Annotated in this window: 48 protein-coding genes, 1 pseudogene and 1 riboswitch; of the genes and pseudogenes, 31 read left to right on the plus strand and 18 right to left on the minus strand. The window is 48.7% G+C overall.

Features of this window, described 5'->3' with window-relative positions:
• Window positions 1-86: 86 nt before the first annotated feature.
• The 5 genes from A8708_RS01315 to A8708_RS01335 all read left to right on the plus strand — a co-directional run bounded on the left by A8708_RS01315 (window position 87) and on the right by A8708_RS01335 (window position 5,268).
• The gene (locus A8708_RS01315) at window positions 87-287 is read left to right on the plus strand and encodes an aspartyl-phosphate phosphatase Spo0E family protein (RefSeq protein WP_068661742.1); all 201 of its coding nucleotides are present in this window, start codon (window positions 87-89) and stop codon (window positions 285-287) included.
• 17 nt (window positions 288-304) lie between these two features.
• Window positions 305-1,963 (plus strand): putative bifunctional diguanylate cyclase/phosphodiesterase, encoded by a 1,659-nt coding sequence (locus A8708_RS01320; RefSeq protein WP_068661743.1) that lies wholly within the window; start codon window positions 305-307, stop codon window positions 1,961-1,963.
• A gap of 80 nt (window positions 1,964-2,043) precedes the next feature.
• A riboswitch (TPP riboswitch) is annotated at window positions 2,044-2,153 on the plus strand.
• A 139-nt stretch (window positions 2,154-2,292) separates the two neighbouring features.
• Entirely contained in the window at window positions 2,293-2,895 is a 603-nt protein-coding gene (locus tag A8708_RS01325; protein WP_068661789.1) for an ECF transporter S component, read from the plus strand.
• A gap of 4 nt (window positions 2,896-2,899) precedes the next feature.
• Entirely contained in the window at window positions 2,900-4,480 is a 1,581-nt protein-coding gene (locus A8708_RS01330) for an ABC transporter ATP-binding protein (protein ID WP_068661744.1), read from the plus strand.
• Window positions 4,471-5,268 carry an energy-coupling factor transporter transmembrane component T family protein gene (locus tag A8708_RS01335; protein ID WP_068661745.1) on the plus strand — a complete coding sequence of 266 codons (798 nt, stop codon included), beginning with the start codon at window positions 4,471-4,473 and terminating at the stop codon, window positions 5,266-5,268. Before A8708_RS01330 ends, A8708_RS01335 begins: the two co-directional genes overlap by 10 nt.
• A 49-nt stretch (window positions 5,269-5,317) precedes the next feature.
• Here A8708_RS01335 and A8708_RS01340 read toward each other — a convergent pair whose 3' ends face one another.
• Complete coding sequence (locus A8708_RS01340; protein ID WP_068661746.1) at window positions 5,318-5,713, minus strand: hypothetical protein; 396 nt, start codon at window positions 5,711-5,713, stop codon at window positions 5,318-5,320.
• Window positions 5,714-5,834: 121 nt separating this feature from the next.
• A complete protein-coding gene (locus tag A8708_RS01345) occupies window positions 5,835-7,199 on the minus strand; it encodes an S-layer homology domain-containing protein (protein WP_068661747.1) in 1,365 nt (454 codons plus the stop codon).
• 230 nt (window positions 7,200-7,429) lie between these two features.
• Here A8708_RS01345 and A8708_RS01350 point away from each other — a divergent pair, with 230 nt between their 5' ends.
• From A8708_RS01350 to A8708_RS01370, 5 genes are all read left to right on the plus strand, one after another.
• Complete coding sequence (locus tag A8708_RS01350; protein ID WP_068661748.1) at window positions 7,430-8,149, plus strand: FadR/GntR family transcriptional regulator; 720 nt, start codon at window positions 7,430-7,432, stop codon at window positions 8,147-8,149.
• Between the two features lie 155 nt (window positions 8,150-8,304).
• Window positions 8,305-9,537: an MFS transporter gene (locus A8708_RS01355; protein WP_068661749.1), complete on the plus strand. Its 1,233-nt coding sequence runs from the start codon at window positions 8,305-8,307 to the stop codon at window positions 9,535-9,537.
• 223 nt (window positions 9,538-9,760) lie between these two features.
• Window positions 9,761-10,198: an ester cyclase gene (locus tag A8708_RS01360; protein WP_068661750.1), complete on the plus strand. Its 438-nt coding sequence runs from the start codon at window positions 9,761-9,763 to the stop codon at window positions 10,196-10,198.
• Window positions 10,199-10,307: 109 nt separating this feature from the next.
• Entirely contained in the window at window positions 10,308-10,778 is a 471-nt protein-coding gene (locus A8708_RS01365; RefSeq protein ID WP_068661751.1) for a MarR family winged helix-turn-helix transcriptional regulator, read from the plus strand.
• Window positions 10,779-10,813: 35 nt separating this feature from the next.
• Window positions 10,814-11,248 (plus strand): thioredoxin domain-containing protein, encoded by a 435-nt coding sequence (locus tag A8708_RS01370; RefSeq protein WP_068661752.1) that lies wholly within the window; start codon window positions 10,814-10,816, stop codon window positions 11,246-11,248.
• Between the two features lie 13 nt (window positions 11,249-11,261).
• Here the strand turns inward: A8708_RS01370 and A8708_RS01375 are convergent, their stop codons facing one another.
• Complete coding sequence (locus A8708_RS01375; RefSeq protein ID WP_068661753.1) at window positions 11,262-12,158, minus strand: NAD-dependent epimerase/dehydratase family protein; 897 nt, start codon at window positions 12,156-12,158, stop codon at window positions 11,262-11,264.
• A gap of 38 nt (window positions 12,159-12,196) precedes the next feature.
• Window positions 12,197-12,652, minus strand: coding sequence for a MarR family winged helix-turn-helix transcriptional regulator (locus A8708_RS01380; protein WP_068661754.1), 456 nt, complete (start codon window positions 12,650-12,652; stop codon window positions 12,197-12,199).
• Window positions 12,653-12,916: 264 nt separating this feature from the next.
• Between A8708_RS01380 and A8708_RS01385 the strand changes: the two genes are divergently transcribed.
• Window positions 12,917-13,504 carry a nitroreductase family protein gene (locus tag A8708_RS01385; protein ID WP_068661755.1) on the plus strand — a complete coding sequence of 196 codons (588 nt, stop codon included), beginning with the start codon at window positions 12,917-12,919 and terminating at the stop codon, window positions 13,502-13,504.
• A 239-nt stretch (window positions 13,505-13,743) separates the two neighbouring features.
• Here A8708_RS01385 and A8708_RS01390 read toward each other — a convergent pair whose 3' ends face one another.
• The 7 genes from A8708_RS01390 to A8708_RS01425 all read right to left on the minus strand — a co-directional run bounded on the left by A8708_RS01390 (window position 13,744) and on the right by A8708_RS01425 (window position 23,824).
• The gene (locus A8708_RS01390) at window positions 13,744-14,658 is read right to left on the minus strand and encodes a pseudouridine-5'-phosphate glycosidase (protein WP_068661756.1); all 915 of its coding nucleotides are present in this window, start codon (window positions 14,656-14,658) and stop codon (window positions 13,744-13,746) included.
• Between the two features lie 4 nt (window positions 14,659-14,662).
• On the minus strand, window positions 14,663-15,793 hold the full coding sequence (locus A8708_RS01395; protein ID WP_068661757.1) for a carbohydrate kinase: 1,131 nt from the start codon (window positions 15,791-15,793) through the stop codon (window positions 14,663-14,665).
• Between the two features lie 142 nt (window positions 15,794-15,935).
• A complete protein-coding gene (locus tag A8708_RS01400) occupies window positions 15,936-16,340 on the minus strand; it encodes a hypothetical protein (protein WP_068661758.1) in 405 nt (134 codons plus the stop codon).
• Between the two features lie 171 nt (window positions 16,341-16,511).
• A complete protein-coding gene (locus tag A8708_RS01405) occupies window positions 16,512-19,112 on the minus strand; it encodes an Ig-like domain-containing protein (protein WP_068661759.1) in 2,601 nt (866 codons plus the stop codon).
• 186 nt (window positions 19,113-19,298) lie between these two features.
• Window positions 19,299-20,588 carry a glycoside hydrolase family 18 protein gene (locus A8708_RS01410; RefSeq protein WP_068661760.1) on the minus strand — a complete coding sequence of 430 codons (1,290 nt, stop codon included), beginning with the start codon at window positions 20,586-20,588 and terminating at the stop codon, window positions 19,299-19,301.
• A gap of 667 nt (window positions 20,589-21,255) precedes the next feature.
• Complete coding sequence (locus A8708_RS01420; RefSeq protein WP_068661762.1) at window positions 21,256-23,196, minus strand: alpha/beta fold hydrolase; 1,941 nt, start codon at window positions 23,194-23,196, stop codon at window positions 21,256-21,258.
• Window positions 23,197-23,242: 46 nt separating this feature from the next.
• The gene (locus A8708_RS01425; protein ID WP_068661763.1) at window positions 23,243-23,824 is read right to left on the minus strand and encodes a TetR/AcrR family transcriptional regulator; all 582 of its coding nucleotides are present in this window, start codon (window positions 23,822-23,824) and stop codon (window positions 23,243-23,245) included.
• A 295-nt stretch (window positions 23,825-24,119) separates the two neighbouring features.
• Between A8708_RS01425 and A8708_RS36945 the strand changes: the two are divergent.
• From A8708_RS36945 to A8708_RS01440, 4 genes and pseudogenes are all read left to right on the plus strand, one after another.
• A pseudogene (locus tag A8708_RS36945) lies at window positions 24,120-24,257 on the plus strand (YiaA/YiaB family inner membrane protein); the annotation flags it as partial.
• Entirely contained in the window at window positions 24,234-24,542 is a 309-nt protein-coding gene (locus A8708_RS36950; protein ID WP_239696485.1) for a YiaA/YiaB family inner membrane protein, read from the plus strand. The pseudogene A8708_RS36945 and the gene A8708_RS36950, both read left to right, overlap by 24 nt.
• A gap of 160 nt (window positions 24,543-24,702) precedes the next feature.
• The gene (locus A8708_RS01435) at window positions 24,703-25,350 is read left to right on the plus strand and encodes a hypothetical protein (protein ID WP_068661764.1); all 648 of its coding nucleotides are present in this window, start codon (window positions 24,703-24,705) and stop codon (window positions 25,348-25,350) included.
• 23 nt (window positions 25,351-25,373) lie between these two features.
• Window positions 25,374-26,084: an S-layer homology domain-containing protein gene (locus A8708_RS01440; RefSeq protein WP_204787448.1), complete on the plus strand. Its 711-nt coding sequence runs from the start codon at window positions 25,374-25,376 to the stop codon at window positions 26,082-26,084.
• A 729-nt stretch (window positions 26,085-26,813) separates the two neighbouring features.
• Here A8708_RS01440 and xylA read toward each other — a convergent pair.
• Window positions 26,814-28,133, minus strand: a complete 1,320-nt coding sequence (gene xylA / locus A8708_RS01445) for a xylose isomerase (RefSeq protein WP_068661766.1) — start codon at window positions 28,131-28,133, stop codon at window positions 26,814-26,816.
• Window positions 28,134-28,307: 174 nt separating this feature from the next.
• Here xylA and A8708_RS01450 point away from each other — a divergent pair, with 174 nt between their 5' ends.
• The 3 genes from A8708_RS01450 (at window position 28,308) to A8708_RS01460 (ending at window position 30,721) form a co-directional block, all read left to right on the plus strand.
• Window positions 28,308-29,483: an ROK family transcriptional regulator gene (locus A8708_RS01450; protein ID WP_068661767.1), complete on the plus strand. Its 1,176-nt coding sequence runs from the start codon at window positions 28,308-28,310 to the stop codon at window positions 29,481-29,483.
• Window positions 29,484-29,626: 143 nt separating this feature from the next.
• The gene (locus tag A8708_RS01455) at window positions 29,627-30,136 is read left to right on the plus strand and encodes an HPP family protein (RefSeq protein WP_068661768.1); all 510 of its coding nucleotides are present in this window, start codon (window positions 29,627-29,629) and stop codon (window positions 30,134-30,136) included.
• Between the two features lie 81 nt (window positions 30,137-30,217).
• Window positions 30,218-30,721 (plus strand): Crp/Fnr family transcriptional regulator, encoded by a 504-nt coding sequence (locus A8708_RS01460; RefSeq protein WP_068661769.1) that lies wholly within the window; start codon window positions 30,218-30,220, stop codon window positions 30,719-30,721.
• Between the two features lie 954 nt (window positions 30,722-31,675).
• On the opposite strand, the gene hmpA is transcribed toward A8708_RS01460, so the two are convergent.
• On the minus strand, window positions 31,676-32,893 hold the full coding sequence (gene hmpA / locus A8708_RS01465; RefSeq protein WP_068661770.1) for an NO-inducible flavohemoprotein: 1,218 nt from the start codon (window positions 32,891-32,893) through the stop codon (window positions 31,676-31,678).
• 318 nt (window positions 32,894-33,211) lie between these two features.
• Between hmpA and A8708_RS01470 the strand changes: the two genes are divergently transcribed.
• Window positions 33,212-35,173, plus strand: coding sequence for a beta/alpha barrel domain-containing protein (locus A8708_RS01470; RefSeq protein WP_239696486.1), 1,962 nt, complete (start codon window positions 33,212-33,214; stop codon window positions 35,171-35,173).
• Between the two features lie 402 nt (window positions 35,174-35,575).
• Here A8708_RS01470 and A8708_RS01475 read toward each other — a convergent pair whose 3' ends face one another.
• The gene (locus A8708_RS01475) at window positions 35,576-36,211 is read right to left on the minus strand and encodes an FMN-dependent NADH-azoreductase (protein ID WP_068661772.1); all 636 of its coding nucleotides are present in this window, start codon (window positions 36,209-36,211) and stop codon (window positions 35,576-35,578) included.
• A 210-nt stretch (window positions 36,212-36,421) separates the two neighbouring features.
• Between A8708_RS01475 and A8708_RS01480 the strand changes: the two genes are divergently transcribed.
• The 6 genes from A8708_RS01480 (at window position 36,422) to A8708_RS01505 (ending at window position 42,528) form a co-directional block, all read left to right on the plus strand.
• On the plus strand, window positions 36,422-37,459 hold the full coding sequence (locus A8708_RS01480; protein ID WP_068661773.1) for an agmatine deiminase family protein: 1,038 nt from the start codon (window positions 36,422-36,424) through the stop codon (window positions 37,457-37,459).
• Window positions 37,460-37,465: 6 nt separating this feature from the next.
• On the plus strand, window positions 37,466-38,341 hold the full coding sequence (aguB, locus tag A8708_RS01485; RefSeq protein ID WP_068661774.1) for an N-carbamoylputrescine amidase: 876 nt from the start codon (window positions 37,466-37,468) through the stop codon (window positions 38,339-38,341).
• Window positions 38,342-38,343: 2 nt separating this feature from the next.
• Window positions 38,344-38,970, plus strand: coding sequence for a LysE family translocator (locus A8708_RS01490; protein WP_068661775.1), 627 nt, complete (start codon window positions 38,344-38,346; stop codon window positions 38,968-38,970).
• A 207-nt stretch (window positions 38,971-39,177) separates the two neighbouring features.
• The gene (locus A8708_RS01495) at window positions 39,178-40,887 is read left to right on the plus strand and encodes a methyl-accepting chemotaxis protein (RefSeq protein ID WP_068661776.1); all 1,710 of its coding nucleotides are present in this window, start codon (window positions 39,178-39,180) and stop codon (window positions 40,885-40,887) included.
• Between the two features lie 93 nt (window positions 40,888-40,980).
• Complete coding sequence (locus tag A8708_RS01500; RefSeq protein WP_068661777.1) at window positions 40,981-41,856, plus strand: aminoglycoside 6-adenylyltransferase; 876 nt, start codon at window positions 40,981-40,983, stop codon at window positions 41,854-41,856.
• A 165-nt stretch (window positions 41,857-42,021) separates the two neighbouring features.
• On the plus strand, window positions 42,022-42,528 hold the full coding sequence (locus A8708_RS01505) for an ankyrin repeat domain-containing protein (protein ID WP_068661778.1): 507 nt from the start codon (window positions 42,022-42,024) through the stop codon (window positions 42,526-42,528).
• A 48-nt stretch (window positions 42,529-42,576) separates the two neighbouring features.
• Here the strand turns inward: A8708_RS01505 and A8708_RS01510 are convergent, their stop codons facing one another.
• A complete protein-coding gene (locus tag A8708_RS01510; protein WP_068661779.1) occupies window positions 42,577-43,095 on the minus strand; it encodes a DUF2812 domain-containing protein in 519 nt (172 codons plus the stop codon).
• A complete protein-coding gene (locus A8708_RS01515) occupies window positions 43,088-43,420 on the minus strand; it encodes a PadR family transcriptional regulator (protein ID WP_068661780.1) in 333 nt (110 codons plus the stop codon). Before A8708_RS01515 ends, A8708_RS01510 begins: the two co-directional genes overlap by 8 nt.
• A gap of 186 nt (window positions 43,421-43,606) precedes the next feature.
• On the opposite strand from A8708_RS01515, the gene A8708_RS01520 reads away from it, so the two are divergent.
• The 3 genes from A8708_RS01520 (at window position 43,607) to A8708_RS01530 (ending at window position 45,992) form a co-directional block, all read left to right on the plus strand.
• A complete protein-coding gene (locus tag A8708_RS01520; protein WP_068661781.1) occupies window positions 43,607-43,933 on the plus strand; it encodes an EthD family reductase in 327 nt (108 codons plus the stop codon).
• A 63-nt stretch (window positions 43,934-43,996) separates the two neighbouring features.
• Complete coding sequence (locus tag A8708_RS01525) at window positions 43,997-44,545, plus strand: dihydrofolate reductase family protein (protein ID WP_068661782.1); 549 nt, start codon at window positions 43,997-43,999, stop codon at window positions 44,543-44,545.
• Between the two features lie 202 nt (window positions 44,546-44,747).
• Window positions 44,748-45,992 carry a serine hydroxymethyltransferase gene (locus tag A8708_RS01530; RefSeq protein WP_068661783.1) on the plus strand — a complete coding sequence of 415 codons (1,245 nt, stop codon included), beginning with the start codon at window positions 44,748-44,750 and terminating at the stop codon, window positions 45,990-45,992.
• Here the strand turns inward: A8708_RS01530 and A8708_RS01535 are convergent.
• Window positions 45,972-46,853, minus strand: coding sequence for a LysR family transcriptional regulator (locus tag A8708_RS01535; protein WP_068661784.1), 882 nt, complete (start codon window positions 46,851-46,853; stop codon window positions 45,972-45,974). The genes A8708_RS01530 and A8708_RS01535 overlap by 21 nt on opposite strands.
• 108 nt (window positions 46,854-46,961) lie before the next feature.
• Here A8708_RS01535 and A8708_RS01540 point away from each other — a divergent pair, with 108 nt between their 5' ends.
• Window positions 46,962-47,693, plus strand: a complete 732-nt coding sequence (locus A8708_RS01540; RefSeq protein WP_068661785.1) for an MOSC domain-containing protein — start codon at window positions 46,962-46,964, stop codon at window positions 47,691-47,693.
• On the opposite strand, the gene A8708_RS01545 is transcribed toward A8708_RS01540, so the two are convergent.
• The gene (locus A8708_RS01545; RefSeq protein ID WP_068661786.1) at window positions 47,664-48,884 is read right to left on the minus strand and encodes an MFS transporter; all 1,221 of its coding nucleotides are present in this window, start codon (window positions 48,882-48,884) and stop codon (window positions 47,664-47,666) included. The genes A8708_RS01540 and A8708_RS01545 overlap by 30 nt on opposite strands.
• A gap of 227 nt (window positions 48,885-49,111) precedes the next feature.
• On the opposite strand from A8708_RS01545, the gene A8708_RS01550 reads away from it, so the two are divergent.
• The gene (locus A8708_RS01550; protein ID WP_068661787.1) at window positions 49,112-49,825 is read left to right on the plus strand and encodes a hypothetical protein; all 714 of its coding nucleotides are present in this window, start codon (window positions 49,112-49,114) and stop codon (window positions 49,823-49,825) included.
• A 130-nt stretch (window positions 49,826-49,955) separates the two neighbouring features.
• Window positions 49,956-50,372 carry a YkvA family protein gene (locus A8708_RS01555; protein WP_068661788.1) on the plus strand — a complete coding sequence of 139 codons (417 nt, stop codon included), beginning with the start codon at window positions 49,956-49,958 and terminating at the stop codon, window positions 50,370-50,372.
• Window positions 50,373-51,052 lie beyond the last annotated feature (680 nt).

Raw genomic sequence — 51,052 nt, forward strand, 5'->3', positions numbered from 1 at the left:
CGCACAACATGCATTGTACGAACTATCATAACCCGTCAATCGACAATTTACGACGCAAATCATTTGTTTACTGAGGTGGTGGTGGGATGGATATTGAATGTGTGGATGACGAATCGATGATACTTAAATTAATTGAACAGGCGAGATATTGCTTACTTAAGGAATATCGAAATCATTCATCCTTTTCGCATCCGAAGGTGTACCTGCGCAGTACAGAGCTCGATAAGCTGCTGGAAATCTATTATAGGATGAACAAAGATTCTCCTTATAACAGGATGCGTAAATAGTGGAAGGGTTGTGTTAGATGACAGATGCTCAACGCCACCCTTTCTACCTATGGATTATTCTTTTAGTTTGTATTGTGACGATATTTATGGGTGAACGGCTAATTCCAGGAGCTGCTTCGCAAATGATATGGCTGATCATGCTTCTGCCATCTTTCGCATTTGCATATGAATTTAGGTTTAAGGGTGGACTTGCTTTTTCATTCGTAGTCCTTATTTCGGAAGGTTTAATCAAGTGGTACGATTTTATTAAGGGGGATCTGCGCGCAATTCCTTTGTACCAATTCCTATCATTCTTCGTTGTGCTTCTGGCTTTTTCTATATCGATAAGTGCGCTAGTACATCGATTGCATATAAAGAGGGACAAATTGAAGGAACTGATTAATCACGACTCATTAACGGGATTTTATAATCGCGCTGCGATTCGGCAGGAACTAGAACGTTTTGCAGAATCAAGTCATTCGAGCGAAGTAATTATTTCTTGTTTATTCATCGATATTGATGATTTCAAATTCGTTAATGAGACATACGGGCATGATACGGGAGATCGATGCCTAAAGGAAATTGCTTTACAGATAAAGGCATTAGTGCCCCTAAAGGAGAAGCCTCACTTTGCCAGATTGGGCAGTGATGAATTTGTAATTGTATTGCCTGATACTGGCAAAGTACAGGCGGAGCTGCTGGCTTTGGATATTCAGTCCAAGCTGTCGAATTCGCATTATCTTCAAAAATTGAATATGACTTTCAGTATCGGCGTTGCGAGCTTCCCTGAGGATTGCCAATCAGTTACAGAAATTCTGCAGGAATCGGATATAGCCATGTATCAGGCCAAGAGAGATGGTAAAAATCGGGTATGCACCTACTCATCAGACAGCAAGCTAACCCTTCTGGATGATTTACAAATGGAACAAGATTTGCGCGTGGCTTGGAATAATAAGGAGTTTAGGTTAGCCTTTCAGCCGCAAGTGGCTGTAGCATCCGGAGAAATAGTTGGGCTGGAGACGCTCCTTCGCTGGCATCATCCCGCAAGAGGCATTGTTCCGCCGGACAAATTCATTCCTGTTCTTGAACGCACTGGACTCATCGTGCCGCTGGGTCAATGGGTTCTCCAAGAGGCTTGTCGCATGTGCAAGGGATGGCAGCAAGCATTCTCTTCCAATTTGCGCATTGCTGTGAATGTTTCTCCTGTACAGCTTCAGGATTCGCAATTCGTCTGTTCGGTTCGCGAGGCACTTCATGCCGCAGAACTTAGCGCTGATTCTCTAGAATTGGAAATCACGGAGAATATTGCGATGATTTATAGTGATATCTGTATTCGGAAAATGCAAGAATTGAAAACAATTGGTATCCGTTTCGCAATGGATGATTTCGGGAGTGGGTACTCGTCATTGAATTATTTGACCCGTTATCCGATTGACGTGGTCAAGCTGGATAAAGGGTTCGTTCAAGCCTTGAATGAGTCTCCTAGTCATACAATATTGATGCAATCTTTGATCGAACTCGCCCATCGGTTACACATGGAGGTGGTAGCGGAGGGGGTTGAGCATCGTGAACAGCTCGATTTTTGTGAATTGCATGCCTGTGACACGGTGCAAGGGTATTATACAGGACGACCGATTCCGGGAGAGGCGGTCGATCTCTATCTGCGCAATTTTAGTTATGAAAAGCTAGCGAATTAAAATAATGATATTGACATGTCGTTGCTTTTGGAAAAAAAGGATTGCCAAAGAGGGACTAATCCGCTACAGTTAAGCCAAATGAATAGCAACACGGGTGCTTGATGAAGTCAGGCTGAGATAGTGGCCCTATGCCACTGACCGTTAATCTGATCTGGATAATGCCAGCGTAGAGACCTAATGTGCTTTTTTTATGCACAAATGTTCAAGCCTGCCGGTATTCCGGCGGGCTTTTTTTGTTCTTAGGGGGCAAAAGAGACCATGTATCCAAGGTTGGCGTGTTTGCCTATCTCATTGACAAATATGGATTGGATAAAGGAGTCGAGAAGAAGATGGCACAAAGGGAAGTAAGTGCAAGTAGTAAAGGGTTGAAGCTGACCGATATTTTGATCACGATTGTCATTTCAGCTGTGTTTGGCGTGATTTATCGAATTTGGGGACCGATTTATGATCTCATGAAGCCGTTAGGTTTACATGCCGAGCAGTTGAGTTATGGCATGTGGTTCATGGCGGCAACGTTCGCGTTCCTCGTAATCCGCAAACCTGGTGTTGCCCTGTTGGCCGAATTGGCAGCCGCAACGATTGAGGCACTGTATGGCGGACATTGGGGAGTCGGGACGCTCGTCTTTGGCTTACTGCAAGGGCTCGGCGCAGAGCTGGTGTTCGCGGCTTTCCGCTATCGTCGCACCAATGTGGGAGTGACGATTCTTGCGGCTTTCGCTTCCGCCATCATGTCCATCTTCGTTGATACGTATTATGGCTATATTGATCAATTGGCGTTCTGGAATTATGTCTTGTTTATTGCTTTGCGTCTGCTCGGCAGCGCTTTGATCGCGGGGGTATTCGCGTACTATCTGACGAGTGCCTTGTCGCGTACGGGTGTACTGAATCTGATTCGTCCCGTTTCCAAAAAAGATTACGACGTACTGGGTTAACGAGATGAGCGAAGGAATGAGCGTTACGAATCTACGGTTAAAATATCCCGGCGATGACGCCCCCCTGATTTTTCAGGGGGTTTCCTTTTCCATCGAGCGGGGGGAGAAGGTACTGCTGCTGGGCCCTAGCGGCTGCGGTAAATCGACCTTGCTTCAGGTGCTGAGCGGAATTGTTCCTGACATGATTGAACTTCCGCTCAAAGCGGATGAAATTCACCGGCCTAGCCGGTGGGGGTATGTTTTTCAAGATCCGGATACACAGTTCTGTATGCCCTATATGGACGAAGAGATCGCGTTCGTATTGGAAAATCAGGAAGTGCCGCGGGCCGAGATGCCTGCACGTATTCGGTATTATCTGGACTTGGTCGGGTTACATATGCCCGATGCCCATACGTTAATTAGTACGCTGTCTCAAGGGATGAAGCAGCGTCTAGCGATTGCTAGTGTGCTGGCACTTGAGCCAGAAGTGCTATTTCTCGATGAGCCCACGGCGCTGTTGGATGACGAGGGTACGAAACAAGTCTGGGACACGATACGAGCGATTAGTGGGGACAAAACGCTCCTCATCGTCGAGCACAAAATCAGCGGTTTGCTGGATATGCTCGATCGGTTGATTATCTTGACACCTGAGGGGAAGATTCTAGCGGATGGACCTCCAGTTGTGATGTTTGAGATGCACAAAGAGCACATGAGGGAATATGGCATCTGGTATCCTGAGGTCTGGGAGGACTACGCCAAGGAGCATAGGATACGTGCAGTTGAGGGAGAGTTGGAAGCTGGGCTTCCTCATGAACAAGCTATGGGAGCTGTTGTGCGAGTAGATGACCAAGGGAAAGCGCCGGGAAATGCACAGACTACTGAACCCGTTATGGTCTTCCAAGATTTCGTTGGTGTTCGCGGCGGGCAGATCAGGACCTTTGTGGATAACTTTAGCGTCTATCCAGGAGACTGGATCACCGTTGTCGGTGCCAACGGTGCAGGCAAGAGCTCGCTCCTCCTCGCGATTATGCGGCTCATTCCAACCCGCGGAAGCTGTGGGATCGCGGGTGTGAAGGGCAACAAAGTCGAGCACCTTGCGGAGCAAGTCGGCTTTGTGTTCCAGAACCCGGAGTTCCAATTCGTCACGAACTCCGTGGAGGAAGAGCTGACCTACGGCTTGCCAGAGGGTCAGCCGAAGAAAGGCCAGTGGGCAGCCGCCGAGAGGCTGCTCCGTGAATACGACCTGCTCGCGCTGCGAGAGCGGCACCCGTTCCAGCTCTCGCTGGGCCAGAAGCGCAGGCTTAGCGTGGCATCCGCGATGGTTCGCGGGCCACGCATCCTGCTGCTGGATGAGCCCACTTTCGGGCTCGATGCGCGCGGCACGCTGCGCATGCTCGAGGAGCTGGAGCGGTTGCGCGCCAGCGGAACCGTGATCGTGATGGTGACACACGATCAGGAGATCGTTCAGCGCTGGGCCACCCGCGTCTGGCAGGTCGAAGCTGGGCGCGTGACGGAGGTCGCGCACGTGCCCTTGCCCGTCCCTGTGCCCATAGCGGGCACAGGGGCACACGCTGCTACTGGAGGTGAGCCGCAGCTATGCAAATAACGTTCACCTTTCGCGAAACGTGGCTGCATCGGGTTAATCCAGGTGTGAAGCTCCTTTTATCGATCGGACTATTCATCGTTGTCGTCTTCACACATAACCTAAACATGATGCTATTCCTCACATTAGGCGCCTTGCTGCCACTGGCCCTATTATCCGGTCATCCTGCGAAGAGACTGTTGCTGTATGCGTCGCCGTTTCTGCTGATTTTCGTGTCTTCGACAGCGGGGATGATGATGTTCGGCGACGGGAAGACCGAATGGTTTCATCTGGGGATTATTCGAATTACAGAGGAGAGCTTCTACCGCGGCATCCATCTTGGTTTGCGTGGCATACAGGTTGCCTCCGTTGGCTTACTGTTCAGCTTAACCACACGGCCTGTCGCGTTGTTCTACGCGATGATGCAGCAGTGGAAGGTCGCGCCGAAGTACGCGTACAGCTTCCTGGCAGCGCTGCGCATGCTGCCTGTCATCCTGGAGGAGCTGCAGACGCTTCGCTACGCGCTCAAGGTTAGAGGCAAGCGTAAGCAGCGGAATCCGCTCACATCGTGGTATACCACGATGCGGATGATCGCCATTCCGCTCCTAGCGCAAAGCATCCGCCGTGCCCACCGGACGGCAGTGGCGATGGAAGCGAAGCGTTTTTCGATGAGTCGCAAACGCACGTATTATTACGTATCCTCCTACTCCGTATTGGATATATACTACAGCCTCTACTGGGGCGTGCTCGTTGCAGCTTCCTATTGGCTTGCCGTGACATGGCCGCTTCTAAGTCGTATCGACGTCCGTTGAAAAAAAGAGCAACCCAATGCCTGCTGCGAGGTGTGGGTTGCTCTTAGATTTATTCGCCCCATTTGAGCATGAGCGTAACGCGGCAGCACTGATTCCCATTCTTGGGGGGACCTAGCACGAACTGTACCGCACTGGGACTGTAGCTAGTTTCAATAGCGGATTCATACCCGAAGGAGTGCACGATGCGGTCTACTTCTTTCTGATTGCCATTCTGAGCATTCGTCATTAGCTGCTTGGCGACCACAGGGTCTGTGAGCTTCTTGACAAGAAAGGAAGCATCCTTCAGGAGGTGCTCAGAGGCAACGACCGAGGTAGACAGCATTTTGGAATTCACAGGTGGAAAGTTGCGGTCCCACGCCCAGTAAGGTGCGTAATGGTAAGGATGAATGGGATACTGATGATAATGAACTGGGGGATAGGCGTACAAGATTGGGTCGTTGAACATCGAGACCGACCCCTTTCTGTAAAATGATGAGCACTAGCAATATATGTGAGAGATGGGCTAGTGTGCTTCCCCATACAAAAAAGCTCCCCAATCGGGGAGCTTTCCTTCGTTCTACTTACCTTTATTTCGTTAGTGTTACATAGCTTGTCACTTTGACGCCTGAAGCTGAAACAGCCGTAAGTTCAAAGGAAGTGACATTACCCGTTACATGCACGGTGCCATCGCGATCGACGGATACCGATCCAACAGCGGATCCGGCTTCGCCTTGCACATCATTCGTGATGAATAAAGTACCTAGCGCAAAGTTATAAAGAGCGATGTCGAGGTTCTCATACGTGTTGCCATAGTTATCTGTAGCTTTAAGGTTCATGGCCGTGTAGGCGTCGAAATTCGCTTTGTACACACTGTCACCAACACCGAGTGTCATAGGTTGAGTAATGGAAGTTTCCCCCGCCGTCAACGTCTTCACACTGACAGAAGTATTTTCAACAGTTACGGTGACATGCAGTTGTTTAGCTTCCCCATTACCAATCTGCACAATAAGACTTACGTCTGTCGTTCCTGGTTTGTTCCCCAGCACATAGGCACGATGATCAGAAGTAAGGCCTACTTTGGCAATGCTGGAATCTGCGGCGATAGCAGACTGGACAATTCCCGGAGTAGCAACTTCCTCACCACCAGATGAGGTTACTTTTATTTTGATTTCTTTTGCAAATTTACTTAGTGTAGGATCTTCGGCAATGGTTTTGGTGATAGTACCGGTAGCGGAGCTAGTCAAACCACTATCGATGACGCTAGCCAAGCGGTAATCCCCAATGACGGAAACATTGCCTGGGTTAGACGGTGTTACGACCGGCGGTTTCTGAGCATTGAAAGCCTCTTGAGCTCCGTACGAGCTTAGCACGAGATCTTCGCGTGTCGCGGCTTGGTCGCCTGATTTGCTAGTTGGATGAATACCAAGAGCTGTAGCCTGCTTAACGGCATCGGTGTACCAAGGAGAGTTCGTCATCGAAACGGTCTTTCCTAGTCCTTTAAGAAGCACGGTATCCAACTGAGCCGCTGTAACGGATTCCCCAGGTAGGAAGGTTGTAGCTGTCACGCCATCGATTAGACCCGCTTTTTTGGCGGCTTCAATATAAGGGATCGCCCATCCGTTAGCTGCGTCATCCGCATGAACATCTGTGAAGCTGGATACATTAATCGTGAGATCAACCGGAATATTGTAGATTTTCGTTGCTACTTTAGCGAATTGCGCACGCGTCATATTTTGAGAGATTCCGAATGTTGAATCGGAAACCCCTTCAAAGATACCATCAGCGATCATACGATCGATTTTCGTTTTCAAAGCTGAGTTACTTCCAGTCAAATCTGTAAAGTCAGCGCTTGTTTTCACGGCAGCGGAAGCAGGTTGAACGAGCGTTAGAGATGCGAATAGGGATAAAGCCATGGCAGTCGTCGAGATCACGGTAAGTTTGTTAGATTTCATATTAGGAAGGTCCCCCTTGGCATAATTAAATTTTTGAACTTTCTAGCCATCTAGCTATCTAGTATTTCACGTGCTTGTCTTGTTGCTATAACTATAGCTTGCCTGATCATCCACGTCATTGTCAAATTTCTGGCAGTCTCTATGGATGAGTGCTAATTCATGCGGTTTTAGGATATGCATAGTAAATCAGATCGTATCTGTGATATACTTCCTTAACAGGAGATGATCAGATGAATGCGAAAGTTTCTTTCCAAACACTTCGCCGCCCCAAGCTAGTAGATGATGTTGTGACTCAGCTCCAGAAGAAAATTTCCGATGGCGAGCTGAAAATGGGTGATAAGATTCCGACGGAGCCGGAATTAATGGAGCAGTTCGGCGTTGGTCGATCTACCATCCGTGAGGCTGTTAGGGTTCTTGTGCATGCGGGACTGTTGGAGAAGAAGCAGGGCTTTGGCACATTTCTCACGGGGCATTCCGATGCAGCGATGCAGGAACCGCTCGTTCACCGATTACGCCGCGCCGAGATTCTGGAAGTCTACGAAGTCAGGAAGATGCTCGAGTTAGAAATATCCAGGCTCGCTGCAGAACGTCGCGACGAAGCCGATTTGGCGCAAATGAGTGAAGCGTTGGATCAACGGTTGCAGGCGCTAGAGCGAGATGATACGAGCGCTTATCTCGCTGCTGACATGGCGTTTCATCAGGCCATTGCGGTCGCGAGCAAGAACGCCATCGTTGTTGATCTCTATCGCTCATTCTCGGCGGTGTTGTTGGAAGCTCTGACGAATTTAGTGAAGGATGAGCAGGTTCACGATCACCATCATCTTTTTCATGTGAATGTGTTCCAAGCAATTCGAGATAAGGATGTTGCTGCTGCGGAGTATTGGACCGTTCAGAATCTGGAGGGAACCGTCCAGCAGGTCAAAAAATTTCTTCAACAGGACTCTGACTAGCGTGAAGCAAGAGTAAGCGCAGGGGGAGAACTAGGAGCAAGAGAACAGCAGGCTAAGCAAGATAGCAACAATACGATGTGGAAGATGGGGCATCCTTGCTTTCCTTCCCCTTGATTTTAAACATCAGATGATATGATGATAAGGAGTGATTTTTCATGCAGACAGCAACAGGTTCAGCTACGGCTGCTACCGCCAATTCAGCACAGGCACAAGCACGTACGGTTTATGCCATTTTATTTTCGATCAGTTTGGTGCATTTATTAAATGATGCGATACAGTCGGTCATTCCCGCCATTTTCCCCATTCTGCATGACTCCCTGCAGTTAAGTTTTACACAGATTGGCTGGATCGCTTTCACACTCAATGTGACAGCTTCCTTGTTCCAGCCTTTGATCGGGTTGTACACGGATGCGAGGCCGAAGCCTTACTTACTGCCAATCGGTGTGGTTTTCTCACTGTTTGGTATTGTCGTCCTGGCCTATGCAGGTACGTTCTCGCATGTGATTATGGCCGTTATTCTGGTTGGACTAGGCTCTTCGGTGCTTCATCCAGAGTCTTCGCGGGTCGCCTACTTAGCGGCAGGTCCTCGCAGAGGGCTGGCGCAGTCGATTTTCCAAACAGGGGGGAACATTGGTCAGGCGTTGGCTCCTATCTTCACCGCACTCATTTTCGTACCATTAGGACAATTCGGGATCATTTGGTTTACGTTTGCGGCGGCAGCGGGGATCATAGTTCAGATTTTTGTGGCAAAATGGTACCAAGGCGCGCTAGTTGTCCGTGCCACTGTTCGTAAATCGGCTTCCGTGAAGAAGCCTTTACCTAAGAAAACAGTCGCCTACGCGCTAGGCATTCTAATCATGCTGCTCTTTTCCAAGTTTGTTTACGTAGCTAGTATGACGGGGTTCTACGCCTTCTATTTAATGGACCATTTCGGTGTCACGACGGGGAGAGCACAGCTTATTATTTTTACCCTGCTGGCAGCTGGCGCCGTGGGTACATTCATGGGCGGGCCTTTGGCTGACCGCTTTGGCCGACGAAATATGATCTGGTTCTCCATCTTGGGAACAGCGCCATTCTCCATGCTGCTTCCCTTTGTGAACCTGTTCTGGTCAGCGGTTCTATGTGCATGCATCGGATTCATTCTGTTGTCGGGCTTCTCCGTGATCGTGGTTTACGCGCAGGAGTTGCTCCCAGGCAAAGTTGGCACCGTGTCAGGACTATTCTTCGGACTGGCATTCGGCTTAGGCGGTATTGGTTCCGCGGTGCTGGGGACGTTGGCGGATGCGACAAGCATCGGCTTCGTGATCCGGCTTTGCGCCTACTTGCCGTTGCTAGGATTGTTTGCAGCCTTTCTTCCAACCGATAAGAAATTGAATATGACGAGTTAATCGTAAAAAGCAGACGTAATGAGAATGATAAAAACAAATAAAATGAGTCAACTCGGCTTACCAGCTAGCATCATCGTGTATCGCTCGATTGATGCTTTTTGTGCTTTTGTAAGATGTCATTGATGTGCGCTAGAAATAATAGTCAATTTAGTTGACTATATGCAAAAATAGCTTTAGAATAACAATAAGGTCAAGTGGATTGACTAAATTGAGGAGGTTTGGTATGACTACAGATAACAACATTCTAGTAGTGAGATCGTTTATTAACCAATTTTGGAACGGAGCCGAACCTACAAATGCGGATCAATTTCTTAGCGCAGATTATGTAGATCACGCTTATGTGCCCAACAATAGGAAGGGACTTGAGCATACGGCTCGCCTTCTACATTCGGCATTTCCGGATCAATGCTCGTCAGAGGAAAGTATACTTGCTCAGGGAGATCGTGTTATTGTACGTCTAAGAATGAAAGGGACTCATCGAGGGAATTTCAGAGGTACTGAAGCGACTAACAATCCAATCGAAGTTTTGCTGTACCGTGAGTTTCGGCTTGCAAACGGGAAAATTGCCGAACACTGGGCGTTACTCGATACAGCATCCTTGCTGCGTCAAATAGGAGCCGAACTTCACGAGCATCCGGCTTGCCAAATAAACAAATCATAAGCATGAACCATAAGGCCGTCCTACAAGGACGGTCTTAGTTATTTTCAAATATTGTGTTAAAATAGGTAGGAAACAAGGGATAGGTTAGCTTATACGGAGGGAAGCCATTGTGTCTGAAGAAGGAGCTTGGGGTTATGAACTAACCATTCTGTTTGCAACCGCATTCCGTTTGGCCGTTGACGAGTTGCATAAGGAGTTGGCTCTGTTAGGGTTTGACGATGTCCGACCTTCCCATGGGTATGTCTTCCAAATGCTTTCCCATAGCGGTGCTACCGGAAAGGAAGTAGCCGAGCATCTGGGAATAACGAAGCAAGCTGCGAGCCTTACGGTAGACTATCTAGAAGAGCACGGATATGTCCTGCGACAACCACATCCTACCGACCAGAGAGGTAAACTTATCGTCTTAACAGAGCGGGGTTGGGATTGTATTCGTGCGACAGAAACTATTTTCACATCGATTGAGAATCGTTGGCAGGAAGTCCTTGGGAAAGATCAAATAGAAACACTGCGAGGAGAGTTACGAAAATTGGTGTACGCTTCTACGAATTCCCATTCATTTAAATTTCGACCTGTGTGGTAATAGACTTCAATGCAGGGGAATGGTAATCATGGCGAATGAGAAGGAAATCTCCGCTGCGAGCGGAGACTGTTAACGGTTGGCTTCGCGATCATTTTATTAGATGGCCACCCGACAACATTCTGCTGCTGATTGCTGGCCGTTATAAGCTGAAGGGGACATGGATTATGTCCCCGGCTCTGCGAGAATGCTTATTATTTATGCCGCTCGGTAATCTTGACGCATTCCGAAAGCGTAGCCTTGCTGTAATTGTTCCTATCGACAGATCAACGCTGCCTGTTCTGTTGGATGATCCGTTCGCAAATCCTTATTTATCCTCTCTGTCGCGAGAAGCTCTCAAAGCTTCTGAGGTGGATTCTCCTGACAAGGCGGGATGGTTTATACGGACGATCGATTACGCAGATTGGGAAAATCCGGAGTGCTCGATAACCGTGGAGACAAACTGGAGCCATTACTTCGTTTCAGTCGGGTAGGATCACCTGTCGGCTAATGTTTCTGGGATCTGTAAGACCCGAATTCAATATCCTGCAGGATGGAACGGCTGCTAGCTTGCCAATTTAACTGCTGCTCGGCTTTCAACCCAGACAACCGTTGGTTGATGCTGCCTGCCCAAGCCGCGGGTCCAAGGAAATGAGCGGCTTCCTCCAAAGTCCAAGATTCGACCTTTTCCTGCAAACCGGTCAGCCGGCTTATGGCACCTGTCAATTGCTTCATCGTTACCATTTCTCGAGAAGTTGCGTTAAATAAGGAGCCAGGCGCTGCCAGTTGAAAAGCCAAATAAAATAAACGGGCTAAATCCTCAACATGAATCGTAGACCATGCATTGTCCCCCTTATCAATGTATTTAGCCGCTTGTAAATGCTCAGTTAATTGAATGGAACCTTTAACTAAACCGCCCCCATGTCCGTAAACCAAGCTAGGACGGATAATAATCGTGCGAATAGTCCGTTCTGCTGCTTGTACCACTGCTTCTTCCTGCCGGACCTTCCATTTTAAGAAGACCATAGGGTCTAACGATGATTCTTCATTGACGATTTGTTCACGGGTATCATTATAGATAAGTGTTCCACTCGTATAAATAAAGGGCTTGCCGCTGCCTTCAAGGCCGTCCAGCATGGTTGCTACAGAACCAACATCAAGCTCTTCACACTGTGGAGTGAGGGAAATTGCGGTATGGATGACTCCATCGGCTTGGGAAACTCCTGCTAGCAAGGCTTGTTTGTCTTTTAGATCCCCAATGATAGCTTGATAGCCTCTACCCCGAATGAAATTCGCCTGCTCCTCGGATCTCACCAGTCCCAACACTTCATATCCTTCCGATCGAAAAATTTTTGCGATTTCAGAACCGATATATCCTGTAATTCCTGTTAAAAATAGCTTCATGTAGCATATACCTCCCTAAATTTTGGATTATGGAACAATTAGCGACCCCAATGATCACTTATATAGTGAAGGGTTATATTCAGCAATCTGTTTAATTCCAGACTGTCTTTTTCTCCTAAATGCTCGACGAGTCCTGTGAAAAGTTGGAAGAAGTTGTTTTCAGTACTATCCACTAGCTCTTCACCGGATTCTGTAGCTTTTACTAGAACCATTCGTTTATCTTTTTGGTCAGGATAACGAACGATATACCCTTTTTCTTCCAAAGTCTTTAGAATATGCGTAGCTCCGGCTTGAGTGATATTTAGCGCGCTGCTTAAATCAGACACTTTGACTGACTTCGCACCTCCGGAATTAAGATAAACGACAGTTGCTAGGAACATAGCCTCACTTGGTCTTAATCCTTGAACCGATCCTGTCCTTACACCCATTCTGCGAATTTGCCCAAACGTTCTTGCTAAATCCGTTGCGGTACTGTTTGTTTTGTGATTGTCCATAATGAGCCTCCAAAACTGACATATATTTTACTAAGTAAAGTTTACCAAATAAAGTTTACTAAGTAAAGTATATAATTTATTTTTATTGAGATGCAACAAGGATAGGATGGGAGTAAAAAATGAAATCGATCTTTCCTGGGGAAGTTTTTAGACTTAAACTGTCTAGCTTTGGCTGGATATTTCAAATGGAGGCATTAAAAAATTGAAAATAAACATGGGAACCTGTAAATTAAGATTTATATGTAATGGATAGGAAGTGAGCGCATGGATGTAAAAGAAGCGATTCGCCAGCGACGCAGCATTGGGAAACTTAAGCAGGATCCCATCGAGCACGCGTTGATTGAAGAGATTTTGGAAGCTGCAGTCTGGGCACCCAATCACGCGAATACGGAACCTTGGCGGTTCTGGGTGATGACGGGTGAAGGCAGAAAGCTGTTAGGACGGGGCTATGCCGAAGTCGCCATTGCGGAAGAAAAGTCAGGAGCAGATGCGGCTCTGTCGGAGGAAGAGGAGCAGCAGTTACGCAGCAGCAGCGAGAAGAAAGCCTTCCGAGCTCCGCTCGTTATAGCAGTTGCTGTCTCTCCGGCTGAGAAGCCTGTCGTACCTGTAATAGAGGAATATGCGGCTGTTCACTGCGCTGTACAGAATATGATGCTAGCTGCCCATGCCCTAGGCTTAGGCTCGATCTGGCGAACTGGTGATCCTACGTATCATCCGAAAATGCAAGAGAACTTCGGTCTCTCAGGTAAAGAAGAGATGGTCGGATTTATCTACATTGGTTACCCGGAAGTTATTCCAACGAAAGCAGCGCGTGTACCTTTTGCCTTAAAAACGCAATGGGTAACGGAGTAACTGCTCCGAGGCAACACGCTTGTTGAAAGGAAGTGTGACTGTGAATAACAGAGCCTTCCCAGCCAATTCCTGTGCCGTCTTATAGAGAAGTTCACAGATATACGGAACGAGAGGACGCTATTTGTTGAAAAACAGATGTCTCCCAGAAGTTGCGGAACGATTAAATATAGCGGAGCTACGTTCCGTTAGATCCCAGAAATTTAAAAAAACTCGCCCCCCACACGGGGAGCGAGTCTATTCTAGTTCTTCAGCGCAACCGCAATCCTTGCGGCGGTCTGCGCGTTGTGATACACGAGCGCGATGTTCGTCTCCAGGCTGCGGCCTTCCGTCAGCTGCTTGATCCGCGCTAGCAAGAAAGGCGTGACCTTCTTCCCGGTCACGTTCTGCTCTTTGGCCTCATTCAGCGCCTGCTGGATGACGGCCTCGATTTCGACATGGTCCATGGCGGACTCCGCTGGGACCGGGTTGGCGATGACGGCGCCGCCGCTAAGGCCGAGCTCCCACTTCGTGCGGAGCATAGCGGCCACGTCAGCCGCCTCATCGAGGCGGAAGTCTACGCCATAGCCGCTCTCGCGGGCGTAGAAGGACGGGAATTCGCTCGCTTGGTAACCTACCACGGGCACGCCGTGGGTTTCCAAGTACTCGAGCGTACGTCCAATGTCGAGGATCGATTTCACGCCGGCGCAGACGACGGCGACGTTGGTGGCTGCCAGCTCCGTCAAATCAGCGGAGATGTCCATGGAGCTTTCGCCTTCACGGTGGACACCGCCAATGCCGCCGGTAGCGAATACTTCGATGCCAGCAAGGGCAGCGCCGATCATCGTCGCGGATACCGTCGTCGCGCCGATCTTGCCCGACGATAGAATGTACGGAAAGTCGCGGCGGCTTACTTTTTCTACGTGGCCATTCGTAGCAAAAGCTTCAAGCTCCTGCTCGTTTAGGCCAATCTTGATTTTACCATCCATGATGCCGATGGTTGCTGGAACTGCACCATTATCGCGGATAATTTGCTCCACTTTTTTCGCCATTTCAATGTTTTGCGGGTAGGGCATGCCATGAGAAATAATCGTCGTTTCGAGCGCCACAACGGGTTTATTGTTCGCGAGAGCTTCCTTGACTTCATCAGTAAACGTTAAGTATGAGTGAGATAACATGGGTTTAGTCTCCTTTAGTCATGGTGTTAATCGTAAGTTGCAAGCGTTCCTCGTTCAGCTCACTGGACGTGGATTGACTGGTTTGAAGCGTAATGTGCGCAGCAGCAAGACCAAATTCACAAGACTTCATATACGTGTGGTGATGGGTAACACCATAGGCAATACCAGCTAAGAAGGCATCGCCTGCGCCAGTAACCTCGACAACTTCGGTCGGTATCGATGGAAAGAAGTGCTGGCCTTCTTCTCCCGAATAGTAGACGCCTCGGCTCCCCAAGGTAATGAAAACATGCTTCACGCCGCGGTTTCGAATGGATTCCGCAATTTGGCTATGATCAGGCTCTACGTAAAACATATCAATGACATCTTGATTCATGGTTAAGGGTGTATGTGCGAGTTGAATCGCTTCTTCTAAATTCGGGAAAATGGCCGTGACACCCGTAAGGTCCGTCGGAAGCTTCTTCGATTTCTCCGAAGAAACAGGATCCATGAAGAGCGGGATATTCTCCTCCTGACAACGCCGGACCAACTCTTCCAAGGTTTCGCTGGGAAGATTGGTATCTGCGATCACGAGCTGGGCAGCAGCCATATGGGACCATTTATCCCGAAGCATCGCGGGTAGAAACTTATCATAGATGTCCATATTGGCAAAAGCTAGAAACATCTCGCCCGACGTGTCGAGGAGTGCCGTGTAGGATCCTGTATTCTCGCCGCTAAGCACAATGGCTTGGCTGACGTCGACACCTCGGCGCCGGGTCTCTTCCAGCACCCACTGGCCTGCTTTGTCGTCTCCGACCACAGTTAAGAGTGCTGTTCGACAAGCTAAGCCCGCTAAAGCTTCGGCGATGTTGCGAGCTACGCCGCCGCAAGACTCCGTTACGGTAACAGGATTCGATGAAGCAAGGCGGATCACATGCTTGCTAGTGGCTTTACTATCGAGATTGGCTCCACCTATGCAGACAATCGTATGTTCATCCGAGGTGACATAGGCTCTGCCGCGAATCGTTCCCTTTTTAGTCAAAGAGGCAATATAACCAGCTACAGCGGATCGCGAGATGCCGATGATGCCTGCGATTTCATGCTGGGAAATGAATGGATTTTGACGGATAAGTGCTAGGATTTGCCCTTCACGATCCATGCGAAGCAACCCTCCTTCAACGTTCTCTCCTCATTCTAACTCACCATTAAACAAAAGTCTATTCAATAAACAAATGTCGAAATGACATGCCAAAAAGCCCGTTCCCAACAGGAACAAGGCTTTTTGCATGTTGTACTTGCAGCTATTCTGAATGCGTAGAATTGGAGCGTGACCCTAGTCCAAGCAACCCAAGTAACCCTAGTAAACCGATGTAGCTATACCACGGTTTCGTTTTATCTTTTGGCGTAGCAGCAACGGACTGAGCTTGTAGGGTGGCAACATTCAGAGCTGTTGGTGGTGTCAGTCCATAAGCGGCAGCGTAGCCATTCAAGTTCGTTGCTGGGAGTAAACGTGTATCTGCCCCTGGCATGCCATAAGGGTTGGTTTGGAACATGGTAGCCGAACCATTCTTCAAGCTATGCAGGTTTTCGGTCTGTGACACTTGCGTACTGTGATCATGGGCATGCAGCCGATATTGATGTGCTCCAAGCAGAAGGGAGAAAGTAAGGAAAGAAATTGAAGCTAACTTGAAAGAGCGGGTAACCATTATTCCATGCCTCCAGGTATTTAGTAGATAGGGGTCATTCAGAGTAAGTAAGCATATATTCCCCTGTGAACGAGAAGTTATGCATGAAGGAGTAGGGGGATGTTTAAGGCTATATAAACAGAAAAACCGTTGCCCCTAGATAACTAGGAGCAACGGTTCTGTTCACATGAATTACTTCGTAACGGTTACTTGAACAGTTGTTTTCATATTGCCAAACGTGATAGTAATACGGGCAGTTCCTTTGCCAGTTGCTTTGATCGTGCCATCCTTGACGTCTGCGGTCATGATGTTGGATGTTGTCCATAAGGCAGGCTTAGTTACATCATCCTCTGCTCCGTCCGTGTAGGTTGCGATCGCTTCTACTTTAGCTGTTTCGCCTTCCTTCAACGTAAGCTTAACGACATTCGTTTTCAAATATTTCAAGGTGTCGATTTCGACAGGAATGGAGACCGTTTTGCCACCGAAGAAGCCAGTGATGGTTGTTTTTCCTGAAGCTGTTGCTGTGAAAAGCCCTTTTTCAATCGTTCCGAGTTTGTATGAAGCAACTTTCCAAGTTGCGCTTTCCGTCACGTCTTTCGTTGTGCCATCGGACAGCGTTGCGGTTAATTTCAGTTGTGTTTCAGAACCGCTTTTCGTTACAAAGAAGGATTTATTCGCTGTTAAGCTATCTATCACACCGATTTCGACAGGAACAGAGACAGATTTACCGCCATAAGTTGCTGTAATGGTTGCTTTACCGCGGGCAACAGGTGTGACTAGACCTTTCGAGACAGTAGCAATACTTGTATTGCTGGATTTCCATTCTACATCGGTCGTAACAAGAACATCTTCGCCGTCGTCATCTGTTGCGGTAATTTTGATTAATCTCGTTTCATTTAGATCAAAAACTAAACTAGTCACATTGGCTTTCAATTCACTAGCCATATCCACTTTTACTGGAATCGTAACTGTTTTGTTGTCCAATTGAGCAGTAATCGTCGTTTCGCCAGAAGCGATGGCTTTTACGATACCTTTGTCAACCGTAGCGGCCTTAACATTGCTGCTTGTCCAAATGACATCAGCAGTTACCGTCTTCTTGGTATCATCGGTATAGATTGCTTCAGCAGTAAGAGCTGCTGTTTCGCCCTTTTTCAACGTTAATTTCTCTTGGCTGATCGTAAGAGTCTTCAACTCGCCTACGGAAACTTGTACAGTCGCTTTACGTGTACCGTATTCGGCAGTCACCGTAGCAGCCCCTGTAGCAATACCTGTAATGATACCATCACGAACCTCAACAACTTCTTTGTTGCTAGTAGTCCATGTGGTTTTGTCATTCAGATCGTCATCCGTACGGCCTTTGAAATTTGCAGTCATGGTGACCGTTGTAGAATCTCCGACTTGCATATTCACTGTTTTCTTGTCTAGTGTGATGGTTTTAGGAACATCAACTTCGACGCGGGTTGTCGTCTTCTTGCCACCATAGGTAGCAGTTACATTCGCAACGCCAGCTTTATACGATGTAATAAGTCCATTCGTTACCGTAGCGATCTCTTCATCGTCTACGCTCCATTCGGCTCTAGCTTTGACAAGATTGTCAGTGGAGCCGTCAGCATAGGTAGCAAATAACTCCAGTTGCTGCGTTTCATCTGCTTTTAAGATCACAAGCTCGCTGCTCACGACCAAACGACGAGGAACCTCAACGTCAACTTTGGCTGTGACTGTTTTATCCCCGTACTTCGCAGAGATCGTTGCTTCGCCAATTGCGTTACCGATAAGCTTGCCTTTGGTTACAGACACGATACTTTCATCGCTGGACGTCCATTCTGCACGATCCGAAATATCCGTAGGCGTAGTGCTTGTAGGATAGGTAGCATTAAGCTTTAACGTGCCTGTCCCATTCTTCTTTAACAAAATACTTTGTTTGTCTAACTCAAGTTTCAGTGTACTATCTACATCAACCGTAATTGTTGTTGATTTGGTACCGTAGGTTGCGGTTAACGTAGCTTTCCCTACGCTATACCCTGTAATTGTACCCTTCAGGGCATCTGCAACCTCTGGCTTGTCGGACGTCCATACCGCTTTAGCAGCTACGTTATCTTTCGTGCCGTCAGGGTATGTTGCAATTAATTCAAGCAAGCTAGTGCCCTTCAGAAGTAAGGAAACATTGGATTTCTCTGGGTCAAGACGACGTACAACTTCGACATCGACATCCAGAACGATCGATTGATTCATATGAGATACCGTGATGGTCGTGCTTCCCGGGTTTTGTCCTTTAACTAGACCATTCGTCACCGTAGCGACAGAGCTGGAACCGACTGTGTAGTCTGCTTTACTTGTTACATCGGCAGAAGTACCGTCGTCATAGTAAGCTGTGATCAGCACTTGGCTCGTTCCATTGAGACGAAGATCAAGAGCTTGCTTATCGGTGGTTAATGATTTTACTTTTTTAGTAACCGTTACGTTAACGATGACTGTCTCTCCAAGATAAGTGGCCGTAATGACGGCTTTACCTTCTTTCTTGGCTGTCACGACACCCGCGTAGACAGTTGCTACTTCGGTCGTGCCGGAGTTCCAATCGGTTTTGACCGTTGCATTCTCCGTGGAGCCACTTGTGAAAACGGCCGTTGCTGTCAGATTAGCTGTATCGCCAACCTGCAAGTTCAGTTCATTTTTGTTCAGAACTAATTTGGAAATGTCATTCGCGGCGAAGGCACTGCCGGTGAAAATAGCCTGAGTTGCAAGAATGAAAATGACGACTAGGGGCAACCATTTACTTTGAGAAAACCATTTCATGCTTCATTTCCCTCCATTAAAGCTGTTGCTAGAATCTGCTTGTTGAAAATAGATATCTATTTTCATCGGCATTTCCTCGCCAAAAATGAAGGGAAATGGTGATTTAATTTGTTGAGATTTTGTTGATTATGTCGAAATAGAAAACCCCACCATCTACACCCGCTTGCGGAGAGGGGGCTCAATGCGTTAACCGCGTTTCACAATTTTGAAATTATCTTGGAGCAGCAGCCAGTTCTGCGGGAATTTGAGCCCAAGCTTCCAGTAACTGATACCACGAAGTCCGAGTTCTTCAATTAATTGAAATTTAGCTTGAATCGAGCGAGCGTCCTCGAACCAGACGGTATGCTCTTTACCAGCATCATCCCAATAGTTAAAATGCGGTGCTTGCGCGGTGTAGTCATATAAAATTTGTGCATTATATTTGCGGGCCAGATCAATAGCTGCTTGCGGCGAAATCGCTTTGGCGTAGGCACCGCCTTGAACAAAGGGCAGGGTCCAGTCGTAACCGTACAAATTCTGACCCATCATGATTTTGGAAGAGGGCATTTCACTGCGTGCGTACTCCAACACTTTGCGAACCGGTCCAATCGGGGATACGGCCATAGGTGGACCGCCGCTGTAACCCCACTCATAGGTCATAATGATGACAAAATCGACAATCTGGCCATGGGCTTTATAATCATGAGCTTCGTACCAAGCTCCAGCTTGTGTTGCACTTGTTTTGGGCGCGAGCGCTGTGGATACGAGATAGCCTTTCTGATGGAAGCGATCTACCGCTTTGCGCAGGAATTTGTTGTAAGCCTCCCTATCCGCGGGCAGCAGATGTTCAATGTCAAAATGAATATCTTTGAAGCCAAGCTTATCCGCTGTCGTTTCGATCGTATCGAGCAAACGATTCTGAACCGCTTCGTCAGTTAGAATGACATGCCCAAGCTCTGCGCTGAATTGATCATTCTCGAGATTGGTAACCACCATCATGAGGGTGACCCCATGCTGTTTGGCGATGTCTTGCAAATGGTCAAGTGGCGGCTGTACCAATGTGCCATCACGGTTAATTCGGAAACTGAAGGGAGCTAAGTAGGTCAAATGAGGTGCGGCTTCGCGTGCAGCTTGAACGAGAACAGGTGACACATCTGTCCCTCTAGGTTCAATATACGCATTGACTTCGGCCTGTTTGCGCGGGGTAGGGGGGATATATAAGCGGAAACCGCTCGGCAATGGTTGATATAGCGTAAGCCCATTGGTAGACGCAAGGACGTCTAGGTCAATGCCGAGCTTTTGTGCGATTCGATACAGGCCCTCGCCAGGCTGCACCCAATAGTAGGAACCTATAATCGGAATGACTAATGCCTGTCCGATGACTAACGATTGAGAGGGAGTTAACTCATTCGCCTCTGCGACCTCTTCGACCGATACGCCGTAGGTTTGCGAAATACGATATAACGTTTGCCCCTTCTGGACAACGTGAATTTGCATAGGTTATGCCTCCTTAAAAAATGACCGAGCCGCCCTACATGGTAGTCTCAGTGGCTGAGATTCGCTATAGCACAAATGAGACACCCAAAGTGGGAGGCTCAGGAAATGGGGAGTCGGAAATGACTGTATCCGAGCCTGTTTTTCGATAAAACTAACCTCTTAACCGTGGTCGCTCATCCCAGGAATGACCCCGTCAAAGGTTTTCTCATATGTTATTCCGCTGATAGGCGTTAGGTGAATGTCTTGGGAGAAACTTTGGAGAAAAAGAAAAAGGGCTCGCCTGCGGACGCGCGTAGGGGGAGTGCGGTCTGTTAGGCAGCGAGGTGGCGGATCGGCAGAGGGGAAATCGCTGGCGTTGGCGGGACTGCTCACTTTATTGGATGCGGTTCCTCTTCTCGCGTTCTTCCTCTGCGTCTTCCGTTTCTCAAAAATGCAAAAATACAACCTTTTCTGCACATTTGTGCTCGAAAGTAGTGAATAAGTGCAAAAAGGCAACCTTTTCGAATGAAAACAGGTTAATTTCCTGAAATCACTCTAAATTGATGCTTATTTGCAACAATTTCCAATAATGAGGGAGGAACACGTTTGAAAAGTGCTTTTTTGCACTTTTGACAGGGAGAGGGCATACTGCATGGCTGATGAATGCAGTGGATGAGGGGGAGCTTGGTTACAGCCCTTGCTGCCGAAGCAGCTGGGCTGTAAGCTCTGGATGCGAGATCGGGAAGTGGTGCGCTGCCTCGATCTCGACCACGCGGGCGGCGCGAAGCTCCGCCGCCCAAGGGAAGGCACGATCCTGGGTTCCCCACAGGATCGCAGCCCCCTGCAGCAGCTCTGCCTGCTGCTGCGGAGGTAACACCTCTGCGCGAGCCAGCGCAGAGAGGGTCTCGGCAGTCGTCTTCCGCACACGCGGCGACTGCAGCTCTTGCAGGACATAAGTGACATACGAAGTCGGTATGTCACTTATGTCCACGAAGCAGCGCTGCGCCAGCAGCTGCTTCCGCAGGTCTTGCTCACGCAGCCGGCGCAGCGCGAGCTGGTTGAGGCGCGCGCTGCGGTACATGCGCGCGGCGGGGTGCAGGGCAGGCTGCAGCAGATGCAGCCTGTGGATCCGCTCCGGCACGCGGGCGTAGGCGTGGGCGGCCAGGAGGCCGCCCAGCGAGTGGCCCACGAGCGTGACCGGGCTGTCGAAGGCGCGGATCGCTGCGACGAGCGCTGCGACGTGGCCCTCCATCACGTTGTCGGCGTGATGATAGGGGGAGCGTCCGAAGCCTGGCAGATCGACCAGGCAGACGTCATGCTCGGGAAACTGCGCCGCGAGAGGAAGCAGGCAATCTGCTCCGCTGAGTGTGCCGTGCACAAAGAGGAGGGGGTTCATAGGCTGCTCAGAAGGATTTCGTTCCAATTGTAGTCCAGCGTCGCTCCCCATCACCTCGTCTTCTGAGATACGCCGCCCAGTTCGGCTTCGCTCCAGACTAGCCAAAGGCCCTCGCTTCCCTCGCACAAACCCCACAGTAGGCATATAGCCATGCACGAGTTGAAAATCTAGATCTGCCATCGTTGCAGGAAGCATATCTTCCTGAACCTTATTCGGAAGCATATGTTGGTGCAGCAAGCTATCTTTCGGATCTAGTGAATAAGGAGTACTCTTCTTCACAATGAATTCAAGAGACTCCTTGGGGATACCTAACTTTTGTCCTAGCGATGTACCTAAAAGCTTACTGAGCCACCTCGGCGAGATAGAACCATGAGGTTTACGAACACGCAGTTCTCTGGCGATTTGGGTGACTAACTCGTGCATGGAAGGACTCCCCTCGGGATCATCCAACAAATAGTAGGTTTGCGTTGACGGCGCAGCTTCTTTGGTTAATAAGTTGATGAAAGAGGCGACATGATCGACATGGACCAGCGGCAACCAATGTGTAGAACCGCCAGGCACGACAGACATCAGGCCGCGAGCTGTAGCTCGAACAAGAATGCCGAGGCCGCCAGTTTGAGGCGTTTCTCCATGCAGCGAGCTGCCAATGACCACACTGGGATGAACAATCGATAGAGGAAATTCCAGCGTCTGAGCACCTTCCCGAATGCGTAAATCCGCCAGACACTTCATCAACTCATAAGGAGGACCTTGTTCCAAATGTGCGATGACGGGAGCGGGATTGTGGATGTTTTCGTCCGTCCAAGGACTTTTGAACCCGACCACATGGATAAAATGCTGTAACCCCCCGCGCAGCTGAATATTTGCAGCCAATTGAAGCATTTCCTCTGCGGCCTGCAGGAAAACTTTCTTCGCCTCCGCCTCGCTAATCCGAATATCCATGGGTCCGCCAGCATGGATAATTACATCTGCGGTCAGAACCCTTTCTCTGTCAGCGTCACTTAAGCCAAGACCTGGCATACCTAAGTCACCTATGACAGGGTGGATGCGACTTTTATTACTATCAGTGCTGCCTAACCAACCTTGCCCCTTGCAAAATTGCTCCCATCTCGAACTTGACCGCACGAGCACAGACACCATGTGATCCTCTTGAGAAAGCTGCGCTAACGTATGAGTTCCGATAAATCCTGTGCCGCCAGTTATAAAAATATGTGCCAAATGAATAACCCCCATCTTATGAATTTGTAGTACTGATTAGTACTAATCAAGAGTAAAAAAATTACTTTAGCAATTGAGCTAAAGTAGTCAGTGTTTGACCCAGCAAAGCGGGATCTTGATTCGCATGCTGCAGGAAGAGGGCGCCTTCGAGTGTTGAAACGATAAGCCCAGCGATAGCTTTTGTAGGAAGAGTTGGAGAGAACTCTCCGCTCTGCACACCTTCGAGGAGCAGATTTTCCACGAGATGCATTTGCTCCTGGAAAAACAAACCTACTTTCCCCCTAAGTTCGCCCGCCTCCTGCGGCATCTGTGTATATAGCGTGAGGAAGGGGCAGCCTGCTAAGAAACTATTAGCCTGACCTGCCATGCCTTGAAGGAACAGTTCAAAACGGTTCTGTACACCTAAATCAGACCGAGCTGCGATCTCTTGCATCTGCTGTGTATAGGCCTCAATAAGTCCATCGAGAATCGCAGCTAAGAGTTCTTCCTTGCTTTTGAAATAATAATAAATATTCGTCTTGGACACCTTGCTGGTGACCACAATTTCATCCATGCTCGTCGCCAAATAACCCTGTGTCAGAAAGAGATGCTTAGCGGTCCGAAGTACAACATCGCGGTTGGTTATTCTTTTTATTTTTGTCATGAATAGTACTATACAGTACTAAATTAAGGGTGTCAAATTGTTCCAAGCGATGTAAGCTGAAGGATGTGGCAGGCGGACGTCGTGTTGTAACGATGTTTTTCACACTTACAGCGGGCGAACCGGTTATAGGCTTAGTCTTAGGACTAGGTACTATTGGAAAATAGTACTATTTAGAAAGCGACGAGTGCCATATACTCAGTATCAAGAGCAAGACATTCATAACGTTGCTTGGCAACGATAGGGGGATTTTAAAATGATGAATCAACGGAAACGAAACACAACGGCGTTTACTTTTATGGCGTGGGCATCCTTTATTGGGGCTTTCGTAGCAATGTTTATTGGGATATATACACTTGAAGAATCACTCAGCGTGAAGGGATATTTTGCGGTGTGTGCCCTGTTTCTTACCATGTCGGCATTCGTACTGCAGAAAGTCATTCGTGATAATCTGGAGGATGGGTATGAATCCCGCAAACGGAATACATCGGCTTTTACCTTCTTAGCGTGGAGCTCATTTGCCCTGGCCTTGCTCGGGATGTTCATTGGGATCATTAATCTGGAACAATTGCTTTCTGTTAAAGGGTATTACGCTGTTACGGCTTTGTTCTTGACGATGTCCTCGTTCGTACTTCAAAAAACAGTCCGTGACAATAACGATGAGGATGCCTTAACTCCTGTGCAGCATGTGCATGCAAGTGAGTTTAAGGTGGAAGAGTAGTTTGAAATGAGCGTAGAGGTGACTTCGTGTCCGATGTAAAATAGGGTAGGTTTGCACAATAAATACGGTTGAATGTAGTGTTGTTCGTTTTGGTAGCCCATATAGAATATATTGCCAACCCCCCAATCATCTAGTAATCTAGGAATGGGAGGGATTTGGTATGATTAGGAAAATAAGTAAAGTAATCTCTGTATTCGTGCTAATAGGTTGTCTTGGCTTTACAGTTCCTGCGTTAGGGGCTGAACAAGCTGTCACGAAGCCTGGTAGTATCACGTATGAGATGCAGGATATTCAAGTGTTATATGCAGCCGAATTTACCGCGTATCCACAAGCAACGATAGAGAAAGCTACGGTGTCCAAGTCAGTGTACGAGGCGGTTTATAATGACTCGGCTAAGCCATTGCAAGTGTTGTATGGCGTAGTTAAGTTGACGATGCCGACAGGCTATTCTTTTACAGAAGAGTTCATTAGCGTTACGGATGGGGTGAATATTGCGCGAGGGTTGTCCAATGGTGGAGGGCCTATTTATAATGTGAACAATCAAGCAAGAGGGCAGAGTACTGAGTTCGTGACAGGTAAAAAGCTAACGGATAAAAGCGTCGTCAAAGACTACTCCGATGGTTGGAAAACGATCAGACTGACGCGCAAGTGGGATGATTATGCTAATCCGATGGATTTTACGATCAGCTTTAAATGGGATTTGGTAGGTTCTGTGGATCATTTTTTCAAAAGGCTAACGGAGACTTCCTATGTAATCGACCTCTCCACGCTTCGGCATAAAGGTGCGAATCAGGCGGTGCAGCGATGAGAGGATTCTTAGGCAAGGCATCTATGGTTAAAAAAATGGCAATGACCACAGCCGGAACTGTGCTTTTATCCACATTGCTCGTTACAACAGCCTGGGCTGCGGATGCTGGGGTAAAGCACACGGCTGAAGCCGACAGCTTGAACAAGCTGCAGCTGTTTCAAGGCACGGATCGCGGCTACGAGCTCGACCAGACGCTAACACGGGCGCAAGGCGCCACGATGCTGCTGCGTCTGTTCGGCTGGGAGACCACCGCCGCGAATGCGCAAGGGCTGAGTTCGCCGTTCACGGATGTGCCGGCGACGCACTGGGCCGCGAAGTCCGTGGGCTTCGCGTTTAGTAAAGCGTTGGTGCACGGTGTCACCGACGTGTACTTTGCGCCGGATGCGAGCATCACCGGCGAGCAGTTCTTGGCGCTGACGCTGCGCGCGCTCGGCTATGCAGAGGCAGAGCCGCAGTCGGCTAGCGAACTTGCGGCGACAAGCGGCTTGCTCAGCGCGGATGAGGCGCAGCTGATCGCGCAGGGCGCAGTCTTTCGCCGCGACGAGATGGTCGCGGTGGCGTATCGCGCCATCCAGACCAAGCTCAAGGGCAGCACGCGCACGCTGCTGCAGAAGCTGGTCGAGGATGACAAAGCCGTGAGCGCCGAGGCCGCTGTGGCTAGCGGTCTTTACAAGGCCCCGAGCAGCGATCCGATGGATCAGATCGAAGATGCGATCCGCGATGCACTGAAATAACCAAGAAAATCCCGCCTAGCTGAAAAGCTGGGCGGGATTTTTGCTTGGTTGCTTGGTTGCTTGGTTGCTTGGTTGCTTGGTTGCTTGGTTGCTTGGTTGCTTTTGCTTATCTCCCCTCGTTTCGGCGGTACTTAACTGGAAAAACTACAGTTATTATCCCTCTAAATTGCTAGTTTAGAAGATTAGATGGAAAAACTACAGTTAAAAAAGCCAGTATTGTGGGTTTCATGCGATTAGGACGACTTTAACTACATATTTTCCATTTATTTCGATTAAATTGGCATTTAGAGCAGAAATAACTACATGAAATCCAGCTAGTTAGTTTTTGGATACTAAGTGCGATCTAGTCGATGATCTTAGTGGATAAGGCTATCTAAGTCGTCGGCATCTCCAGCTTGCCGGTTACTCTAATTTGTTTCAGTGCTGGTTGAGCTGCCGATGAACAAGAGTGGAAATGTGATGGGGTGGTGGAGGGATGGATTACTGTGGTGGAAGTTTTAGCAGAAAGTGATGGGTCAGGCACATATGTGTAAAAAGTAGCTTCATGTTGTTCATGTTGTTCATGTTGTTCATGTTGTTCATGTTGTTCATGTTGTTCATGTTGTTCATGTTATTCTTGTTCTTGTTCTTGTTCTTGTTCTTGTATGTTGTAGTGATGAGTAGTAATGGTTTACTCAAAAATCCCGCCCCAGCCAAAGGCTGAAGCGGGATTTTTGGGTGTAGAACAAATTAAGCATTAATCAAATATTGATTCACAGTCGCCTTGATCAATTCCAAACGGCCGGATTGGTTCACGATCGGACCGTTGTTCGCAAGCGCATAAGCTTCAAGCGACTTGAAGTCTGCTTTGCCGGACACGATGTCAGCGCCGATGCCGGACTTGAAGGAGCCGTAGCGCGTATCAAGGATGTTATCGAATACTTTATCTTCGATCAATTTAGCTGCAACTTGCAAGCCGCGCGCGAATGCGTCCATACCAGCGATGTGTGCATACACAACGTCGATGGCTTCGAAAGAAGTACGGCGAACTTTCGCGTCGAAGTTCACACCGCCGCTGCCGATTCCGCCTTCGTTCAAAAGAATTTCGTACATCCCCATTGTTGTCGCGTACAGGTCAGTAGGGAACTCATCTGTATCCCAACCTAGCAACAAGTCACCTTGGTTCGCATCGATGGAGCCAAGAATGCCGTTAATGCGCGCTACACGAAGCTCGTGCTCGAACGTGTGACCAGCAAGCGTTGCATGGTTCGCTTCAAGATTTAATTTGAAGTATGGAAGCAGGTCGTATTTTTGCAAGAATGAAAGCGTTGTCGCTGCATCGAAATCGTATTGGTGCTTGGAAGGCTCTTTCGGTTTAGGCTCAATCAGGAATTGTCCTGTGTAGCCGATTTCTTTGGCATAATCAACGGCCATGTGCAGGAAGCGAGCAAGGTTGTCGAGTTCAAGACCAAGATCCGTGTTCAAAAGTGTTTCATAACCTTCGCGCCCGCCCCAGAACACGTAGTTTTCAGAGCCAAGTTCTTTGGCGTGGTCCAAAGCTTTCTTCACTTGTGCTGCTGCATAAGCAAAAACTTCTGCATTATTGGTAGTCGCAGCCCCGTGAACGAAGCGCGGGTTGGTGAACATGTTTGCTGTGTTCCACAGCAGCTTTTTGCCAGTGGAAGCCATTTTATCTTTGATTATGCCAACGATTTCATCAAGGAAGGCATTGGTTTCTTGCAGGGTGCTGCCTTCCGGCGCGATATCGCGATCGTGGAATGCGAAGTAGTCGACATCTAGAATGTGTAGAAGCTCGAAGCAAGCGTCAACGCGAGCTTTGGCCAGATCCAGACCGTCGTATTTGTCCCATGTACGAATATTCGTACCTGCACCGAATGGATCGGAGCCATTCGCGGAGAACGAGTGCCAGTAAGCGACTGCGAAACGCATATGTTCACGCATTGTTTTGCCTAGGATGACTTGATCAGGGTTGTAAAATTTAAAGGAAAGTGGGTTCGTGGATGTTGGGCCCTCGTATTTCACTTGTTGTACATTGTCAAAGTAGCTCATGAATTCAGCCTCCGTATAAATGAATGATAAGTGCTTATGAAGTCATCATAGCATCATTCCGAAAGTTTGTAAATTCATTAAACAAACTTAGTTGGTGCGTGAAGGAGTCTTCTATGTTAGAATCATTTCCATAGTGATGACTCGCGGTATTTGTAAGCGGTATGGAGGATAATTATGAAACAAACAGGCGACTTAAACCTCGTGAAAAAGATAAATAAAACGATCGTCTTGCATCATATCCGCACGGACTCGCCGATCTCTCGAGCTAAAATTGCTGAGATTACAGGGCTTACGAAAGCGACGGTGTCCAGTCTTGTGAACGAGCTTATCGAGAGCTCTCTTGCTCAGGAGATTGGTGCTGGGGAATCGAGCGGCGGGCGCAAGCCGATGATGCTGCTATTCAACGGAACGGCGGGATATGCCATTGGCGTGGATCTTGGCGTGCACGATATGCTGGCTGTACTTACCGATTTGACGGGGAAAGTGATTCGCGAGAAGCGAATCCAACATTACAATGAATCGGTAGAGCAGGTTACGAACCTACTCAAAGAGACGATTCGTGCCTTGATTGAAACAGCGCCACAGAGTGTGTATGGTGTTATTGGTATTGGCCTCGGGGTGCCTGGCATCGTGGATGAGGAAGGGAATTTGTTGTTCGCCCCGAATTTAGGCTGGGAAAATGTGTCGTTGCAGAGCGAACTAGAAGCGGAATTCGGACTTCCTGTTGTGATAGATAATGAAGCGAACGCTGGGGCAGTTGGTGAGAAGCAATTCGGCGCGGGCAAAGATACGGCGAATCTGATTTATGTCTCTATCGGTATGGGGATCGGTGCGGGCATTATTATCAAAAACGAGCTGTACCGCGGCGCCACCGGTTTCTCCGGCGAGATCGGCCACATCTCGATTCAGCACGATGGTCCGAAGTGCCGCTGTGGCAGCTTAGGCTGTTGGGAGCTTTACGCATCGGAGCATGCTTTATTGGAACAAGCGGGGAGAGAGCTAGGACACGAAGTTGACCTGGAGTCTTTATTAACCAAAGCGGAGAGTGGCGACGCAGGGGTCATTCAGCTTTTTGAACGGCTGGGCTACTACCTTGGGGTCGGTGTTGTAAACATCATTAACGGGTATAATCCGGAATTTATTATTCTTGGCGGACGGTTAGCTGGTGGGGAGAAGTGGCTGATGAAGCCGCTGTTGGAACTGTTGAAGAAACGTTCGCTACCGCATCCGCGCAAGCAGTTGAAGGTGGAATTTTCAGAACTCGGGGATCGTTCGACTGTGCTTGGGGCGGCGTCTTTTGCGGTGACGAAGTTCTTTGCATCGACGACGGTGTCGGTGGATCGGAGCTAATCACATTACAAATGTGGGAGAAATGACATAACATGGCTTGTAAAGTTGTTGACTGATTCTCTGTCTTTTTTGTAAAATGGGAGAGGTCTGATTTAGAACGTGAGCGGCCTCATGAATCTCATAGAAAAGGACGGGAACCAACGATGTTTCTTCGTTCGCTTGTGATTTGCTGTTATCTGATGGGAGCTTATTGGGCATCCTATCACTTTCCATCACTGAAGATGGTCTTTTACCCGACGCTGGGTGCATTTAGTTTTCTTTTCATGCATCGTGTAGACAACATAAGAGAAATACGTCGCATTATTATCGGAGCCATTATTGCGGTTACGATGGGCAGTCTTTTTTATACCATTAGCACAGGCGCTGTTTCCTTTTTCCTGACAGCCGTAGTGACAATTACACTCATTCAGTTTTTCAAATGGAATGCGGCGCCAATCTTGGCGGTTTCATTCATTCCTTATTTCGCTCATCCGGTTTCCATGTGGGCCTTGCCGATTGCCGTTTTCGTATCGCTAACAGGATTGTTGATTTCTATTTGGCTTATTGGCAGAGTGGAGCAGTTGAATTGGTACGTAAGCTTGTCAGGCAAATTAACGCAAGTGCGACAGTTGATCCGGACACCGCTCGTCGAACCGATGAAGAAAGAGCTATAGCACGTCTGCATTCGTGTGTAAATGAAAAAGCGATCAGCCGAAGGTGCTGTCGCTTTTTTGCTCATTAAAGGAGACTCATAGATGAAACTGCACAAGGGAGAAATCTTATTCCGCCAAGGTGAGTCGGGCTCGCTATTCAGGCTGCATGAGGGGTTGTTGAAAATCGTCCGTTCGCATGAAGACGGCAATACGACGCTCGTCAATATCATTGTGCCTGGTGAGACGATTCCGCATCATTCGTTGATTAGTCCAAGTGCCTACTATGCAACAGCAATTGCGCTAGTGACGAGTAAGGTGGAGGTACTGCCAGCCAATCAGTGGTATGAGGACTTGGAGAGCAATCCAGAACACTATCGCACCATTGCGCGTCAATTGCAGGAGAAGCTGCGCATGATGCAGCAGCGGATTGACCAGCTGACAGCCGTTGCCCCAGCGGCAAAATTGCTGAAAATGGAGGCATGGTTCCAGAAGTATATCGGCACCTTGAAGCTGACCGACGTGCTTACGCAAGAGGAAATAGGACAGTTCATCGGGCTTCGTCGTGAAACCGTGAACCGGTTGTTGCGTGAAACAGGGAGAACGTGAGCAGTAGGTGAGTGAAAAACCTTCTGAAATTTAGGGGCGCAGAGTTTCTATTTGTGATGCGTTTTCCCCTCTACATAAAAGAAACTAAACCCCTAGCATAACGGACAGCTCCTTTTTCACTAAATGAAATGAAGTGTATCCCTACACAAAGGGGAGGCACTCCTCTAGGCTTCACTCTAACTGGTCCCAATTGGGTTTCAACAGCTGCTCAACAGCTGCGCAACAGCTCCGCAACAGCTCCGCAACTCCCCTGCTCCGCAACTCCCCTGCTCCGCAACTCCCCTGCTCCGCAACTCCCCTGCTCCGCAACTCCCCTGCTCCCTAGCTACTCTCAACTGCTCCTCCCCTGCTCCCTAGCTACACTCAACTACTGCTCAACTACTGCTCAACTCCTGCTCAACTCCTCCATAGCTACTTCCAACTACTTCTAACTATTTCCCGACAGCTCCCCAACTCCATAGCTACTCTCAACTACTCCTCAACTACTCCTTAGCTACTCTCAACTACTCCGCAACTACTGCTCAACTCCTCCTTAGCTACTCCGCAACTACTCCCACCAACCATCCCCCGAGCGTTCCGCCTCTCCCCTCTAACAAATTAGATGGATTTTCTGCTGTTAAATGAGTGGAATTCAGCTCGAAAATTAGAATAGATGGATTATTTGTAGTTAATTTTAGTGGTTTAGCTCAAGCTTGCGAAAAGTAGCGAAAATACCTGTACAAAATCCAGTTAATCATCATATTTGCTCGAAATGAGCTCAATTAGATGGATATTTTCCAGTTAGTTAGACTCCCGTCCTGCGATGAGAGTTAGCCGCGCGGTCCTTAAACCAAACGGCCCTGTCGCATTATGCGAACAGAGCCGTTTTTGGATACTATCAGGTGCTCGCGTACATAAAATGTCTTACGCTAACTTGCAGCGTGGGATGCCATGGCGGATGAGCTCTGAATGTTTTTAGGAAAGAGCGCCAGCAGGTCCAAAGAATTCGTAATGACGATTTGCTTCCGGAACGCCCCAGGCGATCAGCGATTGGTTCACTGTTTTCATGAACGGTAACGGTCCGCAGAAGTAAAAACTGCCATCAGTAGTTGGCACAAGGCTCTGGATCCAAGGCAAATCGAGATAGCCCTCTTTGTGGAAGGCCTGCGCGCCTCGATCGTCAGATGTAGGTTGAGCATAGCACCAAGCAACTGTGACCTGAGGGTGTTCCTTAGCAAGTTGCTCGACTTCTGCACGGAGTGCGTGATGCTCGCCATTTTGAGTAGCGTGGATGAAAGTAACTTTACGATCTGGCTGCGTAGTGACAAGTGCATGCAGCATACTCACCATGGGGGTGAGGCCCACACCACCGCTGAGCAGTGTAACAGGTCGTGTATCTGTTGAATCAAGGGTGAAGTCACCTGCTGGAGCGGAAAGCCAGACGACATCGCCTTCTTGGATCCCGTTGTGCAAATAGACGGATACCTTACCTGCCGGGACAGCGGGGTTCGTGTCTTCGCGTTTAACTGATATCCGGTAGAACGGCTGACCCGATGTGTGGGAAAGGCTATACTGCCGAATGTGCGTGTGCTCATCGCCTGGGATTTGAACGCGGATACTGACATACTGCCCAGCTTCAAAAGCTGCAATCGGGCCTTGATCCTGCGGCGTTAGGTAAAATGAGGTGATGACGTCGCTTTCTCTATCTTTGCGAGCGATGACGAATGCTCTGAAGTCGGACCATCCCCCTGGTTGCAGTGCCGAATTCGTGTACATATCAGACTCAATACCAATGAAAGCACTGGCGATGACTCCGTAGGCTTCAGCCCAAGCTCCGAGAATCTCATCTGTCGCGGCATCACCTAGGACTTCTTTAATCGCGGCTAACAAATGCTCTCCAACGATGGGATATTGCTCTGGTTTTACACCTAGACTGCGATGCTTATGGGCAATTTGTTTGACAGCTGGCAAAATCATTTCTAATCGATCAATATGCAAGGCTGCTGCATAGACGGCGTTGGCGAGAGCGGTTTGTTGTCTGCCTTGTTTTTGATTAGCGTGATTGAATAGATTCAATAGCTCTGGGTGAGCTGTAAATAGTCTTTGGTAGAAACGTTTGGTTATCGCTACACCGTGAACTTCTAGGACTGGCACAGTGGATTTAATGATTTGGATCGTTTGTTCGCTTAGCATGAGGGATCATCTCATTTCTATTAGAATGACTTTATGCCCTTAGTATAACGAATAAAGGAAGGGCACCCCTGTGATTAGAATCACAGGGAATCGGAACAAAGTGTGTCTATGTGCACAGAGGCAGATACACGTTATACTGGATATATCATCCAAAAGAGGAGGCGGCCTATGCCCGATTGGTCGTATCATACGTTGTTTAAACCGCTGCTTTTTCGCCTTAGCGGGCGTAGGGCAAGAGATCTTACGCTTTATGCGATAGGCGGGCTAAGTCGCATTCCTGGGGGTACCTTTGTGATCCGCACCATGGGTCACATGGAAATGTCGCCGCTGCTCGCAAGCGAGCTGGCAGGCGTGCCGATTGCCTGCCCTGTCGGGCTCAGCGGCGGGCTTGACCCACACGGCACCGCGCACAAGGCCCTCGCCCAGTTCGGGCTCGGGTTCATCGAGCTCGGACCTGTAACGGTCCGAGCCGTGCAAAGCCATGCATCGATTACTCGCATGGCAGAAGAAGAAGCCATCGTGTACCCCGATGGCTACGAGAACGACGGCGCGGACGCGATCGCCGCGCGCCTGCTCAAGGGCACGGGGCATCGACTGCCGCACTTCGTGCGGCTGCGACCGATGCCGGGGAGCTCGCCGCGCGAAGCGCTTAGTGAGCAGAGGGAGCTGCTCACTAAGCTGGCGCCGTACGCGGCGGGGTTCACCCTCGATGGCCTCGCCGAAGGCTGGCCATTGGACAAGGCTTTGGCGTACCTCACGGAGGTACGCCAGCTGGCGGAGGCGGCTGCCCCGGGCAAGCCGGTGCTGTTGGTATTGCCGCCGCAGCTCCCGGAGGGTGAGCTGCACGCAGTCATGGACACCGCGCGGAGCTTCAGCGGTGTCGTCCTCGGCGACGCGCAGCGGGAGCCGGGCACTCGCCGCGAGCGCGTCGGCGGCGGGGCTGCGTTGCTCAGCGCGCAGCTGAGCAGGGTTCGGCTGCTGCGCGAGTCGCTAGGCGAGCGCTGCGCGATTGTGGCGGCCGGCGGCGTGCATCAGCCGCAGGATGCGCTCGCGCTGCTAGCCGCAGGCGCGACTAGCGTGATTCTGCACAGCGGGCTTGTCTACGCGGGGCCAGGGCTGCCGAAACGGATCAACGAAGCGATCCTGTATGATCGTATTTCGACTCCTGCGATCTCCGATAACGAAGTGCCCTTGCCAGATGCAGAATCAAATTCTGAAGAAGCTTTCCCTTTTTCCGTATCTACCGCAACTACCGCATCTGTCGCATCCGTTGCAACTACAGCACCTACCGTATCTATTCCGTCATCGCTATCCTCCACGGGAGCTTTATCCGCACGGCCGACCCCTCCATTCTGGGCGAACTGGGGTTGGATGAGCCTGCTGGGATTAAGTATGATCATCGGTGGTGTGCTCGCCTGGTTTATCGCAGCAACGACAGTACTGTTGCCTTATGATGAGGATTTTCTGGGGAGATCACGCACTGAAATTAGCCGTTTCAACAGCCATCTGCTTCATTTCATGTCGCATGATCGCATTACTTTGGCGGGGACGATGATCTCGATTGGCATCTTCTATTATCAGCTCGCTCATCACGGCTTACGTTATGGGCTGCATTGGGCCCGGACAGCGGTGATATCCTCTTGTGTCGTCGGCTTTTCCAGCTTCTTTCTCTATCTTGGCTACGGTTATTTCGATCCGTTCCATGCCGCAGCCGCGATTGTTCTACTCCCTATGTTCCTGCTCACACTGCGTGGTTTGATTGATCATCCGTCACGTAAGCCGCCAGGACTCCACAATGATCGAGTGTGGCTCAGAGCGCAGTGGGGGCAGTGCTGCTTCGTCATACTTGGGTTTGGTCTGGGAATTGGGGGACTGACGATATCCTTTGTCGGTATTACGGAGGTGTTCGTTCCAAGTGATCTGACCTACCTAAACCTTACTTCTTCGCAGTTGTCTGCTTGGAGTGATGCGATAATCCCGCTGATTGCTCATGATCGCGCGGGGTTTGGCGGCGCGCTGTTCTCACTGGCCGTGGCGATAACCGCTTCGGCGCTCTGGGGAGTGAATCAAGGTGAAGGCTGGTTATGGTGGACATTCCTCTGGGGTGGGCTGCCAGGCTTCATTGCAGGTCTTTACGTGCATGCACATATTGGCTACACGGATTTTGTGCATTTGCTCCCAGTTTACATAGCAGTGCTTCTCTACATAGCGGGATTATATTTAACGTATCCATATCTAGTAGGTTTGTCCTCTCTCAAAAAAATGCCGACAGTTCAATAGAACCGTCGGCAACCAAAGCAAAGATGCCACCCGGTTAGGATGGCATCTTTAGCATCTTTTGCTGTAGCTACTCAGAGCTACGTGAGCAACAGTGGTAGGAGGCCATGTATACTACTTGCAGCACTAGATCACCAGATGCTTGCAATAGTTCGGTTTTGCCCACTTAAAATGTAAGTTCCGCATCAAAAAGGGTAAATAGTCCGACTTTACCGAACTATTTGCCCTTTTTTCGTATGCAGGTGTGGAATGGGGCCATTTAGTTGGGCTAATCCTGACTAAATTAGTATAGAAGAGGTAAATCGTCAATTTAGTTCGGTTTTTTCGGACTAATTCATGCTATTGACCGATCACTTGACCTATTCTCTCAGAAGTCCTCCCCGTGGGTACAGGGTGACCACCCCATCAGAAGCTCTTCGCCAAATCTTTCGCACGCGCAATCGCATCCTCTTTAATTTGCTGCGCTTTATCAGGGAATTGGTTATGCCCCTCTACGAATAGTCCCTGCATGTCGGTAATACCGAAGAAGCCCATAATAATACTGATATACCGATGACCAGACTCCATGTTGGCCGCAGGACCTTCCGAATACACGCCGCCGCGCGCTTGGATATGCAGGGCCTTTTTGCCAGGAAGTAAGCCAACAGGACCTTCTGCCGTGTACTTGAACGTTTTGCCAGCGACGCAAAGAGCATCCAGATAAGCTTTCATTACAGGAGGGAACGAGAAATTCCACATCGGCGTGACGAATACATACTTGTCTGCGGCAATGAACTGCTCGGTAAGTTCACTGATGCGTCCTACCTTGGCGCTTTCTTCGCTAGTTAAGGAGGAGAATTCTTGTCCACTGCGCAGCTTGCCCCAACCGCTGAACACGTCAGCATCAATATGCGGCACTTGGATATTATACAAATCAATGGGGATCACTTCGTCATTGGGGTTGGCTTCTCGATAGGCATCGATGAAAGCTTTACCTACAGCCATACTGTAAGACGTTTGATGATCATGTGGGTGCGCAGTAATATGCAGAACAGTTGCCAAAGTGATCCATCCTTTCGGGTATGCAGTCTATGAAATCCTCTTCTAATATGAATTAAAAGCACTTAAAATATGCTGGCAGGTAATGGAGAAGTTGCGGACAACCTATTTACATTGAGCCTTGGCGGCTTTTGAGTTATGATGGGAGACGATGTTTATTTGAATTTTCTTATGGGAAGATTACTAAATTGAGATAAAGTGAGATGACGAACGATGACAAAACCTAAAGATGCAAACTATAGCATGCCAGCAGAGTGGACAGAACACGAGCGGACTTTTATTTCTTGGCCAGTTCAAGATTCAATGGTGTACCCGGAGGATCACGCGGTTGTTTCTCAAGGTTATGCGGATTTGGCGAAGGCGATTGCTGAATTTGAGCCCGTTACCGTCATTGTGAATCCTTCCGACGCAGCTGGGGTAAAAGCAATGTTCACAGAATCCAATGTGGATTTCCTTGAGATCCAGCATAATGACGCATGGTTCCGCGACAATGGTCCAACTTTCGTGTTGAACGAGAAGCAAGAAATTGCAGCAGTCAACTGGAAGTTCAATGCATGGGGCGGCAAGTACGCGCCTTGGGATCTCGATGATAACGTAGCCCCGCAAATTGCGGAGTACCATGGTGTGAAACGTTTTGACGCTCCGCTCGTCATGGAGGGCGGTTCCATCCACGTGGATGGAGAAGGTACGCTTTTGACTACAGAAGAATGTCTTCTTAACACGAACCGCAACCCGGAACTTAGCCGTGAGGAGATTGAAGGATATGTTCGCGATTTCGTGAACGTGGAGAAGATCATCTGGCTGAACAAAGGGCTAGACGGCGACGAGACGGACGGTCACGTGGACAATATTGCTTGCTTTGCGGCTCCAGGCAAAATCATTCTGCAAGTCTGCAACGATACTTCGGATGCCAACTATGCAATTACGCAGGAGAATTTGGAAATTCTCCGCAGCGCGAGAGATGCGAAAGGTCGTTCATTTGAGATTATTCAAATCGAACAACCACCGCTTACCTTCTTTGAAGAGCAGCGCTTGACGCTGAGCTACTTGAACTTCTATTTCGTGAACGGCGGCATCATATTGCCGGTGTTCGGCGGTACGGCTGAAGAGACGGATCGCAAGGCGATCGAAGTGCTTGGGGCTGCGTTCCCAGAGCGTAGAATTCGTACAATTAACGGCATGTCCATCATTAAAGAAGGCGGCAATGTTCACTGCACGACACAGCAAATGCCAGCCAGTAAGAAAGGGTGATTCCACGTGAGAAAAGTGACTGTAGCAGCCACACAAATGAGCTGTTCCGATAACATAGAAGAAAACATCGCCAAGGCGGAGAAATTAGTGCGTGAAGCCGCGGCGAAGGGTGCGCAAGTGATTCTGATTCAAGAGCTGTTCGAGACGCCGTACTTCTGCCAAAAAGAGAAATCCGACTACTACCGCTACGCAACGGAGCTAGAGATGAACAAAGCGATCAATCATTTCCGTGAGATCGCGAAGGAACTAGCCGTCGTGCTGCCAATCTCCTTCTACGAGAAAAAGAACTATGCGCGCTACAACTCGCTCGCTGTCATCGATGCCGATGGCTCGGTGCTCGGCACGTACCGCAAAAGCCATATCCCCGACGGTCCGGGGTATGAGGAGAAGTTCTATTTTAACCCAGGCGATACGGGGTTCAAGGTATGGAAAACACGCTACGCCAAAATCGGCGTCGGCGTATGTTGGGACCAGTGGTACCCGGAAGCTGCTCGCGTGATGGCACTGATGGGGGCAGAACTGTTGTTCTACCCAACAGCTATCGGCTCAGAGCCGCAAGATGGCTCCATTGATTCGAAGGATCACTGGCAAATGTGCATGCGCGGTCACGCGGCATGCAACTTGATGCCGGTTATCGCATCGAATCGGATCGGGAAGGAAGAAGATGAGGATTCCAGCATCAACTTCTATGGTTCGTCATTCATTGCCGGCCCGCAGGGCAATCTGATTGAAGAAGCCGGACGCGACGAGGAAACGGTTCTCGTTGCCGAGTTTGATCTTGATCAGCTGGAAATTCAGCGGATTGAATGGGGCATTTTCCGCGACCGTCGTCCGGATCTCTACAAGAAAATCGCTACTTACGATGGTGAGCAGGTGTTCTAAACGTGTGGCTGATTCCCTTGCTTAAAGGCCTATTGTTAGGATTCTCCATTGCAGCACCAGTTGGGCCTATCGGAATCTTATGCATGCGCAGGACGCTGACGCTTGGCCGATGGCATGGATTTCTCTCTGGGCTGGGTGCAGCTACGGCGGATGCCATCTACGGTTTCATCGCGGGCTTTGGCTTGACATTGGTTACCAGTTTCCTGTTGGATCAAAAGGTCATGCTGCAGTTGGTCGGCGGCCTGTTTCTCGTGTACTTAGGCGTGCAGACCTTCCGCTCGAAGCCAGCTGCTGAAGCTGCCAAAGCAACAGGGGGCACGCTGTTCAAATCGTATCTTTCGACGCTGCTGCTCACCATTACGAATCCGATGACGATTATGTCATTCGTCGGTGCGTTCGCGGGGCTTGGGCTTGGAGATAGCGCAGATGCAGGCTTCGCACCTGCGATCACCTTGGTGATCGGCGTGTTCACAGGTTCGGCGCTATGGTGGTTGTTGCTCAGTTTGTTCGTTGGCTTATTGCGGGAACGTCTGAAAGGAACGGCATTTCTATGGATTAATCGCATCTCGGGTGCGATGTTATCGGCATTTGGTTTGTTTGCAGTGGTGGGGCTACTCCTTCGGGGGTAGCCTTATTTGTATGTTATGGAATATGACATAACTAACTTATTTTTTCATTAACATTTGTCGATATACATAGAAGAGCCCGTGAAATTTGTCGAATGAATACCTCTAAGATGATTGCATAGATGAGAAATGGACTTTCTTGAATTCATGGCAATAAGACGAAGCACGTCACGTGTGGCTAGATTTCAGAACGAGAAAGAAGGTTTTTTCATGATTAGAAACTGGTCATTAAGAACGAAGCTACTATCTGGCATGCTCTTGGTTATTTTATTATTTACGATTGCCGCCTTGAACAATTATTGGAAACTTACAGACGTTCAAACTGCATTGGATCAGGAAAATGAGCGAAATGTGGAGGTAAAGGCAGCTTACGAACTCAAGAATTATGTAGGAATCTTGTATAGTAATCAAGCCGATGTCATTATTAATCAAAGTGATGAAGCTGCTACAGCATACAAGGAAAACGAAGCGAAATTCAGAGAATATCTGGAGTTCATTGCTCTCAAATCGAATAGCCCGAAGGAGAAAGAGTTGGCTGCAAGTCTGCGAAACGCCAGCGAAGGTTTCATCAAATCATTCGATACCGTCATGGACATTAATAAGAAAAGCAGTAAACTAACGGCCACGCAGCTCCGCGATGAAAATAAGAAGGCAGATGATCAGACGGACGAGTTCAAAGAGGTCATCTATACTGTGGCTGATCAATATATTAATAGCTTCAATCAAGAATCTATAGAATCGACAAACTATCTAGACGAGGAAATTATTTCGGTTAAACGTACACTCATTATTTCCTGTATCGTTGATATATTACTTGGCATTGGTATTGCATTATTGCTTAGCCGATTCATCATCGGACCGATCAATGTGCTAATGAATGCGGCTCAAAGCATTGCAGGGGGAGATTTAACGCGCACGATTACGAGTCGGAGTAAGGATGAAGTAGGCAAATTGACGGATAGCTTTGGTCAAATGATACTGAATTTGCAAGAGCTCATTAGAGAAGTGAATGCAAGCTCACAGGATGTAGCGGTTTCCTCGAAACAACTTTCAGCAAGTGCAGAAGAAACCTCGGCAGCCTCGAATGAGATCGCGACTTCTATCCAAGCCGTAGCACGTGGGGCCGAAGCGCAAGGATTGACTTCAACTGAAAGCGCTCGAGCGATGGAGGAAATGTCAATAGGGATACAACGGATCGCAGAAACGTCATCTTCCGTGTCCGAGGTTTCTATGGATGCTTCTGAGAAAGCAAGAAATGGCAACGTATCCCTGCAACAAGTTATTCTCCAGATGGAATCCATACGGGCTACAGTCGATCGGACAGCCTCCATGGTGCAGAAGCTCGACCAGCAATCTATTGAAATTGGCAGTATTGTTAGTGCCATTTCCAGTATCGCCACGCAGACGAATCTGCTCGCACTGAATGCCGCGATTGAAGCGGCACGTGCTGGCGAACATGGTCGCGGCTTTGCAGTCGTAGCCGGAGAAGTTCGGAAACTAGCGGAACAATCAGGGGCCTCAGCTAATCAGATTATCGGGTTGATAGAGCAAATCCAGGAGGGCACGCAGGAAGCTGTCGAGGCGATGAATGAGGGAACCAGAGAAGTGCATACGGGGATTGTCGTTGTTCATGAGGCAGGAGAGGCCTTTCAATTAATCCTGGGGGCAATTGATCTAGTGGCGGATCAAATCCGTGACGTTTCTGCCGTTGCTGAAGAGATGTCGGCAGGATCCGAACAGGTGACAGCTTCGGTAATTGAATCGTCCAACATCGCACAGCAATCGGCCTTCGCTGCTCAGAATGTAGCAGGGAGCGCTGAGCAGCAGTTGGCAGCGCTGCAAGAAGTCGCTGCATTTGCGAACGACTTGAACAGCATGTCACTGCGTCTGCAGCAAGCCGTGGGTAAGTTCAAGCTATAATCGTAGGCGGTGCTCCCAACGTCGCGCGAATCCCGGACGAGCGTTGTGTCGCCGACGTATACTCATGTCTTAACAAAGGGGGCTGCTTGTTTTATGCGAAGCGAACAAGAAATGATGGCCATCATCCTAGATACAGCTCAGGAAGATGATCGAATTCGAGCTGTGATGATGAATGGATCGCGGGCAAATCCGAATGTGCCTCGGGATGAATTTCAGGATTATGACATCGTCTATTTCGTACAGGAAACCGCTTCTTTCCGATCGGAGCCCTGTTGGATTGATCGGTTTGGCGAGCGGCTTATCATGCAGTTGCCGGATGATAATGAGTTCTATCCTATGGCGGAGCCTACGGATCGACTCGTGTATCTCATGCAATTTCAAGATGGGAATCGAATTGACCTTACATTAATCCCTTTGGCGCAGCGGCAGCAGTTGATGAAGCCTGACAGTTTGAGCGTGTTGCTGATGGATAAGGATGGAACGATCGGTCCCCTTCCTGACTCTAACGATAGCGATTATCATATTCGCAGGCCAACGGAGAAGCAATTTCAGGGAGCATGCAATGAATTTTGGTGGATTTGCTTGAATATGGCGAAGGGGCTTTGGCGCGAAGAGTTGACCTATGTCATGTTTATGTACGAGCAGATCAACCGCAATGTCCTGATTCAGATGCTCGAATGGAAAATTGGCATGCGGACTGATTTTACGATGAGTGCTGGCAAGTGTGGCAAGTACATGGCCGACTACCTGAGTGCTGAGGAATGGCAAGCGTTCACGATGACGTATCCGAATGCCGCCGATTATGATCATATTTGGCAGGCACTCTTTAAGATGGGGGACATGTTTAGTAGAACCGCGCAAGAGGTTGCTGCTTATCTGGATTTCGCATACGTTCATGCGGAAGAACGGAATGTTCGTGCCTATTTGCACCAGGTGAGGAATCGGCCGAAGAAGCATGAGGCAAGATGAGATGTAGAAAATCCAGCTAAACTCCCCAATGGGGAGTTTTTTTCGGAAATAGATGGAGGAAATCCAGTTAATCATCAATGCTATATTTTATTTTATGAGCGAAAAGGAAATTTCTAGGAGTTTGCCGAAATGAATAGCAAATAAGCTAGAGGAGGCCAACCTTACATGATTAACGATATATTTACAGCAGCACGCACAGGCGATGTAAACCGAGTCAAGGAGTTGCTGGACACGGATCTTTCGCTTGCCAATGCTGAGAACAGTGACGGCCTTACCCTTCTGGGATTTGCAGCACATTTCGGCCAGAGCCAAGTGGTCAAGCTGCTTTTGGAGAATGGAGCAGATGTAAACGCTTTATCCCATTCTAAAGTTAGCTATATTCCTTCGAATACAGCCCTTCACGCGGCGATTGCTGGCGAGCGGAGCATAGAGGTTATTCAACTGCTGCTTGCTCACCGGGCGAATCCGACGATCATGGATAGCAATGGGCATACAAGTCTGCATGCGGCCGCCTTCCATGAAGATAGTACGCAGATCATTGAGCTTTTGATCCACCAAGGAGCGGATGTGCATGCGAAGTTAGAGGATGGCGTCTATGCCATCGATCTGGCCAAAGAGCAGGGGCATACTGCGGTAATTGGCTTGTTGCGTGAGTATGGAGCTATGGGATAATAGGTCACGAAGAGCGAATAGAGGACATTCAGCTAGTGAGTTAGCGAATTAGAGAATGTCCTTTTTGGCTTGCAGTCTTTTATTAGCAACGACTAAACGGTATAGACTTATCCCCAGTAAGACTAGAACTGGCGCATAGAGAATCAGTAAGGGATAGAAGCTCGCATTGTTTATATTTGTCAAACAAATAGGGACTTGCGCGGCAGTAACCGCCGTAAATACGCCGATGAGTCGTTTATTCCGTTCAATCATGGAGTCGATGTCTGTGAAAATCTCAGGTTTCGTATCCTGATACGTCTGTCTCCAGATATACCAGCCTGCACCGCTGTAAATTTGATCCCAACCTGTATCCTCGAATATACCTGCATAATTAGCATCAACCTTCATTTGGTAATCTACACAATAGCTCATCTTGCGGGGAGCACCTTTCTCAAAGTGAAAACGCAAGCCATTCCAATTGACACGTTGAAGATGCCAACCTTGCGCCTCCATATCCTCCAACCATGCAGTAATTATCTCCGATTGTGAACTGTCCCACCACTTGAATACCTTCTTGGTCTCATTCATATAGGGATCCCTCGACTTTCTTCGCATTTTCGTAAAGTTCTGTAATTCTGGCGATCTCCAGCTTAAGCAGTTCTTTACCAGAAGGGGTAATACGATACAGTTTACGGCGATCTTCTTCCGCTACAGCCTGAATCAATCGATCCTTCTCCATCCGAGACAAGCTGCCATAAATCGTCCCAGGACCGAGATGAATGCGTCCTTTCGTGAGATCCGAAGCCCACTGAATAATGCCATAACCATGCCGAGTTTCAGTCAGAGAAAGCAGAATATAATAAGCCGTTTCAGACATCGGCAAATACTGACGGTAGAGCTTTTCGCTATCCATAAATTCCCCTTCTTCTTACATCAAGGTATGTTGTATCACAACTCGTTGTATCACGTCGTGATATATCATAAGGTGAGTATATCACCGCGCGATATAGAGTGCAATAGGCAATTGCATTTCCAATTTGACACTGCCACTAATGTCATCGTTTATGATGAGCGTATATCCCAATAAGGAGATGATTGCATGTTCGTATTAACATTTCACTACAAACAAGGTATCCCCTTAGATGAAGCATATTATCTGAATACCCATGTTGCTTTACTAGCGCAGAAAATGGTGTTTGACATGGGGGCAGCGAAGTATGAGGTCAAGAAGGTCCTGTCCTCAGCTGATGGAACGATTCCTAAGTATTCGTTTATCTTCAGTTTGTATTTTGAAACCAAAGAAGCTTTGGAGTCGTTCATCAGCGATCCTAGAGTTCAGGAACTGAAGGATGATGTTGCGAACTATTATAGGGGTGAGCAGGATATCTATATCGAGGAAGTTGTGGCTTCGTTCCAAGGGGAATAAAGAAGCCCTTTATGGTATTATTTGGGTATATGCGTTGGAGAAGCCATAGAAGGAGCAAACACGATGAGGAAAATCGTAGCAGGACTGTTCATGTCACTTGATGGCGTGATCGACTCGCCAGAGAACTCGCCTAAGAAATGGGGCAATGCGGAGATTATGGCACGCATCGCTGAAGGTGTGGCGAAAGCAGATGCGGTACTCTTGGGGCCGCAGACGTATCAGTTTTTGGCGGGTTTTTGGCAGCACCAGACCAATGATGTACCGATGGCGAAATTCTTAAATAACTCGCCGAAGTATGTGGTCTCGCAATCGCTCGACACATTGGACTGGCAGCCTGCAACTCTGCTTAGAGGTGACTTTGTCGACGAAATCATGAAACTCAAACAGCAGCCAGGACTGAATATTCAAGTCCCAGGCAGCCCGACACTCGTGAGATCGCTGCTGCGTGAAGGTTTGCTGGATGAACTTAACCTTAACATTTGCCCGGTTGTAGCAGGATCTGGTATGCGGCTTTTCGAGGGGATGGAGGAGCCGCTGAACCTTAAGTTAGTCGGCTCCAAAGGCTACAGTAACGGCGTTCTGGCTGTAACCTACCAGATAGCTAAGAGCTAGCGAATCAACCAATTTAGGCTGCCGTGCGAGGAAATTATATTTTCTCAGACATCAGGGCAGCCTGTTTTGTATGTCTAAATCATAGGAAATACCTATGATTATTAGATGAATTATTGTATTGATGAATCGATAATCCGGATTTATACTGAACCCGAAAAGAAGTAGCATGCGAAAAGCATGTTACGCAAGGGAGGTTCATGGTATGGAACATTTACTGATTCAGGATCCCGTGATTGCATCTGCGATTAAACAAGAGGCAAATCGGCAACATGATAAAATTGAGCTGATTGCGTCCGAGAATTTCGTCAGTGGTGCGGTGTTGGAAGCCATGGGGACGGTCTTTACGAACAAATACGCCGAAGGCTACCCTGGTAAGCGATATTACGGCGGATGTGAACATGCGGATACCGTGGAGGAAATGGCGATACAAAGAGTGAAGGATTTGTTCGGTGCGGAGCACGCCAATGTTCAGCCTCACTCTGGAGCACAGGCGAATATGGCTGTTTATTTTGCCGCAGCTAAGGTCGGGGATACAATACTTGGGATGAATCTCGCACATGGCGGCCACTTAACGCATGGCAGCCCGGTGAATGCGTCGGGGCAATGGTACAATTTCGTACCCTACGGCGTGAATGAGCAGACTTTGCGCATCGACTATGATGAAGTGCGCAAAGCCGCGCATAGATCCAAACCACGGATCCTCGTGGTAGGGGCCAGCGCGTATCCGCGCACGATAGACTTCGAACCCTTCGCGCAGATCGCCGAAGAAGTAGGGGCATTATTCCTCGTGGATATGGCCCATATCGCAGGCATTGTTGCTGCAGGTTTGCATCCGAATCCTGTGCCGCATGCGCACTTCGTCACGACGACCACGCACAAAACATTGCGGGGGCCAAGAGGCGGGGTTATTCTATGCCGGAAGCCTTGGGCTCAAGCGATAGATAAAGCAGTATTTCCAGCTACACAAGGAGGCCCCTTCATGCATACCATTGCGGCGAAAGCTGTCGCTTTCGGAGAAGCGAGTCGTCCGGCGTTCAGTCAGTACATGGCGGATGTCCTCCTCAATGCCCGTACATTGGCGGAAGCGCTAATGGGTGAAGGGCTCGATGTGGTGACCGGAGGCACGGACAATCATCTGATGCTGCTTGATCTGCGCAGCATTGGGATGACAGGGAAAGACGCGCAGCACCTGCTGGACGAGGTTGGCATTACCGTGAACAAGAATGCGATCCCTTTTGACAAAGCAAGTCCATTAATTACAAGTGGGATTCGTCTGGGAACTCCTGCGGTCACGACGAGAGGTATGGGAGCGGCGGACATGCAGGAAATAGCTCAGCTCATTGCCCACACATTACGCAACCCCAACCAGGCCGCTGTTCAGGAGCAAGTGCGCAAGAAGGTGAAGGAGATCACCTCGCGATTCACATTACACGCAAGCCGCAATTAGCTGCTCCATAAAGACACGGCTGGCTGCGCATTGGAATTTGTTTCTGCGATAGACGATACCAATTTGTATGGCGAGCTCGGGATGTAGAATCGGTATCGCGCGAATATGCGGGTGGTCGATAGCAGCGAGATAAGCCTTCGGTAGAACAGTCACGCCGACGCGTTTACAGACCATTTGAATGATCGATTCCAACGTCGTCATTTCAATAACAGGCTGTACGGTGAAATCGAGTGCACGGCATTGTTCATTGAGGAACTGGCGGAGATAATACGAGCTGGGCAATAAGACACTAGGCGTTTCCTTCAAAATATCAAGCGACACGTGGGGCTCCTCCGCGAGCGGATGATCCTTTGGAACAGCAAGTACTAGCGCATCCGTATACAAAGGAGTGGTTTCCAAATCGTCATGCTGCATGGGCAAATACACGATGCCGAGATCTAACTCATTTTGCAGGAGCCCCTCATAAATATCTCCCGTTCGAAGCCCAAGCACAGACAATTCAACCTGAGGATAGCGTTCATGGAATGAAATAACCGTAGGTGGCAGCAGATAATTAACAACGGTGAGCAGTGCACCTATTCTTAACGTTCCACGCTTGAGTCCCTGCAGCTCATTGATGGCGGCACGTGCCTGAGATAGCTCATGGAAAACCTGAAAGCCATGCCCCTGCAAGATGCGACCAGCTTCGGTGATGATCGTTTTCTTGCCAATACGATCGAATAAAGGCGTGCCGATTTCATGCTCGAGCAACCGAATTTGTTGGCTCAACGAGGGTTGAGCAATCCCCATTTTCTCAGCAGCGCGGGTAAAATGAAGTTCTCGGCATACTGCCATAAAGTACTCTAATTGTTTAAGCTCCATTGTGGGGGACCTCCGTTGTCCTCGTATCCATATTCATGAACGATAGGTATTAACTATCATTATAGCGGAATCATAAGCGATAATAACTATTCACGGAGGTGAGTTCCTATAAAATCTGTCGAAATCCTAGCGATTAATATCGGTAAGCCACAATTCGTTCCGTACAAAAACAAAGAAATTGCAACAGGGATTCATAAGCAACCGATAGATGGTGCTTTATTTCTGTCATGGGAGAACTTCAAAGGGGACAGACAGGCCGATCTCGTTCATCACGGTGGCCGGGAAAAGGCCGTGTGTGTATACCCTTTTGAACATTATGCGTATTGGGAGCAAGAGTTAGGCCAGACGTTAGCTTATGGCGCATTTGGGGAGAATCTGACGATTCGTGGATGCGTGGAGGCGGAGGTGTGTATCGGAGATATATTTGAGCTGGGGGAATCAATCGTTGAAGTGAGCCAACCAAGACAGCCATGTTTCAAATTATCCGTCAAATACGATAGGCCCGACATGCCGCTTAAAGTGCAAGAAACCGGGTATACCGGCTTCTATTTTCGAGTTCTGCGTGAAGGATTCGTAGCCAAATCGGATGGGTTGAAGCGGATTTTCGCGCATCCCAAAGCTATCACCGTGGCCTACGCCAACCGAATTATGCATGAGGAGAAAGAGCATTTTGCAGGCATCCGTCAGCTGCTTGAGGTCGATAAGCTGTCGGTGAGTTGGCGAGCAACGTTGCTGAAGCGTCTTGAAGGGCAGGTGACAGACACACGAGAAAGACTAACAGGCGGTACAAGTGCCACGACCGATGCTTCTTCAGACGGTTCTGCGAATGGCGTTTCCTGAGCCTGCCGTTCTTTGCTCTTTGAGCATAAACCGAATATTCATAAGCCCAAACACCAAGAAACACACCCAGGGAAGGCTTTGCCAGCCAAGGTAAGTGCCCAAATCATATAAATAGCCGCCGCCTACGTTTCCGATAATGGCTCCGATGGAAAGTGCAAAGCTGTTAAACCCGAAATAGCTGGCAATCTGCTCATCCCCGGCATAATCGGAAACCATGGTATTCATCATCGGCTGTAGAAAAACCTGCCCAATCATAAAGAGGATTACCCCTGCATAAATCCCCCACATGGATCCAATCATCCCTAATGTAAATAACCCCCCAGCGAGCAGTAAGGTACCTAGTGACATCACGCCGAAAGGCTGTAACTTACGGTTCCCTAATTTGGATAAAGGAACCTGCAGCAGGACCATAACGATGGCCCCAGAGCTGTATATGAGTCCGATATTCGCATCGGAAGCAAGCTGATGGACGCGAAATGGAACAGCAATATATAACTGCGTGACCAGCGACCACGAGATCATCGTGAAGAGCATGAAGCGCCGGAAAGGGCGATTGCTCCACACCGTTTGCATCTGGGACCAGATGCCTGTATACGCCTTGCGAGATTGTTCACTCTGGATGGCCGGCAAGAAGAAGAGACTAAAGAAAAAGGAAAATGCGAAAATAAGGGCAGCGGCCAAACTAACGTATCTGAAATGAAAGCCCATCAATAAGGCGCCAAGGACGGGACCCACGACAAACCCCATATTGCTTAACATTTCTCGAATGGCATAAATCGTGATCCGGTTGCTTGAAGTCGATAGAGCTGCATAATACGCATAACTGGCTGGGTTGAACAGTGAACCCCCTAAACCAGAGAAGAAACAAGCGATGATAAAGCCCGGGATGCTGTCGACAAAGCCGAACATGCCAAACCCGAAGGTGCGGATGAGCAAACCAATGAGAATCGTGCGCTTATAACCAAGCTTGTCAGCCAACGTACCGCAGAGGACCGAAAGGCCTTGCTGACTGAAGCTGCGAATCGCGGAAATGATACCAACCATGGTGACGGTCAGCAGGATGTCGTTTAATAAATAGGAAGCAAGCAGGGGGATCATCATATAGAAGCCGACGGCCATACTAAAGGTGTTCATGAACATGACCCAGAAAGGGAGCCGAATGGAAGTAAGTTTACGTAGAGCTGCAATCATCGGATGCCCTCATTTCATGCTGTAAGTTGTTGATTTCAACACCATACAGGATATGGTTTGCGTTGTATAGGACTTTGTTTGGATGGACTTGGGTAAAAGTTAGCTGAGGGCGATTGAAGTTGTGGCGAGGATAAAATTGTTACAGTAATTTCCATTGAATGGTAAAATAGGGAAGTGGCATGTTCTGCTAAAGCCGCCTATTATCATTGAACGGAGGTAGAATGCACATGCTAAATCTGGTTCGACGAATGCCCAAATACGCTTCGGTGACAGGGATATGCTTAGTTGTACTGATCCTAGCCTATTCCACAATTTATGTAATAGAAAAACCGGGAGGTATCGCCGATTGGCGGATCTCCAAAGCGCTGGGAGTGACAGAGACCTTGCGCGTTCCGCTGGGAGACACACCTGAGGAGGCTATACGACAATTTCGGGGTTCAACTAATCTGGCATTTAGGACTATTCTTCAAGAGCCTGTTCATGGAGGTATTTTACATTTTAGTAAACGGATGCAAAATCATAGTGGGACAGATATACAAGTAGAAATAGCACGGAAAGCTTGGTTGGGATGGAAGTGGGTTTCAGGTGGGGGATATACTATTGGTGGGGATAAAATGGATGCTTCATCCGATTCTGCCTTGTCTTATATGATGCTGCCCATGCGCTTGGAAAAGCCTAAAGGTGACTCCCTCGTATTCGGAGAAATAGGAGATATGTCGATCACGCATATCGTTGTTAAGGGAGATGAAGCAGCCGCGAGGGAATATGCGGCGGAAATAGTAAAAACAGACGATGGTTATGTCGTTTGGTATATGGTTTTGCCTGCTTCCGTCCGAGTGCCATTCGACTTGCAAGCATACACCGATGAGAATGAATTACGTGCCATGCTGACGATAACAACGGAGCGGGAAAATGGTTTGATCAAGCGACAAAGAAAATGATAAGGCAACTGGCAAGTCACGATCGAATCCGCAATGACACCTGTGTAGAGGAAACGAGACTTATTATGTTAGATAGGTGTAGAATGGTGGTATATATAGGGTAATTGCCGACGAATGGAGTGATCGCTACATGAATGCGTCCAAATATGAAAAGTACTTCTCAATTGATGGCTTCTGGTCCAAGTTGAAAAAGGGGGCTAAGAAAGCCGGCAGTAAAGTCATTTATAGTGGATTGCTGCTTTTTTACGCATTGGATAGCCGCAAAACACCGCTCCGCGCAAAGGTTCAGATCTACGGTGCACTCGGGTATCTCATCTTACCGTTAGATCTCATGCCAGATATCCTGCCGCTTGTGGGATATGTGGATGATCTAAGTGCGCTGGGCTTTGCCTTAGCGGCGGTATCGAAGAGCATTGACGACGAGGTCAGACGGAAAGCGAAGAACAAGCTGAGAGATTTCCTTGGAGACGATGTGTTGAGCAGCAAGGATATTATCGATATTGATGGTCACGTGGTGGAAGAGCAAGGGAAGGCGAAGGACGAGTAGAAGTAGAAGGTAGGGGGCGGATTCGGTACCTTAGGTGGCTCCGAGAGCCTGAAAGCGCGGGAACGAGGGAGCTTGGCAGTGCGGAAGTCTGGGAGCCTGGCAGCCCGGAAGCCTGGAGGCCTGGAGGCCATAGAACCCCGGAACCCCGGAACCCCGGAACCCCGGAACCCCGGAACCCCGGAACCCCGGAACCCCCTAACACCTCGGGCACCTTCCGCACCTCCCCCGGCGACCCGAAAATTGCAGTGATACGCCACTGGTAGGTTGATTGCCTCAATTAACTGGAAAATCTACAGCTATTTTCGCGAATTAGAGGTAAAAAACATGTTTAGATGGAAAATATGTAGTTATTTCCACCTGTATCCACCAGTTTCGCTAAAACGAGCAAATTTAACTACATATTTTCCATCTGTTTCACCAAAGTGGGGGTTTCCTCCGGATTTAACTGTATTTTTTCCATCTAAACTTATTCGCCTGTTCGGTTGATTGAGGCATTCAAGCCAACTTTCCAGTAACTAGCCTACACCTGCCCACTTCCCAGATTAACAAATTAATTGAGTTACATAGGCGATCAACTGCCCCAGCTACATAAGCCATCAGCCCAACCAACACAACACTACACTACACTACACTACACTACACTACACTACACTACACTACACTACACTACACTACACTAC

This window comes from Paenibacillus oryzisoli (assembly GCF_001653565.1).
Taxonomy (GTDB): Bacteria; Bacillota; Bacilli; order Paenibacillales; family NBRC-103111; genus Paenibacillus_E; species Paenibacillus_E oryzisoli.

Bases quoted from the DNA above. Each gene is read 5' to 3' on its own strand.
- A8708_RS01315 (WP_068661742.1), top strand. From the start codon at position 87: ATGGATATTGAATGTGTGGATGACGAATCGATGATACTTAAATTAATT.
- A8708_RS01320 (WP_068661743.1), top strand. From the start codon at position 305: ATGACAGATGCTCAACGCCACCCTTTCTACCTATGGATTATTCTTTTA.
- A8708_RS01325 (WP_068661789.1), top strand. From the start codon at position 2,293: ATGGCACAAAGGGAAGTAAGTGCAAGTAGTAAAGGGTTGAAGCTGACC.
- A8708_RS01330 (WP_068661744.1), top strand. From the start codon at position 2,900: ATGAGCGAAGGAATGAGCGTTACGAATCTACGGTTAAAATATCCCGGC.
- A8708_RS01335 (WP_068661745.1), top strand. From the start codon at position 4,471: ATGCAAATAACGTTCACCTTTCGCGAAACGTGGCTGCATCGGGTTAAT.
- A8708_RS01340 (WP_068661746.1), bottom strand. From the start codon at position 5,713: ATGTTCAACGACCCAATCTTGTACGCCTATCCCCCAGTTCATTATCAT.
- A8708_RS01345 (WP_068661747.1), bottom strand. From the start codon at position 7,199: ATGAAATCTAACAAACTTACCGTGATCTCGACGACTGCCATGGCTTTA.
- A8708_RS01350 (WP_068661748.1), top strand. From the start codon at position 7,430: ATGAATGCGAAAGTTTCTTTCCAAACACTTCGCCGCCCCAAGCTAGTA.
- A8708_RS01355 (WP_068661749.1), top strand. From the start codon at position 8,305: ATGCAGACAGCAACAGGTTCAGCTACGGCTGCTACCGCCAATTCAGCA.
- A8708_RS01360 (WP_068661750.1), top strand. From the start codon at position 9,761: ATGACTACAGATAACAACATTCTAGTAGTGAGATCGTTTATTAACCAA.
- A8708_RS01370 (WP_068661752.1), top strand. From the start codon at position 10,814: ATGAGAAGGAAATCTCCGCTGCGAGCGGAGACTGTTAACGGTTGGCTT.
- A8708_RS01375 (WP_068661753.1), bottom strand. From the start codon at position 12,158: ATGAAGCTATTTTTAACAGGAATTACAGGATATATCGGTTCTGAAATC.
- A8708_RS01380 (WP_068661754.1), bottom strand. From the start codon at position 12,652: ATGGACAATCACAAAACAAACAGTACCGCAACGGATTTAGCAAGAACG.
- A8708_RS01385 (WP_068661755.1), top strand. From the start codon at position 12,917: ATGGATGTAAAAGAAGCGATTCGCCAGCGACGCAGCATTGGGAAACTT.
- A8708_RS01390 (WP_068661756.1), bottom strand. From the start codon at position 14,658: ATGTTATCTCACTCATACTTAACGTTTACTGATGAAGTCAAGGAAGCT.
- A8708_RS01395 (WP_068661757.1), bottom strand. From the start codon at position 15,793: ATGGATCGTGAAGGGCAAATCCTAGCACTTATCCGTCAAAATCCATTC.
- A8708_RS01400 (WP_068661758.1), bottom strand. From the start codon at position 16,340: ATGGTTACCCGCTCTTTCAAGTTAGCTTCAATTTCTTTCCTTACTTTC.
- A8708_RS01405 (WP_068661759.1), bottom strand. From the start codon at position 19,112: ATGAAATGGTTTTCTCAAAGTAAATGGTTGCCCCTAGTCGTCATTTTC.
- A8708_RS01410 (WP_068661760.1), bottom strand. From the start codon at position 20,588: ATGCAAATTCACGTTGTCCAGAAGGGGCAAACGTTATATCGTATTTCG.
- A8708_RS01420 (WP_068661762.1), bottom strand. From the start codon at position 23,196: ATGGGGGTTATTCATTTGGCACATATTTTTATAACTGGCGGCACAGGA.
- A8708_RS01425 (WP_068661763.1), bottom strand. From the start codon at position 23,824: ATGACAAAAATAAAAAGAATAACCAACCGCGATGTTGTACTTCGGACC.
- A8708_RS36950 (WP_239696485.1), top strand. From the start codon at position 24,234: ATGTCGGCATTCGTACTGCAGAAAGTCATTCGTGATAATCTGGAGGAT.
- A8708_RS01435 (WP_068661764.1), top strand. From the start codon at position 24,703: ATGATTAGGAAAATAAGTAAAGTAATCTCTGTATTCGTGCTAATAGGT.
- A8708_RS01440 (WP_204787448.1), top strand. From the start codon at position 25,374: ATGGTTAAAAAAATGGCAATGACCACAGCCGGAACTGTGCTTTTATCC.
- xylA (WP_068661766.1), bottom strand. From the start codon at position 28,133: ATGAGCTACTTTGACAATGTACAACAAGTGAAATACGAGGGCCCAACA.
- A8708_RS01450 (WP_068661767.1), top strand. From the start codon at position 28,308: ATGAAACAAACAGGCGACTTAAACCTCGTGAAAAAGATAAATAAAACG.
- A8708_RS01455 (WP_068661768.1), top strand. From the start codon at position 29,627: ATGTTTCTTCGTTCGCTTGTGATTTGCTGTTATCTGATGGGAGCTTAT.
- A8708_RS01460 (WP_068661769.1), top strand. From the start codon at position 30,218: ATGAAACTGCACAAGGGAGAAATCTTATTCCGCCAAGGTGAGTCGGGC.
- hmpA (WP_068661770.1), bottom strand. From the start codon at position 32,893: ATGCTAAGCGAACAAACGATCCAAATCATTAAATCCACTGTGCCAGTC.
- A8708_RS01470 (WP_239696486.1), top strand. From the start codon at position 33,212: ATGTCGCCGCTGCTCGCAAGCGAGCTGGCAGGCGTGCCGATTGCCTGC.
- A8708_RS01480 (WP_068661773.1), top strand. From the start codon at position 36,422: ATGACAAAACCTAAAGATGCAAACTATAGCATGCCAGCAGAGTGGACA.
- A8708_RS01495 (WP_068661776.1), top strand. From the start codon at position 39,178: ATGATTAGAAACTGGTCATTAAGAACGAAGCTACTATCTGGCATGCTC.
- A8708_RS01500 (WP_068661777.1), top strand. From the start codon at position 40,981: ATGCGAAGCGAACAAGAAATGATGGCCATCATCCTAGATACAGCTCAG.
- A8708_RS01505 (WP_068661778.1), top strand. From the start codon at position 42,022: ATGATTAACGATATATTTACAGCAGCACGCACAGGCGATGTAAACCGA.
- A8708_RS01510 (WP_068661779.1), bottom strand. From the start codon at position 43,095: ATGAATGAGACCAAGAAGGTATTCAAGTGGTGGGACAGTTCACAATCG.
- A8708_RS01515 (WP_068661780.1), bottom strand. From the start codon at position 43,420: ATGGATAGCGAAAAGCTCTACCGTCAGTATTTGCCGATGTCTGAAACG.
- A8708_RS01520 (WP_068661781.1), top strand. From the start codon at position 43,607: ATGTTCGTATTAACATTTCACTACAAACAAGGTATCCCCTTAGATGAA.
- A8708_RS01525 (WP_068661782.1), top strand. From the start codon at position 43,997: ATGAGGAAAATCGTAGCAGGACTGTTCATGTCACTTGATGGCGTGATC.
- A8708_RS01530 (WP_068661783.1), top strand. From the start codon at position 44,748: ATGGAACATTTACTGATTCAGGATCCCGTGATTGCATCTGCGATTAAA.
- A8708_RS01535 (WP_068661784.1), bottom strand. From the start codon at position 46,853: ATGGAGCTTAAACAATTAGAGTACTTTATGGCAGTATGCCGAGAACTT.
- A8708_RS01545 (WP_068661786.1), bottom strand. From the start codon at position 48,884: ATGATTGCAGCTCTACGTAAACTTACTTCCATTCGGCTCCCTTTCTGG.
- A8708_RS01550 (WP_068661787.1), top strand. From the start codon at position 49,112: ATGCTAAATCTGGTTCGACGAATGCCCAAATACGCTTCGGTGACAGGG.
- A8708_RS01555 (WP_068661788.1), top strand. From the start codon at position 49,956: ATGAATGCGTCCAAATATGAAAAGTACTTCTCAATTGATGGCTTCTGG.